The organism is Microbacterium sp. UBA3486 (assembly GCF_002377845.1).
In the GTDB taxonomy this organism is placed as follows: domain Bacteria; phylum Actinomycetota; class Actinomycetes; order Actinomycetales; family Microbacteriaceae; genus Microbacterium; species Microbacterium maritypicum_A.
Genome location: NZ_DFQP01000050.1, coordinates 1 through 49978, shown reverse-complemented (window position 1 = coordinate 49978; position 49978 = coordinate 1). Strand labels below are relative to the sequence as shown.

General features: G+C 68.4%; 52 protein-coding genes. 25 read left to right on the top strand and 27 right to left on the bottom strand.

From position 1 onward, the window contains the following. The 4 genes from B2869_RS07305 to B2869_RS07290 all read right to left on the bottom strand — a co-directional run. The coding region (locus tag B2869_RS07305; protein WP_292764444.1) for an AAA family ATPase at nucleotides 1-1000 on the bottom strand (1000 nt) is incomplete at its 3' end. Then, complete coding sequence (locus B2869_RS07300; RefSeq protein WP_292764441.1) at nucleotides 1001-2170, bottom strand: exonuclease SbcCD subunit D; 1170 nt, start codon at nucleotides 2168-2170, stop codon at nucleotides 1001-1003. Nucleotides 2171-2426: 256 nt separating this feature from the next. Beyond that, complete coding sequence (locus B2869_RS07295; RefSeq protein WP_021198078.1) at nucleotides 2427-2909, bottom strand: DIP1984 family protein; 483 nt, start codon at nucleotides 2907-2909, stop codon at nucleotides 2427-2429. A 52-nt stretch (nucleotides 2910-2961) separates the two neighbouring features. Further along, nucleotides 2962-3270 carry a GNAT family N-acetyltransferase gene (locus tag B2869_RS07290; protein ID WP_021198079.1) on the bottom strand — a complete coding sequence of 103 codons (309 nt, stop codon included), beginning with the start codon at nucleotides 3268-3270 and terminating at the stop codon, nucleotides 2962-2964. A gap of 332 nt (nucleotides 3271-3602) precedes the next feature. On the opposite strand from B2869_RS07290, the gene B2869_RS07285 reads away from it, so the two are divergent. Genes B2869_RS07285 through B2869_RS07275 form a run of 3 tightly spaced genes read left to right on the top strand, consistent with a single transcriptional unit; the run spans nucleotide 3603 to nucleotide 5533 of the window. Beyond that, entirely contained in the window at nucleotides 3603-4310 is a 708-nt protein-coding gene (locus B2869_RS07285; RefSeq protein ID WP_021198080.1) for a winged helix-turn-helix domain-containing protein, read from the top strand. 43 nt (nucleotides 4311-4353) lie between these two features. Next, nucleotides 4354-5313: a DNA-3-methyladenine glycosylase family protein gene (locus tag B2869_RS07280; protein WP_292764434.1), complete on the top strand. Its 960-nt coding sequence runs from the start codon at nucleotides 4354-4356 to the stop codon at nucleotides 5311-5313. Between the two features lie 22 nt (nucleotides 5314-5335). After that, the gene (locus B2869_RS07275) at nucleotides 5336-5533 is read left to right on the top strand and encodes a hypothetical protein (protein WP_021198082.1); all 198 of its coding nucleotides are present in this window, start codon (nucleotides 5336-5338) and stop codon (nucleotides 5531-5533) included. A gap of 14 nt (nucleotides 5534-5547) precedes the next feature. Here the strand turns inward: B2869_RS07275 and B2869_RS07270 are convergent, their stop codons facing one another. Genes B2869_RS07270 through B2869_RS07255 form a run of 4 tightly spaced genes read right to left on the bottom strand, consistent with a single transcriptional unit; the run spans nucleotide 5548 to nucleotide 9366 of the window. After that, on the bottom strand, nucleotides 5548-6303 hold the full coding sequence (locus tag B2869_RS07270; RefSeq protein ID WP_021198083.1) for an ABC transporter ATP-binding protein: 756 nt from the start codon (nucleotides 6301-6303) through the stop codon (nucleotides 5548-5550). After that, a complete protein-coding gene (locus tag B2869_RS07265; RefSeq protein ID WP_292764428.1) occupies nucleotides 6300-7319 on the bottom strand; it encodes an iron chelate uptake ABC transporter family permease subunit in 1020 nt (339 codons plus the stop codon). Before B2869_RS07265 ends, B2869_RS07270 begins: the two co-directional genes overlap by 4 nt. Nucleotides 7320-7335: 16 nt before the next feature. Then, nucleotides 7336-8322 carry an ABC transporter permease gene (locus B2869_RS07260; RefSeq protein ID WP_029265990.1) on the bottom strand — a complete coding sequence of 329 codons (987 nt, stop codon included), beginning with the start codon at nucleotides 8320-8322 and terminating at the stop codon, nucleotides 7336-7338. Between the two features lie 48 nt (nucleotides 8323-8370). Continuing rightward, on the bottom strand, nucleotides 8371-9366 hold the full coding sequence (locus B2869_RS07255) for a siderophore ABC transporter substrate-binding protein (protein WP_029259750.1): 996 nt from the start codon (nucleotides 9364-9366) through the stop codon (nucleotides 8371-8373). Between the two features lie 101 nt (nucleotides 9367-9467). Here B2869_RS07255 and B2869_RS07250 point away from each other — a divergent pair, with 101 nt between their 5' ends. The 5 genes from B2869_RS07250 (at nucleotide 9468) to B2869_RS07230 (ending at nucleotide 13399) form a co-directional block, all read left to right on the top strand. After that, nucleotides 9468-10235 carry a siderophore-interacting protein gene (locus B2869_RS07250; protein WP_292764422.1) on the top strand — a complete coding sequence of 256 codons (768 nt, stop codon included), beginning with the start codon at nucleotides 9468-9470 and terminating at the stop codon, nucleotides 10233-10235. A 33-nt stretch (nucleotides 10236-10268) separates the two neighbouring features. Further along, nucleotides 10269-10673 (top strand): VOC family protein, encoded by a 405-nt coding sequence (locus B2869_RS07245; protein ID WP_292764419.1) that lies wholly within the window; start codon nucleotides 10269-10271, stop codon nucleotides 10671-10673. Nucleotides 10674-10948: 275 nt separating this feature from the next. Beyond that, complete coding sequence (locus tag B2869_RS07240) at nucleotides 10949-12118, top strand: RtcB family protein (protein ID WP_136025329.1); 1170 nt, start codon at nucleotides 10949-10951, stop codon at nucleotides 12116-12118. A gap of 196 nt (nucleotides 12119-12314) precedes the next feature. Next, nucleotides 12315-12575: a hypothetical protein gene (locus B2869_RS07235; RefSeq protein ID WP_231494466.1), complete on the top strand. Its 261-nt coding sequence runs from the start codon at nucleotides 12315-12317 to the stop codon at nucleotides 12573-12575. Then, entirely contained in the window at nucleotides 12572-13399 is an 828-nt protein-coding gene (locus B2869_RS07230; RefSeq protein WP_292764413.1) for an acyl-CoA thioester hydrolase/BAAT C-terminal domain-containing protein, read from the top strand. Before B2869_RS07235 ends, B2869_RS07230 begins: the two co-directional genes overlap by 4 nt. Nucleotides 13400-13402: 3 nt before the next feature. Here the strand turns inward: B2869_RS07230 and B2869_RS07225 are convergent, their stop codons facing one another. Beyond that, on the bottom strand, nucleotides 13403-14863 hold the full coding sequence (locus B2869_RS07225) for an MFS transporter (RefSeq protein WP_292764410.1): 1461 nt from the start codon (nucleotides 14861-14863) through the stop codon (nucleotides 13403-13405). 55 nt (nucleotides 14864-14918) lie between these two features. After that, the gene (locus B2869_RS07220) at nucleotides 14919-16268 is read right to left on the bottom strand and encodes a M20/M25/M40 family metallo-hydrolase (protein WP_292764407.1); all 1350 of its coding nucleotides are present in this window, start codon (nucleotides 16266-16268) and stop codon (nucleotides 14919-14921) included. A gap of 107 nt (nucleotides 16269-16375) precedes the next feature. Here B2869_RS07220 and B2869_RS07215 point away from each other — a divergent pair, with 107 nt between their 5' ends. From B2869_RS07215 to B2869_RS07205, 3 genes are all read left to right on the top strand, one after another. After that, entirely contained in the window at nucleotides 16376-17116 is a 741-nt protein-coding gene (locus B2869_RS07215) for an SDR family oxidoreductase (RefSeq protein ID WP_292764404.1), read from the top strand. A 303-nt stretch (nucleotides 17117-17419) separates the two neighbouring features. Further along, on the top strand, nucleotides 17420-17686 hold the full coding sequence (locus B2869_RS07210; RefSeq protein WP_292764402.1) for a glutaredoxin family protein: 267 nt from the start codon (nucleotides 17420-17422) through the stop codon (nucleotides 17684-17686). 105 nt (nucleotides 17687-17791) lie between these two features. After that, entirely contained in the window at nucleotides 17792-18205 is a 414-nt protein-coding gene (locus B2869_RS07205; RefSeq protein WP_021198098.1) for a VOC family protein, read from the top strand. A 12-nt stretch (nucleotides 18206-18217) separates the two neighbouring features. On the opposite strand, the gene B2869_RS07200 is transcribed toward B2869_RS07205, so the two are convergent. From B2869_RS07200 to B2869_RS07165, 8 genes are all read right to left on the bottom strand, one after another. Then, nucleotides 18218-19732 (bottom strand): PucR family transcriptional regulator, encoded by a 1515-nt coding sequence (locus B2869_RS07200; RefSeq protein WP_292764398.1) that lies wholly within the window; start codon nucleotides 19730-19732, stop codon nucleotides 18218-18220. Further along, nucleotides 19729-20757, bottom strand: a complete 1029-nt coding sequence (locus tag B2869_RS07195; RefSeq protein ID WP_292764395.1) for a DUF917 family protein — start codon at nucleotides 20755-20757, stop codon at nucleotides 19729-19731. The genes B2869_RS07200 and B2869_RS07195 overlap by 4 nt, the downstream gene beginning before the upstream one ends. 10 nt (nucleotides 20758-20767) lie before the next feature. Next, nucleotides 20768-21886 carry a DUF917 domain-containing protein gene (locus tag B2869_RS07190; protein ID WP_029259728.1) on the bottom strand — a complete coding sequence of 373 codons (1119 nt, stop codon included), beginning with the start codon at nucleotides 21884-21886 and terminating at the stop codon, nucleotides 20768-20770. Continuing rightward, the gene (locus B2869_RS07185) at nucleotides 21883-22983 is read right to left on the bottom strand and encodes a DUF917 domain-containing protein (RefSeq protein ID WP_292764392.1); all 1101 of its coding nucleotides are present in this window, start codon (nucleotides 22981-22983) and stop codon (nucleotides 21883-21885) included. Before B2869_RS07185 ends, B2869_RS07190 begins: the two co-directional genes overlap by 4 nt. Nucleotide 22984: 1 nt before the next feature. Then, complete coding sequence (locus tag B2869_RS07180; RefSeq protein ID WP_021198103.1) at nucleotides 22985-24532, bottom strand: hydantoinase/oxoprolinase N-terminal domain-containing protein; 1548 nt, start codon at nucleotides 24530-24532, stop codon at nucleotides 22985-22987. A gap of 39 nt (nucleotides 24533-24571) precedes the next feature. Further along, nucleotides 24572-25909, bottom strand: a complete 1338-nt coding sequence (locus tag B2869_RS07175; protein ID WP_292764387.1) for a purine-cytosine permease family protein — start codon at nucleotides 25907-25909, stop codon at nucleotides 24572-24574. A gap of 240 nt (nucleotides 25910-26149) precedes the next feature. Continuing rightward, nucleotides 26150-27553 carry a threonine synthase gene (gene thrC, locus B2869_RS07170; protein WP_292764385.1) on the bottom strand — a complete coding sequence of 468 codons (1404 nt, stop codon included), beginning with the start codon at nucleotides 27551-27553 and terminating at the stop codon, nucleotides 26150-26152. Between the two features lie 104 nt (nucleotides 27554-27657). Beyond that, complete coding sequence (locus B2869_RS07165; protein WP_292764382.1) at nucleotides 27658-28164, bottom strand: methylated-DNA--[protein]-cysteine S-methyltransferase; 507 nt, start codon at nucleotides 28162-28164, stop codon at nucleotides 27658-27660. 145 nt (nucleotides 28165-28309) lie between these two features. Here B2869_RS07165 and B2869_RS07160 point away from each other — a divergent pair, with 145 nt between their 5' ends. Further along, a complete protein-coding gene (locus tag B2869_RS07160) occupies nucleotides 28310-29122 on the top strand; it encodes an alpha/beta fold hydrolase (RefSeq protein WP_292764379.1) in 813 nt (270 codons plus the stop codon). A 57-nt stretch (nucleotides 29123-29179) separates the two neighbouring features. Here B2869_RS07160 and erm read toward each other — a convergent pair whose 3' ends face one another. From erm to B2869_RS07145, 3 genes are all read right to left on the bottom strand, one after another. Next, nucleotides 29180-29944 (bottom strand): 23S ribosomal RNA methyltransferase Erm, encoded by a 765-nt coding sequence (erm, locus tag B2869_RS07155; RefSeq protein WP_292764376.1) that lies wholly within the window; start codon nucleotides 29942-29944, stop codon nucleotides 29180-29182. Nucleotides 29945-30168: 224 nt separating this feature from the next. Then, the gene (locus B2869_RS07150; RefSeq protein WP_136025318.1) at nucleotides 30169-30771 is read right to left on the bottom strand and encodes a response regulator transcription factor; all 603 of its coding nucleotides are present in this window, start codon (nucleotides 30769-30771) and stop codon (nucleotides 30169-30171) included. Further along, a complete protein-coding gene (locus B2869_RS07145) occupies nucleotides 30768-31970 on the bottom strand; it encodes a sensor histidine kinase (RefSeq protein WP_292764373.1) in 1203 nt (400 codons plus the stop codon). The genes B2869_RS07150 and B2869_RS07145 overlap by 4 nt, the downstream gene beginning before the upstream one ends. 155 nt (nucleotides 31971-32125) lie before the next feature. Here B2869_RS07145 and B2869_RS07140 point away from each other — a divergent pair, with 155 nt between their 5' ends. The 5 genes from B2869_RS07140 to B2869_RS07120 all read left to right on the top strand — a co-directional run bounded on the left by B2869_RS07140 (nucleotide 32126) and on the right by B2869_RS07120 (nucleotide 35642). After that, nucleotides 32126-32674 carry a hypothetical protein gene (locus B2869_RS07140; protein WP_021198111.1) on the top strand — a complete coding sequence of 183 codons (549 nt, stop codon included), beginning with the start codon at nucleotides 32126-32128 and terminating at the stop codon, nucleotides 32672-32674. A gap of 62 nt (nucleotides 32675-32736) precedes the next feature. Beyond that, nucleotides 32737-33072, top strand: coding sequence for an ArsR/SmtB family transcription factor (locus B2869_RS07135; protein ID WP_029259720.1), 336 nt, complete (start codon nucleotides 32737-32739; stop codon nucleotides 33070-33072). Beyond that, the gene (locus B2869_RS07130; RefSeq protein WP_292764367.1) at nucleotides 33072-33743 is read left to right on the top strand and encodes a cation transporter; all 672 of its coding nucleotides are present in this window, start codon (nucleotides 33072-33074) and stop codon (nucleotides 33741-33743) included. Before B2869_RS07135 ends, B2869_RS07130 begins: the two co-directional genes overlap by 1 nt. A 32-nt stretch (nucleotides 33744-33775) precedes the next feature. Further along, entirely contained in the window at nucleotides 33776-34696 is a 921-nt protein-coding gene (locus B2869_RS07125; RefSeq protein ID WP_292764364.1) for an SDR family NAD(P)-dependent oxidoreductase, read from the top strand. Nucleotides 34697-34736: 40 nt separating this feature from the next. Then, the gene (locus B2869_RS07120) at nucleotides 34737-35642 is read left to right on the top strand and encodes an arginase family protein (protein ID WP_029259717.1); all 906 of its coding nucleotides are present in this window, start codon (nucleotides 34737-34739) and stop codon (nucleotides 35640-35642) included. Between the two features lie 106 nt (nucleotides 35643-35748). On the opposite strand, the gene B2869_RS07115 is transcribed toward B2869_RS07120, so the two are convergent. Both B2869_RS07115 and B2869_RS07110 read right to left on the bottom strand, forming a co-directional pair. Continuing rightward, on the bottom strand, nucleotides 35749-37029 hold the full coding sequence (locus B2869_RS07115; RefSeq protein WP_292764359.1) for a hemolysin family protein: 1281 nt from the start codon (nucleotides 37027-37029) through the stop codon (nucleotides 35749-35751). 94 nt (nucleotides 37030-37123) lie between these two features. Continuing rightward, nucleotides 37124-38146, bottom strand: a complete 1023-nt coding sequence (locus tag B2869_RS07110) for a TerC family protein (RefSeq protein ID WP_292764356.1) — start codon at nucleotides 38144-38146, stop codon at nucleotides 37124-37126. Nucleotides 38147-38462: 316 nt separating this feature from the next. Here B2869_RS07110 and B2869_RS07105 point away from each other — a divergent pair, with 316 nt between their 5' ends. Further along, nucleotides 38463-40019: an amino acid permease gene (locus B2869_RS07105; protein WP_292764354.1), complete on the top strand. Its 1557-nt coding sequence runs from the start codon at nucleotides 38463-38465 to the stop codon at nucleotides 40017-40019. 35 nt (nucleotides 40020-40054) lie between these two features. Here B2869_RS07105 and B2869_RS07100 read toward each other — a convergent pair whose 3' ends face one another. Further along, nucleotides 40055-40708: a GntR family transcriptional regulator gene (locus B2869_RS07100; RefSeq protein ID WP_292764351.1), complete on the bottom strand. Its 654-nt coding sequence runs from the start codon at nucleotides 40706-40708 to the stop codon at nucleotides 40055-40057. 139 nt (nucleotides 40709-40847) lie between these two features. On the opposite strand from B2869_RS07100, the gene B2869_RS07095 reads away from it, so the two are divergent. Then, a complete protein-coding gene (locus tag B2869_RS07095) occupies nucleotides 40848-41822 on the top strand; it encodes an arsenic resistance protein (protein ID WP_292764348.1) in 975 nt (324 codons plus the stop codon). Nucleotides 41823-42077: 255 nt separating this feature from the next. Next, nucleotides 42078-43184, top strand: a complete 1107-nt coding sequence (locus B2869_RS07090; protein ID WP_292764345.1) for a fatty acid desaturase family protein — start codon at nucleotides 42078-42080, stop codon at nucleotides 43182-43184. A 10-nt stretch (nucleotides 43185-43194) separates the two neighbouring features. On the opposite strand, the gene B2869_RS07085 is transcribed toward B2869_RS07090, so the two are convergent. Continuing rightward, complete coding sequence (locus B2869_RS07085) at nucleotides 43195-44184, bottom strand: SDR family oxidoreductase (protein ID WP_292764343.1); 990 nt, start codon at nucleotides 44182-44184, stop codon at nucleotides 43195-43197. Nucleotides 44185-44323: 139 nt separating this feature from the next. Between B2869_RS07085 and B2869_RS07080 the strand changes: the two genes are divergently transcribed. Next, complete coding sequence (locus B2869_RS07080; protein WP_292764341.1) at nucleotides 44324-44845, top strand: hypothetical protein; 522 nt, start codon at nucleotides 44324-44326, stop codon at nucleotides 44843-44845. Then, the gene (locus tag B2869_RS07075) at nucleotides 44842-45444 is read left to right on the top strand and encodes a hypothetical protein (RefSeq protein ID WP_029266041.1); all 603 of its coding nucleotides are present in this window, start codon (nucleotides 44842-44844) and stop codon (nucleotides 45442-45444) included. Before B2869_RS07080 ends, B2869_RS07075 begins: the two co-directional genes overlap by 4 nt. On the opposite strand, the gene B2869_RS07070 is transcribed toward B2869_RS07075, so the two are convergent. After that, nucleotides 45441-45965 carry a VOC family protein gene (locus tag B2869_RS07070; RefSeq protein ID WP_029259708.1) on the bottom strand — a complete coding sequence of 175 codons (525 nt, stop codon included), beginning with the start codon at nucleotides 45963-45965 and terminating at the stop codon, nucleotides 45441-45443. The genes B2869_RS07075 and B2869_RS07070 overlap by 4 nt on opposite strands. A gap of 78 nt (nucleotides 45966-46043) precedes the next feature. Next, complete coding sequence (locus B2869_RS07065) at nucleotides 46044-46589, bottom strand: DUF6611 family protein (protein WP_318391186.1); 546 nt, start codon at nucleotides 46587-46589, stop codon at nucleotides 46044-46046. Nucleotides 46590-46756: 167 nt separating this feature from the next. Here B2869_RS07065 and B2869_RS07060 point away from each other — a divergent pair, with 167 nt between their 5' ends. From B2869_RS07060 to B2869_RS07050, 3 genes are all read left to right on the top strand, one after another. After that, nucleotides 46757-48016 (top strand): DUF418 domain-containing protein, encoded by a 1260-nt coding sequence (locus B2869_RS07060; RefSeq protein WP_292764334.1) that lies wholly within the window; start codon nucleotides 46757-46759, stop codon nucleotides 48014-48016. 183 nt (nucleotides 48017-48199) lie between these two features. Next, nucleotides 48200-48628 (top strand): MarR family winged helix-turn-helix transcriptional regulator, encoded by a 429-nt coding sequence (locus B2869_RS07055; RefSeq protein WP_021198144.1) that lies wholly within the window; start codon nucleotides 48200-48202, stop codon nucleotides 48626-48628. 242 nt (nucleotides 48629-48870) lie between these two features. Then, nucleotides 48871-49978: flotillin family protein (locus B2869_RS07050; protein WP_292764329.1), on the top strand; the 1108-nt coding region annotated here is incomplete at its 3' end.

Genomic DNA, 49978 nt, shown 5'->3' with positions numbered 1-49978 from the left:
CGATCGTCGACCGCAGCGCCTCCGCGGCTCGGGCCGCGGCGAGCTCTGCGCGGGCATCGTCGATCAGGGGCGCTTCGGCCTCGAGTCGTTCGAGCGCCGACCTCGCACGGTCGCGCTCGCGCTGCGCCCGCTGCTCGTCCCGCGCCACGGCGAGAGACTCGTCGGCTGCGGCCGACCGCTTCTCCGCGTCGACCTGCTCGGATGCTCGACGCTCTGCGCGGTAGTCGGCGCGGGCCTTCGCACGTCGGAGGGCGTCGAGTCGATCTTCGATCGACGACGGGGCGCGAACCGTCTCGGGCGGGGTCTCATCGCCCTCTCCTGACAGGCCATCGGCGGACACCAGCCGCTCGGCCTCCTCGACGCGGGCCTCGACCGTCGCGAGCCGGGCGCCCAGAGCGTGCTCGGCCACACGACGACGCTCGTCGAACCGCGCCTGCACATCTTCGAACCTCTGGGTGCCGAACAGGCGGCGCAGAAGCGCCTGGCGGTCTCGACTGCCCGCGAGGAGGAACTCCGAGAACCGGTTCTGCGCGAGCAGGATCACCTGCAGGAACTGCTCACGGCTGAGCTGCAGGATCTCGTCGAGCTCTCCTGCGACATCGACGGCCCGTGCTGCACGACCGATCCACCCGACATCCGTCCACTCGTCGAGGGCGACGGCCGATGCCTGCTTGGTCATCCCTCCCCCGCGCTTGGCCGGGCGCAGGTACTCGGGCGACCGGGTCACCCGGAAGCGGCCGGTCGGCGTGCTGAATTCGACGACGACCTCGGAGGGATCGTCGGGCTCGCAGTGGTCGCTCCGCAGCCGCTTCTCGCCACCGTCGTAGCGCGGCACTCCGCCGTAGAGCCCGAAGCAGACGGCGTCGAGGATGCTGGATTTGCCCGCCCCCGTCCGTCCGGCGATCAGGAAGATGCCGTCGTCGGCGAACGCGTCGAAGTCGACGATCTGACGTGACCGGAAGGGGCCGAACCCCTCGACCTCCAGGCGATGAAGACGCATCTAGACGAGAGCCTCGGCACGAACTCGCTCGTCGAGCACCGCGCGGATCAGCTCGCCCTCAGCCTCCGTCGCTCCGTGCCCCGCCCGGACGTGCTCGAGGAAGGCCTCGATGCGGTCGGCATCGGTGACCGCGGTGCGCAGACGCTGCACATAGGAGCGCTCATCCGCCTCGGCGGTGACCGAGGGCTGGTGCTGCACCATGGCGCAGTACGGGTAGCTCTCGCGAAGGCGCCGCATCGGCTCTGTCTGCGGCACGGCGTCGGTGTAGACGGCGCAGACCCAGTCGCCCGCGTGTTCTGCGACCAGTTCGGTCGACAGGAGATCGTCGAGCGCGCCCGTGAGTGTGACGAGCCGGCGCGGCACCGGCAGCTCCAACCATTCGACTCCGGAGAGCCCCTCGGCATCGATGTCGACGAGCCAGGAACCGCGGGGCTTGTGCTGCTCGCCGAAGCTGTAGTGCAGAGGAGCGCCCGCGTAGCGCACCCGATCGCTGAGCTGCTGACGCCCGTGGATGTGGCCGAGCGCCACGTAGTCAGGACCGTCGAAGACGCTCAGCGGCACGACGTCGAGGCCGCCCTGACGCACCTCGCGTTCGAGCCCGGCGGTGGCGTCGACACCGGCGGCGAAGCAGTGCGCGATCGCGACCGAGCGCCCCGGGTGCTGTTCCATGCCGGCGCGGACCAGGTGCATCGCGTGAGCCATGGTCTGCGCCTGCGTGCGCAACGGGCGCCCGGAGCTGTCACCATCGGGCCAGTGCTGTCGCACGATGGCGGGTTCGAGGTAGGGAATGCCGAAGAAGTGCACGGGCCCGTGCGCATCGTTGACGGTCACGGGCGCTCCCACCGCGAGCGGGTCGGTCAGCACGTGGATGCCCTCGCGGAGCAGCCGCGCCTGGAAGCCGAGGCGCGCGGCCGAATCGTGGTTGCCGCTGGTCACGATCACCCGCGCCCCTGTCTCATGCAGCGCCACCAGCGCATCGCCGAGCAGGGTGTATGCGGTTCCGGAGGGCGTGGCGGAGTCGAAGACGTCTCCCGCGACGACGACGACGTCGACCGCGTTCTCGCGAACCTGCGCGGTGAGCGCCCCGAGCACCTCGGCGAGGGCGTCCACGGTCGAGTTGCCATGGAACGTCCGGCCGATGTGCCAGTCGGAGGTGTGCAGGATGCGCATACTCACACCGTACGAACCCCCTCCGACATTTCATCCGAGGCGTGCCGCAGCACCGCCCTCACGCCCTGCGGAGGAGGAAGCGGAAGGTCCCCTGACCCACCCTCGTCACGATGATCGGCACGCGGTGATGCGAGATGCCGTGTGCACCTTCACCTGTGCGGCGTGCGGGGCTGCGCGATGCGATATCAGGGCTGCCCTCCGCCCGACAGGTGCCGGCTTGCCCCGCCGGCTGAGGGTTGTGCCCGCCTCGTCGTGACTACCGACTTCCGCTCTCCTCCTCGAGGTCGTTCGACCAGTTCGCCTGCTGGATCCGATTGTCGAGCTCGCGCAGCTCCTGAGCCACGGCGTCGGCACGGGAGCGCAGCGGCGCGACGGGCAGCGCGGAGACCTGACGCAGCTCCGACCTCATCTGGCGGAGGAACTGGTCGTTGGCCCCCGAGGCGGCGGTCGCGGCATCGGTCAGCACCGAGTGCCGCAGGCGCAGGACATCACGGGCGGCGAGCGCATCGGTCATGGTGCCGTCCGCCCCGAGGTCGAGGCGCGCGTTGGTGGCGTTGATGCGGCGGATGAGATCGCGCAGCTGCGTGAGCGCGGCATCGGCCTCGACGATCAGCGCGGCCGCGTCCTCTGCCGGTTCCTCGCCCTCCTGGTAGCGGGCGTTCGCGACGATACGCGCCCGCAGCTGCTCGATGCGGCGCTGCAGGTCGGCGCGTGCGGTGAGGGCCTCGGCGAGTTTCATGAGCTCATCCTCGCAGGGAGCGACCGTAACAGTTCGTCATATGGCCGGAGAGTCAGCGGGAGCGCAGCAGACCCGAGTGCTCCGGGTGCGCGGTGAACCAGTCGGCCACGTACCAGCACACGGCATCGACCTTGCGATCACCGCGCTCCTCGATGTCGGCCACCGCACCCTCGACGACCTTTCCCGCGTAGCCGTTGCCCCGGAAAGTCGGGATCGTGAAGGCTCGGGTGAGCGCGATGGTGCGCCCGTCGTCCCGGTAGTCCAGAACACTCACGAGCGTCCCGTCGCGCATGAGCGTGTAGCGCGAAGCGTCCTTCTCGTCGGTCAGGATGAAGCCTCCGACGGTGTGCGAGATCGTCATTCGAACCACGTTACGCCCGCCCGGAGCCGCCGGGCGTTTTGACATGGGGCGTCACGATCGGACATAATCCCCCCATGACCACCAACGCACGCCCTTTGTCCGCCCAGGAGGCGAACGGGACTGCCGGGATGATGATGCCCGGTCGCGTTGGCATGTGTTGCCGAATGTGTCGCTGAACGAACAGCCACCCCGCCTGACCTGAACTCCTCGCGATCTGCGAGGTCAGCGTCTCCGAGCATCCACCCTTGCTCGCTTCCCGGCTCCGCCGGTCATTCATGCAACGCATCAGAGCCCCGCTCGATCCGGGCTCACGTCCTGAGGACTTCATCATCATGTCGAACACCGCACTTCTCGAGCGTCCCGCCACCACCGCCGCGATCCGCACGCAGCACGAAGCCGCCGCGCCCCTGTCCGCCGCAGGAGCCGATCTTCCCGCCGTGCGCTCACCCCGTGGCTTCGCCCTCTACGTCGGGCTGGATGAGATCAAGGCCGCCGAAGCCGGCGTCAGCCTCCCCCTTCTCGTCGACGCGCTGCGCCGCACCCTCGCCGAGCTCGCCCCGGGAGCCGAGACGCACGCCACGGTCGCCCTCGCCCCGCACGGATCGGGCGGCCGCGACCTCGACGTGGTCCGTCTCGCTCTGCAGGAGCCCGGTGCCATCGCGCGCACCAAGGCCGCTGCGGAAGAGGACACCACGGACGAGGAGACGGGCGTCACCGTCGACATCTCCCGCAAGCGCGTGCTGATCGACGGCGAGTCCGCCGCCTTCACATACAAGGAGTTCGAGCTGCTGCAGTACCTCGTGCTCCGCGAGGGGCGCACGATCGAACGCAGCGAGCTGGTCTCCGCGCTCTGGCAGGCCCAGGACGACGAGACGCCCGGTGAGCGCACGATCGACGTGCACGTGCGCCGCCTGCGCGCGAAGCTGGGTCGCTATGAGGACATCGTCCGCACCGTGCGCGGCATCGGCTACCGCTTCGACCGCCACGCCGACGTCGTCATCCGCTACGGCCATGGAACCCCCTCGCCCGACCGCTTCTGAGTCGCCGGGAGCCGGTGTCAGCAGCTGCGCGTAGGGTGGGCGCATGACCCTGACAGCGCGCTCCGCCTCGGCGGACGCCGCCCCCGCGGACACTGCTCAGGAGACCGTCTACCGCCCGCCGCACGAGCTCGATCTCCACCGAACGGTCGGCATGCTCCGCCGCGGTCGCAACGACCCGACGATGGTCATCGACGGAACCGTCATCTGGCGCGCGTTGCGCACACCCCTCGGACCGACGACCCTCGCTCTGCGCATGCTCGGCGGCGAGGTCCACGCGACCGCGTGGGGCCCGGGATCGGGCATCGCCCTCGATCTGGTGCCCGCGCTCTGCGGTGCCCACGACGACGCCACCGACTTCGATCCTTCCCTGCACCCGCTCATCGCCGACACCGCACGACGCCACCCGGGGCTGCGTCTGACGCGTACCGACGAGGTGTTCGATGCGCTCGCGTGCGCGATCATCGAGCAGAAGGTGACCGGCATGCAGGCTTTCGGCGCGTGGCGCTGGCTGATCTCGCGGTTCGGAGCACCCGCTCCGGGTCCCACCCCGCGGCCGATGTTCGCCGCGCCGTCCCCCGACCAGTGGCATCGCATCCCGTCCTGGGCCTGGCATCGTGCCGGCGTCGAGCCGCCCCAGTCGCGCACCATCGTGCGTGCGGCCGAGCGCGGAGATCGCATCTCCCGAGCCGTCCGAGCCGCCGCCTCGGGGGATGACCGAGACCGCGTGCTCACGAGCCTTCCCGGCGTGGGGGTCTGGACGTCGGCGGAGACGCGCATCCGCGCTCTCGGGGATCCGGACGCGGTCAGTATCGGCGACTATCACCTCGCCCATGAGGTCGGCCACGCGCTGACGGGTGCACGCACCGATGACACCGGGATGATCGATCTCCTCGCGCCGTGGGCCGGACAGCGACAACGCGTCGTCCGCCTCATCTATGCGAGTGGTGTGCAGGAACCGCGCCGGGGGCCTCGTCTCGCACCCGAAGACCATCGCCGCCGCTGATGTCGGCACCTAAGCTGGTGCCATGTCCCGTTCCATGCTGCGCATCCTCGTCACCGTCGGCCTGCTGATCGTCGGCGTCGTGATCGGGCTGATCTTCCAGAACGTCTGGCTCGGCGTCCTGCTCGCGGCCATCGTGTGGCTCGGCTGGTTCCTCGGATACGAGTCGCGCCGCGGCAACAACGCCGGGGTCAACGACGAGGACCACGGCATCGAGCTCTGAGTGGTCGCCCCGACTCAGTAGTAGACGGCGAGCGGGCCCGACGGTCCGTCGACCACGCGCACCGGGGTGTCGAACACCCGCGTGAGCACGTCGTCCGTCATGATCGCCGCCGGCGAGCCGAACTCCACGACCGCACCGTCTTTCATCGCGCAGATGTGGTCGGCGTAATGCCCGGCGAAGTTGATGTCGTGCAGCACGATCACGATGGTGCGCCCGAGTTCCTCCGCGGCCCGGCGCAGATGCTTCATCATCTGCACGGCGTGCCGCATGTCGAGGTTGTTCAGTGGCTCGTCCAGCAGCACGAACTCGGTGTCCTGGGCGAGGACCATGGCGACATAGGCGCGCTGACGCTGCCCGCCGGAGAGCTCGTCCAGGTAACGCCCCTCCAGAGCGCCGAGGTCGAGGAAGTCGATCGCCTGACTGATGATCTCCTCGTCGGCCCGGTTCAGCCTGCCCTTCGAGTGCGGGAAGCGCCCGAAACCGACCAGCTGGCGAACGGTGAGGCGGGTGACGAAGTGATTCTCCTGACGGAGGATCGACACCACCTTCGCCAGATCCTTCGATCTCGTCGAGGCCACGTCGAGCCCCGCGATCTCGATGGCACCGGCATCCATCCCGGTCAGACGCCCGATCATCGTGAGCAGCGTCGACTTGCCCGCGCCGTTCGGACCGATCAGGGCGGTGATTCCGCCAGCGGGGATCTCGAGGTCGACGGGGCCGATCGCGACCTCGCTGCTGTATTCGCGGCGGACGCCGTCGAGAGCGATCACAGTCTGCCCTTTCTGAGGATGACGATGAGGAACACGGTGCCGCCGACGAGCTCGATCAGGATCGATACCATCCCCTGCGCGTAGAAGATGTTCTTCATCACGAAGTAGGCCCCGGCCAGGATCGTGAAGGCCGTGAGCACCGCGACGGGGAAGATCAGCCGATGGTCGTGCGTGTCGGCGAACTGGTAGGCGAGCGTCGCCACCAGGAAGCCGAGGAACGTCATCGGTCCCACCAGCGCCGTGGAGGTGGCCATCAACACGGCGACGAGGAACAGCACGATGAACAGTTCGCGGCGATGATCGACGCCGAGGGAGCGCGCAGCGTCCGGGCCGAGTGCCATGAGGTTGAGCCGGCGCGAACGGAGCCACAGCAACGCAGACGCCGCGACGACCAGCGGGATCGCCAGCGGGAGGTACGAGGGGTCGGCATTGGACACGTTGCCGAACAGACGCGCGGCGAGCACGTCGAACTCACTGGGTGTGAGCAGGCGCTGCATGAACGTGGCGATCGCCCCGAGGCCGCCTCCGATCACGATGCCCACCAGGAGCATGATCTGCAGATTGCCGTAGCGTCCGGACAACAGCCAACCGTAGAGGGCCACGGCGAGACCGACCATGATCGCGACCTGGATCGCGAACTGCCCGATTCCCTGGATCGCCACGATCCCTGCCACCCCGAACACGTACACGGTCGAGGTCTGCACGACTCGGTAGAGCGATTCGAACCCCATGATCGACGGCGTGATGATGCGGTTGTTGGTGACGGTCTGGAAGCTCACCGTGGCGACGGCCTGAGCGACCGCGACGAGGGCCATCACCGTGATGTCGGTGGCGCGATGCTGCGCGATCCGCCAGAACCCGGTGGAGCCGACCGGCATCGGATTCGCCCAGGCGAGCAGACCGAAGCCCGACCCTGCCGCGAGGACCAGAAGGATCCCGAGCACCACGGCGTAACGCCGGCGCGCACCTGGGGTCGTGAACGAGCCCGCCGACCGGAGCGCACCGGCGGTCGCCACGTCGCCCGTCCCCCCGCTAGCCACGTCGACGCTGCCTGAGCAGGAGAAGGACGAACACCACGGCGCCGACCACCCCGAGGATCAGCGACACCGGCACTTCGAACGGCATGATGATCGTGCGTCCGATGATGTCGCACACGGTCACGATCGCTATGCCGAGCAGGCACACCCACGGAAGATTGCTGCGCAGATCGTCGCCGCGCACCATCGAGACGATGTTCGGCACGATCAACCCCAGGAAGGGCAGATTGCCGACGACGACGGTGACGACACCGGTGGTGACCGCGATCAGCACCGTCCCGAGCAGAATGATCCTGTTGTAGTTCACGCCGACGTTGGTGGCGACTTCCTCGCCGAGCCCCGCGATGGTCAGCCGATCGGCGACGATGAAGACGATCACCCCGATGACAGCCACGATCCAGAGCATCTCGTACTGACCTCGCATCACCGAGGTGAAGCTGCCCGCGAACCAGACGCCGATGATCTGCAGCGAGTTGGTGGCCAGCGCGAGGTACGTCGACAATGCGCCGACCACGGCCCCGAGCATGATGCCGACGATCGGGACGATCAGGGACGACTTGAGTGCCACCCGGCGCAGGAACGCGAAGAACACCATCGTGCCGATGAACGCTGCGAGCACCGCGCCGGCCATCCGGAGGGGAAGCGACGGCTGCGGCACGAGGATCATGACCATCAGGAGCCCGAGGCCGGCCCATTCGGTGGTGCCGGTGGTCGTCGGTTCGACGAAGCGGTTCTGGGTGAGCAGCTGCATGACGAGGCCCGCCATGGCCATCGAGGCGCCGGCGAGGACCAGGGCGATCGTGCGGGGCACTCGGGTGATCTGGAACATCTGCGCGCCGTCGTCCGCGCCGGTGACGTCGTACACACCCGTGAAGAGCGAGATCGCGAGCAGGACGACGACGATGAGCACGCCGATGAGCAGTTTCACGTCGAAGAGCCGCCCGGCGTAGCGGGGCGGCGGAGCGATGTCGGTGGAGACCATGATGATGGGGCGGCGGCACCCGGATCGTCCGGATGCCGCCGCCGTACCTCAGTTCTTCGCGCTCTTCTCGAGGGCGTCGGCGAGGTCGTCGAGGAACGTCGTGTACGTCTGGATGCTCTCGTTCAGGTACGTGTCGGTGGGCATGTACACGATCTGCTTCTGCTTCACAGCGGTGACGCCGGCGAGCGCCTCGGAGCTCTCCAGGATCTCCGCGGCCTGCACGTAGTCGGGGGTGTCGGCCGCGAAGACGGCGTCACGGTCGAGCACGAGGATCCAGTCGGGGTTCGAGGCGGCGATCGCCTCGACCGAGATGTCATCGCCCTGGTGGTCGTCGGTCGCGTCGTCGACCTCGAGCGCGGGGGTCAAGCCGAGCATGTCGTAGATCGGTCCGAGCGAGCGTCCGACGGTCGGGGCGAGGTAGCCGATCTGTCCGCCGGAGGTGTTCACGGCCATGACGGTGTCGGCATCGTCGTACGCCGCCTTGGCGCGCTCGACAGCGGCGTCGAAGTCGTCCACGAGCTTCTTGGCTTCGTCCTGCTTGCCGAAGATCTCGCCGAGGACGGTGACCTGGCGCTTGAGCTCGTCTCCGAAGGGCTCACCTTCGCGCGGCTCGAGGTCGACGATCGTGGCGTCGGGGACCAGATCGGCGATCGCGGCGTTGTGCTGCGTGAACCGCTGACCGCTGATGATCAGGTCAGGCTCGACGGCGACGACCGCCTCGAGGTCGGGCTCGCTGTGCAGTCCGATGTCGACGATCGCGTCGTCCTTCACGTACGACACGGTCTCCGGCATGAGCGCGACGGCCCCGGCGGAGAGCTCCACGTCCCAGTCGGACAGCGTCTGGAAGGTGCGGTTATCGAGCGCGACGACGGATGTGGGAGGCGTCGCGATCTCGTGCGTGCCGGTGTTGTCCTCGATCGTGACGGTCGCTGCTGCGGGTTCGGTCTTCTCCGGTTCCGCCGAGCCGCCGGAGGTGCAGCCGGCGAGGGCGAGGAGGCCGACGAGAGCGGCGCTCGTGGCGGTGAGGGTTCTGGGCACGGACATGGAGAGACTCCTGTTCTGCGGGATCGATGCGCACGCTGCGGCGCCGGAAGCCGAGGGTGGAGGGCGACTCTCCCTCGGCACATTTAGGTTAGCCTTACTTTATGAGCGATACGAAATCCGGTTTCTCGATCGAGCGTCGCGGCCTCGAGCTGCGCTTCCGCAACGTCACCTTGAGCGCCCGCGAGTGGCTGGCCCCCGACTTCGTGCGTGTGCGCCTGACGGGCTCCGATCTCGCCGGCTTCGAGTCTCCCGGCTCCGACGACCACATGCGCCTGTTCTTCCCCGCGGGCCCCACCGAATCCGTCGAGGAGCTCCGAGCCTCACCCAGCCGCGAATACACACCGCTCGCCTGGGGCGAGGACTGGCTCGACGTCGAGTTCGCCGTGCACGGTGACCAAGGCGTCGCCGCGCCGTGGGCGGCGACGGCACCGCTCGGATCGACGATCGGTGTCGGCGGTCCCCGCGGGGCGGCCGTTCTGTCCGGTGAGCCCGGCTCGTGGCTGCTCGTGGGCGACGAAACCGCCATTCCGGCGATCCGTCGCTTCGCTGCGCTGATCCCCGACGGCACGCCCGCACGCATCGTGATCGAAACCGTGAACCCCGGCCGAGAGGTCGACATCGACGCGCCCGTCGACATCGAGTGGCTGCATCGTGGCGAGGCGCCCTCCGGTTCCGCCCTCATCGCCTTCCTCGAGGGACTGACCGCCGAGCACACGATCGGTGCCGACCCGTTCGTCTTCATCGCCGCCGAGCAGTCGATCGTGAAGCCCGGCCGAGCGCTGCTCGAGCGCTGGAGCGTCGACACCGCGAAAGCCGTCGTGAAGGGTTACTGGAAGCGCGGCGAAGCCGAATACCACGCCCCGCACTAGTACGACGTCGGCGGTTCCTGGAAGACTCGACCCATGGCTCTTCTGGATCATCTGGGCATCACCGTCGACGACCTCGAGCGCGGACGGGCGCAGTTCCACCCCGTGCTCACCGCTCTCGGGTATCAGAGCGGGGGCGCGAACGATCATTCGATCTCATGGAACAACGGCGACGAGACCGAGATCATCCTCTACACCTGGGATGAGGACTCCGCTCCGCATCAGCATGGCCGCATCGGCTGGCAGCACATCGCCTTCGCGGTACCGACGCGCGAGCAGGTCGACCGCCTGCACGCGGTCGCGGTCGACGCCGGCTGGACAGCCGTCCGCGAGCCCAAGGAGTATCCGCGCTACTCGGAGCGCTACTACGCCGCGTTCGTCGAGGACGCGGACGGCATCCGGGTCGAGTTCATGCACAACCCGCCCCGCGAGACGGCTTGACTCCCGGGCGTGTCGCGCCCTAGTGTGGCAAAGCTGTGCCGATCGGCGCAGCACACCAGCCGAGGAGCACGACGGATGACCGCGCAGCGAAACCTTCCCCAGGCAGCGGTGTTGCCGCTTCAGCAGAAGCGCAATGACCGCTACGAGTCGTACCCTCCGGCACGCGCCGTGTGACAGCATCCGCTCTCGCAACGCCCCGTACCGTCAGGTCCGGGGCGTTTTCCGTTGGAGACTCCTCTGACCTGTGGCTGAACATCACCACAAGGAAAGGAATCATGGAGAGGCTCTCCGCACGGCTGCTGTCGTGGGCGTCCCTGATCGACGAGAAGACACTCGCTCAGGCGCACACCACGGCCCGCATGCCGTTCATCCACCCGCACCTGGCACTGATGCCGGACGCGCACCTCGGCAAGGGGGCGACGGTCGGCTCGGTCATCCCGACGCTCGGCGCGATCATCCCCGCCGCCGTCGGCGTCGACATCGGCTGCGGGATGATCGCCGTTCGTACGCCGTTCACGAGGAGCGACGTCGACGGTCGTCGGCTCGCCGACCTCCGGGAGCAGATCGAGCGCGCCATCCCCCTGTCGGCCGGCCGGTACAACCGCAAGGTCGTGGCCACCGCGGAACCGCGCATCGCCGAGCTGGAGCAGCTCGCCGAGAAGAACGGCTTCGACCCGGCGCAGTACGCCGGGAACTGGCGTCTGCAGTTGGGCACGCTCGGTTCAGGTAACCACTTCATCGAGGTGTCGGTCGACGAGCTCGATCGGGTCTGGCTGTTCCTGCACTCGGGCTCGCGAGGCGTCGGCAACAAGATCGCCGGGCACCACATCGCCGTCGCCCAGCGGCTGGCGAGGCAGTGGTGGATCGACCTTCCCGACCCCGACCTGGCATACCTGGTCGAGGGCACACCGGAGTTCACCCGCTACATCCGGGAGCTGCGGTGGGCCCAGCACTTCGCGCTGCTGAACCGGGAGGAGATGATGGATCGCGTCATCCGGCAGGTGTCGGAGTTCCTCGGAACCCCGGTCGACGAACAGGAGCGCATCAACTGCCACCACAACTTCACCGAGTCGGAGAAGCACTACGGGAAGCAGGTGTGGGTGTCACGGAAGGGCGCCATCCAGGCGGACGCCGGTCGACCGGGCCTCATCCCCGGGTCGATGGGGACTGCCTCGTACGTGGTGGAAGGGCTCGGCGACCCGCAGTCGCTGAACTCCTCCCCGCACGGTGCCGGACGGGAGTACTCCCGCTCGGCGGCGCGGCGGACCTTCACGCACGACCAGCTGCGAGAGGCGATGACGGGCATCGAGTTCCGTGACACCGATGCCTTCATCGACGAGATCCCACAGGCGTACAAGCCGATCGACCAGGTGATGGCGGATGCCGCCGGACTCGTGTCGATCCGGCACACGCTGCGGCAGATCGTCAACGTGAAGGGCGACTGAGCAGGACCGGGCGGTGGGATCCCACCGCCCGGGTCTCCTCTCCACCCCTTCCCCGCGAGATCCGCGGGCGGATCGTCTTCTCCTGCTCCGACACGTCAGAGGCCGGGTTGTCCCCCTCTCGTGCGCGACCGATATCTTCGGCTCCCGGGCTCTGGCAGGCTTGCCGAATCGATGCGACGATGAGGAAGTGGGATTCATGAATGACGCGCAGATCTGGACGATGATCGGATCGTTCACCGTGCTGATGTTCAGCACGCTCACGGTCGTCTCGACCCTGTTCGTCCGGATCGTCCGCAGTGAGATCGGCGGTCTGCGCACCGAGATGAACGGGCAGATCGGCGGTCTGCGCACCGAGATGAACGCACGATTCGATGCCGTGAACAACCGCATCGACGGGCTCGACCGCGACGTGCAGGCGATCGTGAAGCGCACGTTCGGTCTCGACCGCGACGGATGACGACCCTTCGAGACCACGCTTCGGTCGCCCCACCCGACCGGTATGACGCCTATCCGGAAGTGCCCAACGGCACCGCGATCCTGCTCCTCGCGGGGTCGAGTGGGCGCGTGGAGGCAGAACGGGCCGACCTGTTCGCACGGCACGGGGCCCGGGTCCGCGCCATCCGCTGGTTCGGTGGTGCGGGTCAGCGCCCCTCACCCCACGAAGTGCCGATCGAGCTGTTCACGGATCAGCTGGACCTCCTGCGGCACGATGCCGACCGCGTCGCGATCTTCGGAACGTCGTTCGGTGCGGAGGCTGCCCTGGTCACCGCGTCCCTTCACCCGGTCGACGTGACGGTCGCGGTCGCACCGTCATCCGTCGTCTGGGCGGGGTTCGCCGACGGGGACTGGTCGTCGCACTGGACCTGGCAGGGGGCTCGGCTCCCGGCTGTCCCGTTCGACTCGTCGTGGTCGCCGTCGACCGAACCGCCCGAATACCGGTCCCTGTACCAGTCGAGCCTCGATCGCGCTCCTGACGCCACTGCAGCCGCAACGATCCTCTCAGAGAGCATCCGCGGCGTCGTCGTGCTCATCGCGGGAGGCGACGACCGTGTCTGGCCGAGCGACCGGTTCGCCGCCGAGATCGTCGAGCGCCGCAGAGCGAACGGACGGGAGACGACGCTGATCACGCACTCCCCCGCCGGGCACCGGATGATCCTGCCCGGCGAGTCGATCGCCACCGGTGGAGTGACGATGGCACGAGGAGGCTCACCATCGGCTGACGCGGAACTCGGTACCCTCGCGTGGCCGCAGATCGTGCACGCACTCGGGCTGCGCGCCTGAGCGTCAGAGGGCCGAGGCCGCCTCGGTCTCGACAGATCGGTCGGTGAACGCGGTCTTCGGGACGAACACGAGGATCACCGCGGCCACGAGGGCGGTCACCCCGCAGACGATCCACACCGTGAAGTAGCCCGCGAGCGAGCCGGCCGTTCCCTCGCTCGCGCCTGCCGTGCTCGCGACCCCATGCAGGAGCGCGATGCCGAACACGCACGAGGCGATCGCGCCGCCGACGGTCTTCACCGAGTTGGTGAGCCCCGTCGCGACACCGGTCTGCGTGGCCGGAGCGGCCGATGCGGCAGCGGCGGGGAGCGCGGCGACCAGCGCTTCCGAGCCGAGTCCGACAACGACCATGTTCGTGACGACCTGCGCGTACGTGTCGTGGAACGGAAGGAAGAGGAGGAACCCGATGCCGACCAGCACGGACGCACCCATCAGCGTCAGGCGCGGCGTGGCCCGCCGGGCGACGGTCGGGAACAGGAGAGCCCCCGCGATCATGGCGATCAGATACACGCCGATAATCAGCGAGGTCGCGAAGCCGCTCGTGCCGAGACCGTAGCCGTAGACCGTCGGATCGGTACGCGCGAACGTCGACAGCGGAGCCTGCGCGCCGAGCACGCTGACGCCGAAGAGCCCGGCGGTCAGGAAGACGGGGCCGAGCGCCGGCGAACGGAACATCCGCACATCGATCAGCGGATCGTCGGCGCGGAGCTCCCACAGGACGAACGGGATCACCAGCAGGACGCCGAGCACCACCACCGCCCAGGACCAGGGGTTGGTCAGGCCGCCCTCCAGCCGAAGCAGACTGAGACCCCCGGTGAAGCAGACGAGGGCGAGGGAGATGAGCACGAGGCCGACCGTGTCGAAGAGACCGCCCGTCGGCTCCGGCGACTCCTTGACCCCGAACAGGATCACGAAGAAGCAGACCACGATCAGCACGGCAGGCACCAGCAGCACCACGGTGAGCGGCAGGACATCGATGAGCGCGCCACCCACGAGCGCGCCGATGATCGCACCTCCTTCGAGCGCCGCGACGAGGAGGCCCGCTGCCTTCGCCGTGATCGAGGAACGCCCCTCCATGCGCCGCGAGCGCGACCAGATCAGAGCGATCTCCAGCGGAAGCCAGACCACGTAGAACCCCATCAGCGCCCACGCCGCGAGGAAAACCGGGAAAGAGTCGGTGAAAGGCAGCACCAGAGCGGCGGCGGCGGTGACAGCGGTCGAGATCAGCAGCATCCGCTTGTGGCCGACCATGTCACCGAGCTTCGCGAACGCCGGGACCACGAGTGCCGACAGCATCAGCTGCGCTCCCTCGAGCCAGTTCACATCGGCGTCGTGGATCCCCAGATGGCGCGCGATGTCGGTGAGCATCGGGGTGTAGTACCCCTGCAGCACACCGCTCGTGAACTCCACGAAGGCGAGGAAGCCCACGACGATGGCGAGGGTGCCCAGGGTGCGGGTGCGCGTCATCGCGTCTCCTGCTTCTGCTTCGGGTTCCCCGGCACACTCCGGGGGGAGGGTGAGATCACCCTAGCCGTTCGAGCAGCGCCCGGTGGAATCGCTCCCCCCGCTCCAGGGCGGCGATCTCGACGCTCTCGTCGACGCCGTGGATCGAGGCACGCTGGGCGTTCGACATGTCCAGCGGTGCGAAGCGGTAGACGGCCGGCGAGAACCGGTGGAAGTGTCGCGAATCGGTGGCGGCCATCATCACATACGGCACCGCCGGCACCCCGGGGAAAGCGACGTCGAGGGCCTCGGCCAGCAGCTCGAACTGGGCGTTGTCCGTCGGCGACTCCGGCGACGGCTCGCTCGCCTCCACGACTTCGACCGTGACGAGCGGGTCACGGATGCGCCGACGTACCCGGAACACCGTCTGCTGCGTCGTCTCGCCGAGCGCGATGCGCAGGTTGACGGTGGCGGATGCCTGAGACGGCAGCACGTTCGCCGCAGTACCGCCCGACTGCATCGTCGGCGCGACCGTGGTGCGCACGAGAGCTGCGGGTTCGCCGCCGAGGGCGGCGAAGACCTGCGCGGTGAGCAGCGGGGCAGAACTCAGCAACCGCAGCAGGTGCCGAGCCGGGCCCGGAGTCTGCCCGGCCAGCTGCGACAGCATCCGCAGGATCGCCTTCGACGCCCGCGGGCGGAAGGTGGTGGGTCCGAGTCGGTCCACGGCCGTGGCGATGCGCCGGACGGCGGTCGACGACGGCGGAGCGGAGGCGTGGCCGCCGTCGCCGCGGGCCGTCAGCCGGAGCGTCATCACGCCCTTCTCCCCGACACCGATCATCGCGGCACGGCCGGGGACGAAGGGCAGGGGCGCGTCGACCACGGCACCACCCTCGTCGACCACGAGCCACGGGACCACCCCGCGTTCGCGCAGCACTCGCGCGATCTGCTCGGCGGCGCGCCCGTACGTCTCCTCGTTGCCCCCGAAGGAGAGGTACACATCACGGGGCGGCACGAACCCGTCGGCGAGCAGATTCTCGACCGCCTCGAGGACCACGATCAGCGGGCCCTTGTCATCCAGCGCTCCACGGCCGTGCACCGATCCGTCGGCGATCACGCCGGCGAACGGCGGATGGGTCCAGCCGTCGCTCTCGTCGACCGGGACGACGTCGTAGTGGGCCATCAGCACGACGGGCTCGTCGGAGGTCGCACCGTTCCCCTCCCAATGGAACAGGAGGCCGAAGTCGGTGTGCCGTTCCAGACCCAGCTTCTCGTGCGTCAACGGGTAGAGCTCCGCGATCAGCGCGACGAACTCCTCGAAGGGAGCCGGTCCGCGTTCCTCGAGCTCGGCCGAGACCGTCGGTATCCGGATCATCTGCGAAAGTCGCTCGGCGATGCCCGGGCGCACGGTCGGTGTGGTCACAGTCGCCATCGTACCCAGCAGCGGAGCCGCGTTCCGGCGTGATCCGACATCACGCGTTTCGGTCGCCCGCATCGTCGATTCCGGAGAAAGATGTACCGAGACGAAGGAGAACACGGATGAGGATCGCCGTCGCAGGAGGAACCGGGACCGTCGGACGGCACACCGTCGAGGCGGTGCGCACAGCGGGACACGACGCGGTCGTCCTCAGCCGGTCGCAGGGAGTCGACCTGGTGACCGGGCAGGGGCTGGACGACGCCCTGGCAGGCGCTGACGCGGTGGTCGACGTCGCGAGCATCGAAACGCTCAAGGCGAGCGCGGCCATCGAGTTCTTCACCGCCGCGACCGGAAACCTGGTCTCAGCGGCGGCGAATGCGGGAGTCGGACAGGTCGTGCTGCTGTCGATCGTCGGGATCGACCGCATTCCCTACGACTATTACGCCGGCAAGATCGCCCAGGAGAAGATCGTCGAGGCGTCGCGCGTACCGTGGACGATCCTGCGGGCCACGCAGTTCCATGAGTTCGCGGAGCAGATGTTCGCCCGGGCGAAGCTGGGACCCGTGCACATCGCCCCGAACGCGCGCACGCAGCCCGTGGCTGCGAGGGAAGTGGGCGCGCGTCTCGCAGCACTCGCCGCTGCCGAGCCGCAGGGACGCGTGCGTGACCTCGCCGGCCCTCGGGAAGAGCAGTTGTCTGACATGGTGCGTGCGTTCGCGCGGCGGACGGGATTCCGCGGATGGATACCGAGACTCAACGTGCCGGGGCCGCAGATGGCCGGCATGAGAGCGGGGCACGCTCTCCCCGGTCCTGACGCAGATCTCGGACGCCAGAGCTTCGCCGAATGGCTCGCCGCCCGCTAGCGGTGCCCCTGCTCCAGTCCCTCTCCACATGCCGTCGATGCGCGGTTCGAGGCCGTCGATGCGCGATTCGTCTCGGTGAACACTCGCATCGACGCCGTGGGGAGCCGTATCGAAGGCCTCGACCGCGACGTGCGCGCGCTCGTGAAGCACACCTTCGGCCTCGACCGCGGATGACCTCTCGAGGCTGATCCGACCGAGCGTGCGGCGTTCCGTCGCCTGAGCACCTCCGCCGTCTCACGGGAACACCACGAAACAGGTGACGGTTGCATCCATGGTGGCGCGTGGCGCCCCCTGGAGGTGCACATGGAACTGACCCTGGTGTCATCGTCGTTCTGCGGCGCCTGTGCACGGACCCGGAGCGTTCTCGCCGAGGCCGCACGATTCCTCCCCGACGCGACCGTGACCGAGATCGACGTCGCACAGGATCCGGATGCTGCCGAGAAGCTGGATATCGGGTTCACACCGACCGTGATCATCCACGATTCCACCGGCACCGAAGTCTTCCGGGCCACCGGTGTGCCGACGGTCCCGCAGGTGCTCACCGCCGCGGTCAAGGCGCTCCCGGCCTAGGGCCGCCGTCGCTCCGGATCCCTCTTGCGGGCCCTCTCGATCCGAGCGCAGACTGAGTTCCAGCGGTGCCGGCCATGACACCGTTCACACACTCCTGGAGTCTTCATGCCCGCTCTCAACCCGTATCTCTCGTTCCGCACCGAGGCCCGCACGGCGATGGAGTTCTATCAGAGCGTCCTCGGCGGTGACCTGGTGATCAACACCTTCGGAGAGTTCCCCGACATGGTGCAGGATCCGAGCCAGAAGGACCTCGTCATGCACGCCCAACTCGATGCTCCGGGCGGTCTGGTGCTCATGGCCTCCGACTCCCCCGACGGCATGCCCTACGAGAAGCCGCAGGGGTTCTCGGTGTCACTGAGCGGCAACTCCCAGGACACCACCCGCGCCGTGTGGGAGAAGCTCTCCGACGGCGCGACGATCACGATGCCGCTGGACGTGCCCCCGTGGGGCGGCCTCTTCGGCATGCTCGTCGATCGCTTCGGCATCCCGTGGATGCTGCACGGCGACCCGGAGGAGTGAGACCACTCCGCGTCAGCGCGGCTGCACCGCCCGACAGGCGAGATGCAGCGCCAAGCGCGCTTCCGGGTCGGTCAGGTCGATGCCGAGGAGTTCTTGCACACGCCGGATCCGCACGGTCACGGTGTTACGGTGCAGACCGAGCGCCGTCGCAGTCGCAGCGATGCCCGATTCGTGGTCGAGGTACGACGACAGGGTGGTGAGCAGCTCTCCCCCTCCCGCCCGCAACGGTGCGAGCAGGGATTCCGCAGCGGGGACGAACGTGTCGTTCCCGGTCCAGGCGAGCAGGAGCTGCTCGAGTCCGAGGCTGTCGACGCGCACGAACCACCCCGTCGCCGATCGCGACGCCGCGATGCGCGCCGCATCCCCCGCCTCGTCGAGAGTCGCGGCGAGGCCTTCCGGTCCTCCCTGGAGCGAGCCGATGCCGGTGGCGACGGCGAAATCGCGCAGGGCACTCAGATGGAGCTCCCGCAGGGACGCGACCGCCCGCTCCACCCGGTCAGGATCCGGCGACTCCGGGAAGGTCAGCCACCCGCTCAGTCCTCGACCGGCCGTCGTCGCGTGCGCATCGCCGTCGATGGCGCTGAGCCCGGCACTGACCGTCCGCAGCAGCGAGAAGGAATCGAGTCGTCCCCTCGCCACCATCCGGAAGCCGAGGTGATGTCCACCGGTGCGCCAGCCGCGCTCGGCCATGCGCCGCTCGACATCGGCGTCGGCCGTCCCATGCAGATCGACGAAGTCGCGCAGCAGCCCGGAGGACACGGCGACGTCGTTCACCGCCGCCACCTCGTCGATCAAGATGCGTGCGGCGACCGCCGGCATCGCCACCTCGGCGGCGACGGAGAGCGACTGCACCTGTGCCTCCCCGAGTCCTCGACCGAAGAGCACGAGCCGCAACCCGCTGCGCCCCGGGCTGTCCACACGCACCGACGCGGCCGCCGCATCGCCGACACCGGCCCGATCGAGCCAGGATTCGAAACCGATCGCGGCGTGCAGTCGCTCGTCGAGATGCGCACCTGCCTCCTGCAGCACTCCCGACGAGTCGATCAGCGCGGCACCGACACCGAGGTTCGCGGCGATGTGCCCCAGCAGATCGGCCAGGTCATCGGCGGCATACTCGAACGACTGCGCGACCTTGCGCACCTGGCTGAGCATCAGCGCATCCCGCGCCTCGATCAGCATCCAGCACGCTTTCGCGAGTTGGATGGGACGTTCGACATCGAGCAGGCACAGACCGATCCGATCCGCGAGGCGGAAAGCACCGGCATCGAACGAGGCCGCTCCCGAGAGCGCTAGTCCCGTGTATCCGCGATCACGCAGCCGCCGCAACAGCGCGTCCTGCTGCCAGGTCGACGTCGGGGCGGTCGCCGTCAGGACCGCGAGCCGATCGGGCCCGCTCGCGCTCAGCTCGGACTCCCCCGCCCCTACCGTCACCGCTTCCCACGCGGCGTCCTCGGGGCCCGCGACTCTCCGAAGCCCGCCGTTCTCGCCGTGGGCGAGCAGCGCGCTCAACTGCAGTCTCTCGTTCACGCCGCGTCCAGATCGTCGAGTCCGTATGCCGAGGGCAGCACTTTCGCCCGCCGATCCGGTCGGGCATTCCACCATTCCGGCGCGGGGATGGCGAGCACCGCGACGTTCCGCGCGAGTCGGAGCTCGGTGACCTCCAGGATCTCCCGCGAGATCGCATCGATGACCACGATGATCGTCGGCGCGGATGCGACCAGACGGCCGTCGGTCAGCACGGCGAGGGTCTCGGAGCGACTGACCACCCGGTGCACGGCCCCGGCGAGCCCGCTGATCTCCACCGCGTTCACGTGGGGATCGTGCGCAGACGAGGAGACCGAGACGATGCGCCCCTCGGCGAGAAGCTCCGCCCCGAGCGCATCGGCGAGGATCGGGAGCGGAGCGGTCGCGGCGCCGAGATAGGCCCGACCGAGGTCGAGCGCATGGGCGAGGTGGCCGCCGATCGCGTGCTCCCGCAGATCGCCGACCGTGAACCCGCCCAGCACGGCGCAGCCGACCCCGCCGGCCTGGATGATCGCCGATCGGACGACACGCTCGGCATCGATCGCCCGGTGCGCCTCGACGAGCGCGACGCCGTCGAAGCCCGTATCGCAGGCGAACACGAGGCCGGGGACGCGATCCACGAACAGCGACATCTGGTCGAGTCCCGGAACGGCCCGGCCGGTGCAGTCCGCATCGACCACGACATGCGACCCGGCCAGCAGCAACGGTGACAGCCCGTTCATGCCGCCGCCTTCGAGGGAACAGACCGCCGGGACCGGATGACCGATCCACCGCTCGACGGCGTCGAGCAGCCGGGTGAACGGCGCCGCACCCGGAAGACGCTCCTCCAGCAGCATGGTCGAGCCGACGAAGGCAACCCCGAGACAGGGCGTGGAGGGGTCGAGCGCCGAGATCGGCGAGACCTCGATCGGCCAGCCCTCGGCACCGGCGAGCATCAGCTCGAGCATGGTCGTCGAGCCGCCGCCGCCGGAGCCGAGCAGCGCATAGCCGCGGGCGAGCGCCGTGAGGTCGTCGCGCTGCAGCATCATGCGCTCCAGCCTAGGGAGAAACGTCCTCACCCGCGGCCAGCGTCTCGAGCGGAACGAACTCCGCCGTGAGGCCGAACGCGGACGGGCCGAAGGCGGCGAGCGCGTCGGGTGTGCGCATCATCTCCGGTGTGGAGATGCCGAGCACCCGCACGCGCTGCCCGTAGCGGAGGCCCTCGGTCGTGATGGGCTCCGCCGTCTCGTGATCGACCACGCAGATGAGGTCGGGCACGATCGCCACCAGCGTCCCGCTCCGGTGGGCGATGAGGTTCTCGTTCTGGAAGGAGATCTCGAAGGTGTCGCCTTCGTCGGCACCGAGGGGCGCGATGACGGCTCTCCCCTTGGCGAACCCCTCGGTCGTGCGCCGCTCGACGTCGACGACCTTGCCGACGCAGAGTTCGCGCAGGTGCGGGTAGAGCGTGCTCGCCAGGGTCTCGGCGATCGCGTCGAACGGCGAGCGATGCTCCTCACGGGCGATCCGGATGGCGCGGCCCAGCGCGAGGGCCATCGAAATCGTCCGGGGAACGGCCGTCCGGCGCACGTCGGCTCCGGTCATCGCGTACTCGGCGATGTGTCCCACACCGCCGAGTCGGATGGTGATGCCGCGGGCGAGCCACTCCATCTGGCGGTCGTCGTCTCCCGTGTCGATCACGACCTTCTCACCCCGCTCTCCCGCGAGCGCGAGGGGCGACCCGTGCACGCCGTACACGGCGAAGGTCTCCATCGACAGCTCAGGGAAGGCACGGCCCATGCCGTCGGCGTCGACCACGGGCAGCCCGGTCTCCGCCGCGACGATGAGGGGGATCATCGAGTTGATGCCGCCGCACTCGATCGGCATCGTCGCGTCCGCCTTCCGCCCGAGGTGCTCTTCGAGCGTGCGCAGGGCGAGGGTGGGCTCGGTCCCGGCAGGGATCTTCTCGATCATCACGGTCGGCGCGCCCATCTGGGCCGTCGGGATCACGAACAGGTCGTCGGCGAGCTCGTCCGGGTCGAGGATCGTGATGCTCCCCTCCCCCAGCACGCGCTCGACCAGCATCTTGCCGATGTACGGGTCACCGCCGCCGCCGGTGCCGAGCAGCGTCGCACCGCGGGCGAGATCGGGAAGGTCTGCGGCGGTGAGCTGCCAGCTCATGCCGCGGCTCCCGTCGAGACGAATCCTGCCGAGATGCTGCCGTCGAAGCGGTGCGCCGGCATGTCGTACCCGAAGTAGCCGGGGCCGACCATCGCGAGCGCCGCCTCCGAATGCCAGCGCTCATCGGCGGGGGCCGCGATCACCCGCACGCGCTGTCCGTAACGCAGGGCCTCGGTCGTGATCGGCTCGCCGGATTCCCCGTCGAGCACCATGATCAGATCGGGAGTGGTCGCGAGCACGGTCCCGTCGGCCTCGGCCACGAGATGCTCGTTCTGGAACTGCAGCGTCAGCGTCGCGTCGCCGTCGCCGTCGATACGTGCACGTCCGCGCGCGAAGCCGGTCGTGGTGGCGCGGTGCACATCGACGACTTTGCCGTCGAACAGCTGGCGCCCGCCGAGAAGCTCGACGACCGCCGCGACGGGATCGGTCTTCTCGTCGCGTGCGGCGGCGATACGCTGCCCGATCTCGATGCAGCGGGACAGCGACCCCGAGACGAGCGACTCCCGCGCGGCAGATCCCGACATCGAGAACCCGGAGATCATGACCGAGCACCCCATCTCGACACAGGCCACGCGGGCGATGCGCTCGGTCCACGAGTTGTCGACCGTCTGCAGCACGCCGGTGTTGCCCTTCTCATCGCTGAACGCGAGCGGCGATGCCGTCACGCCGTACAGCGTCGGGAGCACCATCTGCAGTTCCGGAAATGCCCGCCCCATGCCGTCGGCGTCGAGCAGCGGAAGGCCGAGCGCGGCAGCGGCGGCGATCGGGATGGTCGAGTTGACCCCTCCGACCTCGGCGCACGCGATATGGGTGATCGGACGGCCGAGGTGCACGCTGAGCGCCCTGACCGGTTCGATGACCTCGGCGAGGCTCGGGAGCTTCTCGACCATCACGGTCGGTGCTCCCATCATCGCGACGAACAGCACGAGAGCGTCGTCGGGGACCTCGTCGAGGCCGACGACCGTGACGTCGCCGGAGGTCAGCGCCTGACGAGCGAGCAGTGCTCCGATATAGGGGTCTCCTCCCCCGCCGGTGCCGAGGACGGCGGCACCGCGGGCGAGACCGTCGATGTGCGCGGGAGTGATCGTCCAGCTCATGTCACGCTCCCATGTCGAGGTCGCCGACGGCCTTCACGCGGATGCGCGTCGCGTTGCCGGGGAGGTACGGGATCGGCACCTCGTCGAAGTCGATGATCGACACGGTCGACGGCTTCGCGCCCGCCGCGATCGCCTTGTCGACGGCTTCGGCGCGCACCTCGGCGATGGTCTCGTCGCGACGCCCCGGTTCGATCGCGTAGACCTTGTCGATCTCGCCGCCGACCTGCGCGATCGACGCGCCGATGGCGTTGGCGACCGCATAGTTCTCCGGGCGGTGCACGGTGCCGAACAGTGGCAGCTCGTCGGGGAGCAGGATGGATCCCCCGCCGACAGCGACCACCGCGATGGGCTCGGGCGAGGTGCGCATGCGGTCGACGGCTTCGGACACGCGTTCGGCGATGCGGGCGAGTACCCGCTCGACGAATGCCGGGTCGAGGTGAGCGACCTTGCTCGCATCGCCCACCTGTGCGCGACCCGCGGCGACCGCGATGTCGGTGGCGGTCAAGGTGGAACCGCCGAAGACCAGAGCCTCGGTGGTCAGCTTGTATCCGACCGAAGCCGGACCGACCTCGGCGGTCTCCTCGTCGACGATGCTCCCGCCCCCGATGCCGAGCGAGAGCACGTCGGGCATCCGGAAGTTGGTGCGGATGCCCGCGACCTTCACCTCGTTCGCGGTCTCACGCGGGAAGCCGTTGATCAGCAGACCGATGTCGGCCGTGGTGCCGCCCACGTCGATCACGGCGCAGTCGTCGAGTCCGCTCGTGGCAGCAGCCCCGCGCATGGAGTTGGTCGGGCCGGAGGCGAAGGTCGCGACCGGGTAGCGCCGCACGTACTCCTCGTCCATGAGCGTGCCGTCGTTCTGGCTGAGGAAGATCGGCGCCTCGATGCCCTGGGCGCGCACGGCGGAGGTGAGCCCGTCGACGATCTCCGATGCGAGCTCACGCAGCGCCGCATTGATGATGGTCGCGTTCTCGCGCTCCAGCAGCCCGATGCGACCGATCTCGTGGGACAGCGAGATGGCGGCGTCCGTGCCCAGCACCTCCGCGACGATCTCGGCCGCCCGCACCTCGAGGTCGTGGTTGACCGGACTGAACACCGACGAGATCGCGACCGAGCGGATGCCGTGCGCCTTCATGTCCTCCGCGTGCGCCCGGATCTCGTCCGGGTCGAGCGGCGAGATCGGCCGGCCGTCGAACTCATAGCCGCCGTGGGCGAGATAGCTGCGGGCCTGAGTGGCTTCGACCAGAACCTCGGGCCAGTCGATCAGCGGCGGCAGCGCCCGCGTGGCGGGCAGTCCGAGCCGGAGGGCGGCGACCGGTGCCAGGCGGCTGGCCTGCACGAGCGCGTTGATGAAGTGCGTCGTGCCGATCATGACGGCATCGACGTCGGCGCCCTCGAAGGCGTGCCCGGCCCGCAGGTCCTCGATCGCCTGGATGATGCCACCGGTGACATCGGGGGTGGTCGAGTGCTTCACGCCCGCGAGCGTGCGGGTGCCGTCCATGAGGACTGCGTCGGTGTTGGTGCCGCCGACGTCGATGCCGATATGCATGATTCTCGCTTTCCTGTGAGGGGTGTCTGTCTCGGCGGCTCAGGCCGCTGCTGCTGCTTCGACCGAGGTGGCCTGTCGTGTCGTCGCCACGCCGACGCCACGGACCCAGCCGAGCCCGCCGGCCACGATGTAGAGCACCATCGAGAGGAAGAGGCTCAGCAGCGACGGGATGCCCCAGGTCACGAAGTAGCCGACCAGCGCGGAGACCAGCCACACGACGATCGTCGCGGGAACGATGCGCGGAGCGGTCGTCGGAAGGGTGCCGGCTTCGCGGGTGGCGTCGAGGTCGGGGCGCCAGCGGCGCACGATGTAGTACTCGGCCACCATGATCCCGGCGATGGGCGGGAACGCGACGCTCAACACGATCAGGAATTCGGTGAACTGTCCGAGGATGCCGACCGCGGCGAGGATCGATCCCACGACGCCCAGCACGATGGTCGTCGTGACGCGGTGCAGGTTCTTGCCGAACGCGGTCGAGATGAAGTTCACCAGGCCCAACGTGGAGGAGTACAGGTTCCAGTCGTTGATCTTCAGGGTGCCGGTGAGCACGATGAACAGGCCGATGAAACCGACCGACGAGGTGACGATCGCGACGATGTCGCCCGTGGCGGCCGCGTGGGCGAGCAGCACGCCGGCGAGACCGATCACGAACTCGCCGAGCGAGACACCGAGGACGGTCTGCTTGATCACGTCGGCGCGCGAGCGGTTGAAGCGGGTCATGTCACCCGTGATGATCGCACCGACGATGAGACCACCGGCGACGATGCCGGTTCCGGCCCAGACGCTCATCGTGGGTCCGGGCGCCGGTCCCGTGAGCAGCTCGCCGATGTCGTGACGGCTCAGCTCGGTGATGACCGACCAGCCGACCAGGATGAGGAACAGCGGAACGGTGATGTTCGCGAGCCACTGCATCCCGACGAAGCCGAAGGCCACGATCGCGGTGACGGCGAGGCCGAAGATGAGGCTCCAGGCCCAGACCGGCAGGGCACCGGGCATGAGAGCGTCGAGTGACTGCGCGGAGATGGCCGACTGGATGCCGAACCAGCCGATGAGGCTGATACCGATCGCGAGGCCGACCAGCGAGGCGCCGATCTCGCCGAAGCCGGTCCAGCGTGCGAGCAGAGCGGTGTTGAGGCCCTCGCGCTGGCCGATGAAGCCGACCACGCACATGATCACCTCGAGGATGAGCGAGCCGAAGAGGAAGGCGAGGACGGCCTCGCCGAAAGTCATGCTGTAACCGAGGGTCGCGCCGAGGAGGAACTGCGAGAGGGCCGAGACCTGCCCGAATCGCTGCACGGCGATTCCGAACCAGGGTCTGCGGGCCTCGGGAGTCACTCGGGAGAGCGCGAAGTCGTCTGCGTGCGCCGTGCGTGCCATGAGGATCCTTCGGGAGGAGGGAACGGGTTGTGCGCCACAGTAGCGACGCTTCCCACACGGCCGACATGTGCATATCGCACGAGAATCACCCATGGATGTGCAGATCGCACACCACTCGCTCCGTCCGCGGCCGCCGGTACATCACGACCGACGACGAGACCCACCCCTGCGGACATCGCCCAGGGGTGGGTCTCGGCTCGAGGCGTGGGTCTCGACCACCTCGCGGGTCGAGGTCGAAGGTCAGTGCAGCGCGTTGGTCTCGATGAAGGCGCGGAGCGCGTGCTCGTCGTCACCCATCTCGGTCACGTGCTGAGGCGCGTCGAGCATCTCCTGCAGCTCCGGCGCGTAGCCGAGCTCCACACCGATGGCCTCATGGATCGTCTCGGCGAACTTCTCCGGCTTGGCCGTCTCGAGCACGAGCATCGGCACACCGGGCTCGACGTACTCGCGTGCGACCTTGACGCCGTCCGCCGTGTGCGGGTCGATGACCTCACCCGTCGTCTCGTACACCGCGCGGATGGTCGCCAGTCGATCCTCGTGCGTCGAGGTGCCGCTGACGATGCCGAACTCCTCCAGGAAGCGCTCCTGCTCGGCGGAGAAGTCGAAGTGGCCCTGCGCCTCGAGGTCGTCCCAGGCGCCGACGACGCGGGCCGGGTCGCGACCGACCAGCTCGAAGATGAACCGCTCGAGGTTCGACGCCTTGGAGATGTCCATCGAGGGGCTCGAGGTCGCGAGGGTCTGGGCCGCACTGCGCGGCCGGTAGACGCCGGTGCGGAAGAACTCGTCCAGCACGTTGTTCTCGTTCGCCGCCAGCACGAGTCGCCGGATCGGCAGTCCCATCTGCTTCGCGAAGAATCCAGAGAGGATGTTGCCGAAGTTCCCGGAGGGCACCGTGAACGACAGCTCGGTCCAGCCACCGGCGTCCGTCGCCCGCAGCCACGCCCAGAAGTAGTAGACGGTCTGCGCCGTGATGCGCGCCAGATTGATGGAGTTCACGGCACCCAAGTGCTGCGCGCGCTTGAAGTCGAGGTCTCCTGCGAGCTTCTTCACGAGGTTCTGGCAGTCGTCGAAGACACCATCGACCGCGATGTTGTGCACATTCGCATCGTCGAGCGAGAACATCTGCGCCCGCTGGAACGCGCTCATGCGTCCCTGCGGCGACAGCATGAACACCGCGACGCGCTCCTTGCCGCGCAGCGCGTGCTCTGCCGCGGATCCGGTGTCTCCCGAAGTGGCGCCGAGGATGTTGAGCACGGAGTCGTTGCGCTCGAGCGTGTACTCGAGCACCTGGCCGAGGAACTGCATGGCCATGTCCTTGAACGCCAGGGTCGGCCCCTCGGAGAGCCCGACCAGGGTCAGCTCGTCATCGATCGCGCGCAGCGGCACCACGCCGTCGGGGAAGTCGGCGTAGGCCGCATCCGTCATGCGCGCCAGGTCGGCGCGCGGGATGTCGGTCGCGAACAGACCGAGGACCTCGGTCGCCAGTTGCGGGTAGGTCAGGGCGCGCCACCGCTCGAGCGTCTCGCCGTCGACGGTCGGCATGGCCTCGGGTACCGCCAGTCCGCCGTCGGGCGCGAGGCCCTCCAACAGCGTCTCGCTGAACGACTGCGGCTGCATGCCGCCGCGGGTGGAGATGAACTGCACGTTGGCTCCTCGGCTCGGGACTCGGCCCGTCCATTCTCGCAGGGTGTTCCCGTCCGCGATGACGCGATGACACGAGAGGCGGCTTCCGCTCAGAAGAGAGCCGCTCAGAACAGAGAGGTCGGCAACGCACCCTCGTGTTCCAGCAGCCAGCGCTTGGTCTCGAGCCCGTGTCCCTCATCGCCGCCCGAGTACCCGCCGAGCCCATCGCCCGCGACGACCCGGTGGCAGGGCACGATCAGCGGGACGGGGTTCGCCCCCATGATCGACCCGATCCCCCGGGCCGGCACATCTGTGCCGCTGCGCGCGGCGAGTCCACCGTAGGTGATCGTCTCACCGTGGCCGACCGTCTCGTGCAGCACCGTGAGGACCGCCCGCGTCGCGACCGTCTGATCCCCGAGATCGACGGGGACGTCGAAGCGATGCAGGGTGCCCGCGAAGTACGCGGCGAGCTGGGCGAGCGCCTCGGCGAGCAGCGGATCGGAGGTGGGGTCTGACGGCGCCAGGCTCCCTTCGGGCGGAGTCGATCGCCACGTGACGCGGGTGATCGCCGCACCGTCACTGACGACGCCGATGACGCCGACCGGGGTCGCGAGCGTTGCGAAGGCGGGCATGCGTCGAGGGTACCTCCCGACAGCGACAGCGATCGTCCGCGGCACTCTGCGGACGGGTATGGCGCCAGGACGCATCGGGGGGCGAACCTGGACCTACCGAAACCGCAGAGCACGGGAACGCCACCTCGATGACAAGGAGCACCACATGAGCACCACCACGGCTGCGCTCGACCTGCCCGACGTCCGTCTCCACTACGAACTCCGCGGTGAAGGACCGCTCCTCGTCCTGATCGGCGCCCCCATGGACGCCGATGCCTTCGCCCCGTTCGCCGTCGAACTCGCGACCGATCACACGGTGCTCACATCCGACCCGCGCGGCGCCAAGCGGAGCATCCTCCACGACCGTTCCCGGGGTTCGAGCCCCCAGCAGCGCGCCGACGATCTCGCGGCACTCATCGCCCACGTCGATCGCGGGCCGGCGGTCGTCTTCGGATCGAGCGGCGGCGCGGTGACCAGCCTGGCGCTCGTGCAATCGCATGGAGACCTCGCGTCCACGGTCATCGCCCACGAACCCCCGCTGCTCGAGCTGCTCCCCGACCGCGTCGAGCAGCGTCGTCTCACCGACGAGCTCACCGCGGCAGCCCTCTCGGGCGACCGCGTCGGCGCCTGGCGGCTGTTCTTCGCGCAGGCGAACATCCCGATGCCGGAGGAGATGCTCGTCCAGTGGTTCGGCGGTGAGGTCGATCCGCAGCATCAGGAGGACGAGCAGTTCTGGTTCCAGCACGAGCTGCCGGCCAGCGTGCGCTGGGAGCCCGACGTCGGGACTCTGCGGGCACGGGCGGACGACCTCGTCCTGGGTATCGGCGAGGAGTCGGTCGACCAGCTCTGCGAGCGCACGACGACGGCACTCGGTGCGCAGCTCGGCATCGAGCCGACCCGTTTCCCCGGCGACCACACGGGATTCGTCGATCACCCTGCGGAATTCTCGGCTCGCCTGCGCGAGGTCCTCGCGCACTGAGGACGACGTGACGGACGCGGCCGTCGAGCCCCTTCAGCGCTCGACGGCCTCAGCGCGTCATTCCCGCGAGACCTGGAGCCAGAGCGCGGCCCAGTGCTCCGGACGCAGATCGCGAGGAAGGCTCCGGCCGGTCACCCCGGCAGCCGCCACCACGCGTCGTGCTCGAGGCATCGGGATCCCCGCCGCACCCGCGAGGACGGCGGGCAGACTGCCTCCCCGCCCCGTGAACATCACCCGAACGAACTCCTCGTACGCTCGCCGATCGGAGACAGGGACGAGCGGAGAACCCCGTCGGGTGATCGCGAGCAGGCCACCGTCCACACTCGGCTGCGGCGAGAAGCCCCACGCCGGCACCCGCCCCTCGAGGGAGAATTCGAACCACGGCGCCGACTGCGCGGTCATCATGGTGCCACCGCCGACGCCTGCCCGCTTGCGCGCCACCTCCCACTGCGTGAGCAGCACCGCCTCGTTCCAGCGACCGCGCGAGAGCAGGCGCCGCAGGATCGGCGTGGTCACGTGGAAGGGGATGTTGCCGACGACCACCTCGGCATCGAGCGGATGACGTGTGGCGTCGGCGATCTCGATACGGATGCCGGGCAGCGTCGCGCGCAGTCGGTGCACGCGGTGCTCGTCGATGTCGATCGCGGTGAGCGGCCTGCCCAGCTGTGCGAGAGCGCGGGTCAGGGCGCCGTCACCGCAGCCGAGCTCCAGGATCGAACCGGACGTCTGGCGGACGAGGCCGGAGATGCGGGTGAGGGTCGGACGATGGGTGAGGAAGTTCTGGCCGAGTTCGTGACGGCCACCATGGATCGAACGAGGCATGAGTGCGCTCCAGAAGAAGAATCGGAGCACCTCGGAGGGGGGAGGACGCGAAGAGGCGTCGCTGAGGACTGCCCGTCCCGAGGTGCGATGACATCTCGGTGGACGGCGCGCAGATGCGTGCGATGAGCGAGCGCGCCGTCAGGCGCGGCGGTCGCGGAACACGAGGTTGCGCCCCATCACGGGCGCTGCGCATATCGTTCCCATGCGCATCAGCATATCGGTCGTCAGATCCAGCCGCGCTCCTCGGCGACGAGAACAGCCTGCTGACGGGTGCCGACCGCGAGCTTTCCGAGGATGACGGAGATATGGTTGCGCACCGTCCCCGGGGCGAGAGCGAGCGCTCGTGCGATCTGCCCCGTCGTCTCCCCACGCCGACCGGCACGCAGCACGTCGAGTTCGCGGTCCGTGAGCGGTGAGCGCTCGTCGCTCAGGGCATCGGCGGCGATCTCCGGATCGACGTAGCGAGCCCCCGCCGCGACCCGGCGGATGACGGCGGCGACCTCGTCCGCCCCACGCGACTTCGGCAGGAAGCCGGAGACACCGGAGGCCAGGGCACGGCGCAGCACGCCTGGACGCGCGTGACGGGTGACGACCACGCACCGCGTCGCGATCGCCCTGTGCAGCTTCTCTGCTACCTGCACGCCGTCGAGCCCGGGCATCTCGAGGTCGAGCAGGCACACATCGGGCTGAAGTCGCAGAGCCTCGACGACCGCCTGCTCGCCGTCCTCGCACTCGGCGATGACCTCGATATCGTCTTCCAGCCGGAGGAGGGCGGCGAGCGCGGAGCGGATCATCGCCTCATCGTCGGCGATCAGCACACGGATCATCGTGTCTCCTCCGACCGCGCCGGGACCGTCACGACCACCACGAACTCGTCCCCGTCCCGACGCACGTCGAGCGTGCCGTCGACCTCTTCGACGCGCCGACGGACGCCGTCCAATCCGGATCCGTCACCCTCGTCGACCGCGCCGGGCACGACGTCGTTGGCGATCTCGTATCGCCACGTGCCCGCGACGCGCGTGAGCACGAGGCGTGCGCGTTCCCCGCCGCCATGGCGCAGCACGTTGGTCGTCGTCTCACGGATGACCGGGCCGAGGGCCGATGCCGGTGCGGAGTCGGCATCCGCACCGATGGCGGCGTCCACCTCGAGCCCGGCCGCGGTCAGCAGGTCGCGGGCGTTGGCGAGTTCATCGCCGAGAGGCACCGAGCGGAAGCGCGTCGCGAGGTCCCTGGTCCCCTGACGCGCCTCGTCGACGCTGACCCGCGCGGCGCGCAGCTGCTCCATGCCGGCATCCGGATCGCTCGGCAGGAGACGCTCGGCGAGTTCGAGCTGCAGCGCGATGACCTGGAGATGGTGACCCTGCAGGTCGTGCACGTCGGTCGCGACCCGCAGCCGCTCCTGGGTCGCGGCGAGCTTCGCCTCCGAGGTGCGGGCGCGGTCGAGCGTGACGAGCACATCCCACCACCACAACGAGCTCACGGTCATCACGGGGAAGAGTGCGGTGTAGATCACGGCCACCCACCACGCGAGCACCGCACCGAAGGCGTGAGCGGAGGAGTCGACGGCGGCCAGCACCAGCAGGAGCAGCGTTCCCGCCACGACGACGCGGATGCGGATGCCTCGCGGCCAGTTCAGAAGCACCACCGACTGGACGATCGGCATCGCCGCGAGCTGCCAGCTCCCGGCAAGCGCCCCGGCGACCGTGCCGTACGCGACGGCGATGAGCAGGGGTACGGCGATGCGCCTCCAGCGGAATCCCGGCACCGCGTCGACACGGTGGCGGTAGTCGAACAGGAGCAAGGCCGTCGATGCGCACCACACCAGGCCGCCGACGGCGACCACGAGGATCAGCGGACCGTTCTGACCTTGCGCGGCGAGGATGCCCGTCCACGCGAAGACCAGCATCACCTGGAGGAACATCACGGCGGTCACGGTGTACCACCAGGTCGCCGTGATACCGCGAGACAGCTGTCTCGCCCCCGGACTTGGCTCGACGGGGGCGAGGGGCTCGACGCGGCTGCTCACGCTCCCACGATAGAGCCGTGACAGTTGTCACGGATGCGTCGTGCGATCCGCCCGGGAAGCGATGACGGGCCGACACTGCCGCCGAACGGAGCACTCGGCTGGACTGGAGTCATCGCGGCGGAGACTCCGTTCGCACCGACAACCGGGAGCATCCCATGAACCTCATCGAGACCTTCCAGAACCTGGTCGCCCAGGTCCCCGAGCTCGTGCAGCCGCTCATCGTCGCCCTCGCCGGCGCGATCCCCTTCATCGAGGGCGAAGGGGCGGTGAGCATCGGCATCATCGGCGGCATCTCTCCGGTGATCGCCGCGATCGCCGCGATCGTGGGCAACTTCCTGTGCGTCCTGGTGGTGGTGCTCGTCAGCTCCGGAGCCCGACAGGCCGTCGTGAACCGTTCGCGCGCCAAGACCGCGGCGCTCGCCGGTGCCGGCGGCGGCACGATCGACGAGCCGGCCGCGGATGCGGCCGAGACGGGCCGCGGCACCGCGCGTCGCGAGAAGTTCCAGCGTGCGTTCGAGCGCTACGGCGTTCCCGGGGTCAGCCTGCTCGGACCGCTCCTGCTGCCGACGCAGTTCACCGCGACCATGCTCGCGGCTTCCGGCATCGGTAGGGCGCGCATCCTCTTCTGGCAGGCTCTGGCCATCATCGGCTGGACCACCGTCGTGGCCGTCATCGTCGGAAGCGCGGTGTACGCGATCCGCTGACCCTCACAGAAAATCCTGAATTCAGGTCTTCTTGAATTCAGCTTTTTCTGTACAGTAGTGGCGTGACCACTGCTCTGGCCTCCCTCACCCACACGGCCGCCGTCGCCCGCCTCGGGCATGCGCTGTCGGACCCCACCCGCGCCGGCGTCCTGCTCGCGCTGCGCGAAGCACCGCGCTACCCCGCCGACCTCGCGGACGCCCTCGGCGTCTCGCGGCAGGCGATGTCGAACCACCTCGCCTGTCTCCGCGGATGCGGGCTCGTCGAGAGCGTTCCGGAGGGACGCCGCAGCAGCTACCGACTCGCGGATCGCCACCTCGCTCCGGCCCTCGACATGCTCATGCGGGTCACCCTCATCGTCGAGCCGGACTGCTGCTCGGGCGAAGGGTGCACCTGCTGATGACCTCCACGGCAACCGCGGCGCGACGCGACACCCTCCACCGCCGCATCCGCCTGATCGTCGGCATCACGATCGGCTACAACCTGATCGAGGCGGTCATCGCGATCGCCGCCGGCTCCGTCGCCTCATCCGCCGCGCTCATCGGCTTCGGGCTGGACTCCACGATCGAGGTGCTGTCCGCGGCCGCCGTCGCCTGGCAGTTCACCCGCCGCGATCCGGAGCGCTGGGAGAAGCCCACCCTGCGGGTGATCGCCGTCGCCTTCTTCGCGCTCGCGCTCTACGTGACGGCTACCTCCGTGGCCGCGCTCGTCACGACCGAGCGGCCCGAGCACAGCACGATCGGTATCGTCCTGACCGCGGTCAGCGTCGCCGTCATGCCCTTCCTGTCCCTCGCGGAACGACGTGCGGGCAAGGAACTCGGATCGGCCACCGCCGTCGCGGACTCGAAGCAGACACTCATCTGCACCTATCTCTCCGCCGCCGTGCTGATCGGGCTGATCGCCAACTCGCTGCTCGGATGGTGGTGGGCGGATGCCGTCGCCGGTCTCGTGATCGCCGCCTTCGCGGTGCGCGAGGGCATCGAGGCCTGGAAGGGCGATGCCTGCGCGACCTCGGTGGGGATGCTCCTCGACGACGAGGACGCGCACGACCACGACCACCACCACGACTGACCACTGACGCGCACAACGCCTAGGTTGGGGAGATGGATGCCGCTCCCCTCCCGCCCGCAGACCTGCGCGGACGCACAGTGCTGGTCACCGGCGCGAACGCCGGCATCGGATACTGGTGCGCCGAGCAGCTCGCCGCCCGGGGCGCACGCGTGCTGTTGGGCTGCCGCTCCCCCGAACGTGCGCAGACCGCGGTCGCCGCGATCCGAACCCGGGTTCCGGCTGCCGACCTGCGCGTGCGGGGGCTCGACCTCGGCTCCCTCGACAGCATCGCCCTGGCCGCAACGGGGGTGGGCGAGCGACTCGATGCGGTCATCTGCAACGCGGGGGTGAAGGCGGCCGACCGCTCGGCGCGCACGAGCGACGGCCTCGACCTCATGGTGGGCACGAACTTCCTCGGTCATTTCGCACTCGTGGCCCAGCTCGAGCCTTTCCTCGCCCCGGATGCCCGCGTGGTCACCGTCGGATCGATCGCGCACCGATTCGCACATCTCGATGCCGCCGCCCTCGATGCCGCCAGCCTCGACGCACCGTGGAGCGGCTCCTCGCTCCGACAGTACGGAAGGTCGAAGGCATCATTGATGGCCTTCGCCTTCGAGCTCGCGCGACGCTGGTCGGGTTCCTCTCGCGCGGCGGTCTGCGCACACCCGGGCTATGCGGTCGATCCCCTCACTCCCCCACGACCGGGCCTCGCCGAGGTCTCCGGCTTCGTCCGTGCCGTGGCCTCCCCGACCCGAGCACTCGTGCAGGGCAAGGACGGCGGGGCCCTCCCGATCGTGCATGCCGCGACCGCCTCGGAGGTCGTCGACGGCGACTACTGGGGTCCGGGCGGACTGCTCGAGTTCCGCGGAACGCCGACACGGGTGACCGCATCGGACGACGTGCGCTCCGCCGCGATCGGGGCGCAGCTGTGGACCGCGGCAGAGCGCCTCACCGGGGTGCGTTTCCCGACATGATTCGGGCCGCTATGTCCGACCCCCGCGGCAGGATGAGCCCATGATCACACTGCTCTCTGCCCCGTCGAACCTCGGCCTGCGCCCGCCGGAGCGCGGGAGCGTGCCGGGCGCGGCGAAGGCGCCGGAAGCGCTACGCGATGCCGGCCTCTTCGCGCGCTTCGTCGAACGCGGTGCCTCCGACTCCGGCGTCGTCCTCGCCGGCCGCTACGTCGATGACGACGACACCCGGCCGGCCGGCCGCGTGCGCAACGAGAGCGCGATGATCGACCACTCCCAGCGCCTCGCCACGCGCATCGGCGCGGCCATCGACCGCGGCGAGGCTCCCCTCGTGATCGGCGGCGACTGCGCGATCCTCCTCGGAGCGGGTCTCGCGACCGCACGCCGCGGCGGTGTCGGCCTCGTGCACATCGACGGCCATACCGACTTCCGCCACCCGGGCAACAGCGACGAATGCGCGAGCGTGGCCGGGGAGGCCCTCGCCGCCGCGGTCGGCGCACACTGGCCGTCGATCGCCGACATCGACGGGCTCGCGCCCTACTTCCGGTCCGAGCACACCGCGCACATCGGTCACCGCGCCGACGATGAGGATCAGGACGAGGTACGTGGCATCCTCGGCAGCGTCACGCCCGCCGCCGATGTCACCTCTCTCGGAGCCGCTCGCGTGGGTGCAGAGAGCGCCGCCGTCGCCGGTCCCGCGTACTGGCTCCAACTCGACGTCGACGTGCTCGACCCGACCATCATGCCCGCGGTCGACAGCCCCGATGCCGGCGGGATCAGCGCGGCGGAACTCACCGCACTGCTGCGGGAACTCGCGCCTCGCGCGATCGGCGCCTCCATCACGGTCTTCGATCCCGACCTCGACCCGGATGGGCGCTACGCACGCCTGCTCGTCGAGGTGCTCACAGCGGGCCTCGGCGAACTGGGTACTCGGGTGCGGCGCCCCTGACGTCAGCGCCTCTGACATCGGCGACCCTGACGGCCGGGCTCCTGACGGCCGGGCTCCTGACGGCCGGGCTCGTGACGCCCGGACTCGTCAGAGCCACCGCCTGGACTCACGCCTCCGGCTCGACGACCGGTTCGGTCATGACCCGCACGCGGGCGATGCGTCGGCGGTCCACCTCTGCGACCTGGATCGTGGCTCCGGGCACCTCCACGACGTCACCGACGACCGCGAGACGCCCGAGCTGCTCGGTCACGAAACCCGCGATGGTGTCGGATGAACCGCGCGGCATCGCCAGCCCCGTCGCCTCCTCGAAGTCCTGCAGGTTGAGGCGTCCGTCGATGCCGTCGTCCGCAGAGATGAACACCTCGGCGTCGTACTCATCGAAGATCTCGCCGACGACTTCCTCCACGAGGTCTTCCAGGGTGACCAGACCGTCCGTGCCGCCGTACTCGTCGACGACCACCGCGATGTGGTGGCCCTCGGCCCGCATGCGGGTCAGAGTCGGCAGCACGCGCGCGGTCGAGGGGATGTACGGGATGTCGCGCATCAGCGCGCTCAGCGGACGCTCCGGGTCGTCGGATGCGGCCTCGAACAGATCACGCACGTGCACGAATCCGGTGATGTCGTCGATCGAGGTCTCCGAGACCGGGTAACGCGAGAAGGGAAGGTCGCGCACCTGCGCCATCACCTCGCCGACGCTCGCGGCCTCATCGAGGGCGACGACCTCGGGGCGCGGACGCATGACCTCGCTGACCTGGCGCCCACGGAGGGAGAGCACATCATCGAGGATGCGCCGTTCGTCATCGGGCAGCCCCTGATGGCTCGCCACGATGTCGCGCACCTCCTCGTCGGTCATCTCGTCGCTCGTCTTGTGCGGATCTCCCCCGAGCACTCGGACGAGGGCGTTCGTCGAGACCGAGAGCAGCCAGATCACCGGCCGCATGACCGTCGCGAACCCGTTGAGGGCAGGCGCGACCGCGTAGGCGAACTGGGCATTTCTCTGGATCGCCAGACGCTTGGGCACGAGCTCGCCGAGCACCAGCGACAGGTAGGCGATCACCAGCGTGAGCACGAGGGTCGCGACGGTGAGGGCGAGAGCGGGGGCGAGACCCCATGACTCGAACACCGGCGCCAGCGACGGCGCGATCGATGTCGCTCCGTATGCCGCCGAGGCGAACCCGGCCACGGTCACACCGATCTGCACCGCCGAGAGGAACGTGTTGGGGTTGCGGGCGAGGGCGGCGACCTTCGCACCGCGCCGCCCTCGTTGGCCGATCGCATTGATCTGGCTTTCGCGCAGCGTGACCAGCGCCATCTCCGTCGCAGCGAAGACACCGCCGATCAGCACGAACGCGAAGACGAGGGCGATGTTCCAGAGCAGGTCGCCCATCAACGGGCCGCCTCGTCTGTGGTGGGGTGAGCGCCCGGGACGAACCGGGCGCTCGTACTGTCAGAGTCCGAAGAGTCAGAACAGCGCTGCGCGCTCAAGAGTGCTCCTTCTTGGTGGTGGTGTCGGCGGATGAGATGTCGTGGGAGGTGTCGCCCGGTGCACGGCGCGTCTTGATGAGGCTCGCCACCGTGGCGACCGCGATGGTCGCGCCGATGAACAGCAGCGAGAACCAGATCGGGATCTCCGGCGCCCACTCGACGCCCTGGCCGCCGTTGATGAACGGCAGCTCGTTGACGTGCAGAGCGTGCAGGACCAGCTTGACGCCGATGAATCCGAGGATGACGGCGAGTCCCTGCGCCAGGTAGACGAGGCGCTCGAGCAGACCGCCGATGAGGAAGTACAGCTGTCGCAGTCCCATGAGCGCGAAGGCGTTCGCCGTGAAGACGATGTAGGCCTGGTCGGTCAGGCCGTAGATGGCGGGGATCGAGTCGACCGCGAACACCAGGTCGATGAAGCCGATCGCGATGATGGTGAGGAGCATCGGCGTGACGAAGCGCTTGCCGTTCTTCACGACCGTGAGCCGGTCGCCGTTGTACTCCTCGCTGACGGGCAGGTGCCGACGGACGAACGTCATGAAGCGCCCGTTCGCGGGGTTGCTCTCGTGGTTGCTGAACGCCTGACGATAGGCGAGCACCAGCAGCAGAGCGCCGAACAGGTAGAAGATCCACGAGAAGTTCTCGATGAGCGTCGCGCCGACGGCGATGAAGATGCCGCGCAGGATCAGCGCGATCACGATGCCGATCATCAGCACCTTCTGCTGGTACTTCTTCGGCACGGCGAAACCGGTCATCACGATGAGGAAGACGAACAGGTTGTCGATCGACAGGGCCTTCTCGGTGAGGTATCCGGCGAAGTACTCGCCGCCGAACGTCCACCCGGAGAAGACGCCGATACCCACACCGAACAGCAGCGCGAGGCTGATGTAGAAGATCGACCAGCGCGCCGATTCCGCGATCGTCGGCTCGTGCGGTGTGCGCACGTGAGCGAAGAACTCGTAGACGAAGAAGGCGATCGTGACTGCGATCGTGATGATCCAGATCAGGGGGGTGATATCCAAATGCGGACTCCAGACTCGGGGTACGACAGTACCGCCAAAGTCTTCTCCATTCCATGGACATGGAACCGGTGGCCCGGGATGCGACGTGCATCCGTAATGACGACCCCACCGTGTCGGAGTACTCCCCTTGGGTGTCTTCAGATTAGGAGAAGACCCTTTGCTCTTCCTGTGGATCTGCCGATAACGTCACGCCACGAGAGAGAACGGCATATCGGGTTTCGACGCGTGAATCAGTAACATTTCACGTATTACCCGTCTATCCCTTTTCGGTCGCATCCGATGCTGCGGAGCGTCACCCGACCAGACAGGAGCCGCGATGCCGCACGCCAGCGATGATGCCACCGAGAAGCCGGGCGCTCGAGACCGGGCCCCTGATCTCGAGAACGACCGCGAGAGGCTCGGCGACGTGTCGACGTCGGTCCAGGACTTCGCACACGAGCAGACCGGGTATCACACCTCTCTCAAGGCGCGGCATCTGCAGATGATCGCCATCGGCGGAGCGATCGGCACCGGCCTGTTCATGGGAGCGGGGGGACGACTGCACACGGCCGGCCCCCTGCTTGCTGTCTCCTACCTGATCTGCGGTGTCTTCGCATTCTTCATCCTCCGAGCGCTCGGTGAGCTGGTGCTCCACCGGCCGTCATCCGGATCCTTCATCTCCTACGCTCGCGAGTTCTACGGCGAGAAGCTGGCCTTCGCCGCAGGGTGGCTCTATCTGCTGAATTGGGGCATGGTCGCGATCGTCGACTCGACCGCCGTCGCACTGTACGTGCATTACTGGTCGGCGTTCGACGTCGTACCCCAGTGGTTGCTCGCCCTGGTCGCGCTGGTGGTGGTGGTCGGACTCAACCTCGTCTCGGTCCGCCTGTTCGGCGAGATGGAGTTCTGGTTCTCGATCATCAAGGTCGCCGCTCTCGTCGCCTTCCTCCTCATCGGCATCGTGGTCCTCGCCGCGGGCTGGGAGACGGATCAGGGACCGACGGGATTGCAGATGCTCAGCGAGAACGGAGGCTTCAGTCCCGAAGGCGTGCTTCCCGCGGTCATCGTCATGCAGGGCGTCGTGTTCGCCTACGCCTCGATCGAACTGATCGGTACGGCTGCCGGCGAGACCGAGAATCCGGCCAAGCTCGTACCTCGAGCCGTCAACTCCGTGATCCTGCGGATCGGCGTCTTCTACGTGGGGTCGGTGCTCCTGCTCGCACTCCTGCTCCCGTATACGGTCTACCGAGCCGGGGAGAGTCCTTTCGTGACCTTCTTCACCCACATCAGCGGCCCGGAGATCGGGGCGATCGCCGGGAGCGCCATGAACTTCGTCGTGATCACCGCCGCGATCTCCGGGCTCAACGCAGGCCTGTACTCGACCGGCCGCGTCTTCCATTCCCTCGCCGCCTCCGGTGCGGCCCCGAAGGTCGCCGGAATGATGAGCAGGCGTGGCGTCCCGGTCGCCGGAATCCTCTTCACCGCAGGGTTCGCCCTGATCGGGGTCCTGCTCAATCTCGCGGTTCCCGACGAGGCCTTCGAGATCGTGCTGAACATGTCGGCGCTGGGCATCATCGCCGCGTGGGCGACGATCATCCTGTGCCAACTGCGCCTCCGCTCCTGGGCGTTGCAGGGACGCATCGTGCGGCCGTCGTTCCGACTGTTCGGGGCGCCGTTCACGTCCTACCTCACCCTCGCCTTCCTGGCGTCGGTGATCGTCCTCATGGCGTTCGACTACCCCACCGGAACCTGGACCGTTGGCACGCTGATCGTCATCGTCCCCGCACTGATCGGCGGCTGGTTCCTCGCCCGGCGAAGGATCAGCGAGGTTCAGGCGCTGCGACGGGGTGCGAACTTCACGCCTGAACCGACGGAGACATCCGACTCGGCCTGAGCGAGCTGCAGTCCGTTAGAAGCTGGATGAGTCCGCTAGTCCTGGATATCGGAGCGGACGAGCTCCTGCTCCTGGGCGCGATCGATGATGGCGGGGAGCACCTCGTCGAAGAAGGTGACGAGGACCGCGCGGGTCTTCACCGCATCACGCTCGAGGATCGCCTCCCGAAGGGAGACGACGAAAGCACCGACCACCTCCCAGTCGAATGCATCCCGCGAGTGCTGGCTGAACCTCCGGATCTGCGGCCCGAGACGTTCGATGATCACGGCTCGCGACGCGTTGCCCTCGATGCGCGCGAATCCGGTGGCGGCCGCACGGAGCGCGATACCGAACCCCGCCACATCGCGTGCCTTCACCGCCGCGGACATCTCGTCGGCGAGCTCGGTGAGATAGGCGATGTCGTCGTCCTGGATCAGGGGCATCACATGGCGCACCGAGCCGATCCAGATGTCTCCGAAGAGATCGACCGCGTTGCGGACCTGATCGAGATCGATCGGGGCGACGCGGGTGTAGCGGTTGCGCTGCATCTCGACGAGACCGTGGTCGGCGAGGCGGTCAAGGGCATGCCGGATCGGGGTCTTCGACGTGCCGAGGCGCTCTGCGAGCTCGTAGTCTCGCAGACGTTCACCCGGGCGCAGCTCGCCGCTGATGATCGCATCCTGCAACCGGTTGTACGCCTCGTCGCTCATCGACCTGCGCTCGAGGGGTCCGCCTGAGAGTGCCACCGCTTTTGTCCTCCACTCGAGCACGGAATCGCTGTAGAGCCTGAAGTTCTACCTACACTGCAATGTATCGCATCCGACGTAACGGGCGAGAGAATACCGGGTCGTGGAGGTGACCGTGCGCGCGTTCACGGCATGGGGAGAACGGCATCAGGTGACGCTGTACCTGGCGTCGATCGCGGTCGGCGCCGTCGTCGGCCTCCTCTCCCCCTCGACGGCACCGGTGTGGGAGTCGGCGGTCACCCCGCTCCTCGGCGTTCTGCTGTTCGCGACGTTCCTGGGCGTGCCGTTCGCGCACATCGGACGGGCATTCGTCGACGGGCGCTTCCTCGGCACGCTTCTGCTCCTGAACTTCGTGGTGGTGCCGGCGCTGGCTTTCGGCGTGAGCAGAGTGGTGGCGGCCGATGAGGCGATCCTGCTGGGGGTGCTTCTCGTGCTGCTCACCCCGTGCGTCGACTACGTGATCGTGTTCACGGGCCTGGCGGGCGGCGACCGCTCCCGGCTTCTGGCCGCGACACCGCTGCTCATGCTGCTGCAGATGCTGCTGCTCCCCGTCTACCTCTCCCTCTTCCTCGGCACCGATGCGATGAGCGTCGTCGACCCGCGCCCGTTCATCGACGCGTTCCTGCTGCTGATCGCACTGCCGCTCGCACTCGCCGCACTGACCCAAGTGCTGACCAGGAGGTTCGCCTCGGCCCGCGTGATCGAACGCGGTTCCGTAACGGCGATGGTGCCGCTGATGATGCTCACCCTCGCGGCCGTCGTCGCTTCGCAGGTGTTCGCCGTTGGCGGCGCGTGGGGGCGCCTGTTCCTCACGGTGCCGGTCTTCGCGGTCTTCGCCGTGATCGCCGCGCCCCTCGGCGCAGTCCTCGCGCGGGTCGCCGGCCTGGACACGCCGGGCCGCCGCGCGGTCGTCTTCAGCGGTGTCACGCGCAACTCTCTCGTCGTGCTCCCGCTCGCTCTGGCCCTGCCCGACGCGTTCACGCTCACGCCGCTCGTCGTCGTCACCCAGACGATGGTGGAGCTGATCGTCATGGTGGCGATGGTCGCGGTGATCCCACGCCTGATCAGGCAGCGTTGAGCGCCGCGACGATCATCGCCCCGGCGGACCGTCGAGCACTGTCGGGACGTACTCCAACAGCTGCGTACGCTGATCGGGCTTCCGATCATGAGTCGCCGGGCGCCGTCCCGACCCTGAACGCGCACCCAGCTTGGGCGCGTACCGTCAGCACCAGCGAGCACAACTGAATATCCGAACGCGACGCTCTGAAGGGCCGTTCGCGAAAGAACAACACCTCCGCCGCCCGCTCTGGGCGACGCCGGAGACGAGGTCATCATGGACGTCATCCGTCCGACCGTCCACACCCGTCCGCGCGACAACGCGTCCCGAGGATCGAGCGCCTTCACCGAGTTGGCGCAGCAGGTACGCGAGCGCGGGCTCCTGCACCGGCGCTACGGCTACTACTGGACGAAGCTCATCGCCGCCCCGATCGCTGTGGGCGTGTGCCTGCTCGCGTTCCTCTGGATCGGCGACACCTGGTGGCAGCTGTTCACCGCCGCCGTCCTGGCGGTCGTGTTCACCCAGATCGCGTTCCTCGGGCACGATGCGGCGCACCGGCAGATCTTCGTGTCCGGCCGGTGGAACGACTGGATCAGCATCATCCTCGGCGACCTGCTCGTCGGCATGAGCTACGGATGGTGGCAGCACAAGCACACCCGCCACCACGCCAACCCGAACAAGCTGGGCTCCGACCCCGACATCGAGCTCCCCGTGATCGCCGTCTCCGCCGAGGCTGCGACGAGGCACCAGGGACCGGTCATCACGTGGCTGCGCGGACATCAGGGCGTGCTGTTCTTCCCGATCCTGCTCCTCGAAGGACTCTCGCTGCACGCTTCGAGCGTGCGGCGGATGTTCGCGCGGGGCCGGCTCGAACGCCGGTGGGCCGAGATCACGTTCCTCAGCGTCCGCATGATCGGATACCTGGTACTGGTGTTCATCGTGCTGTCCCCCGGAATCGCCTTCGTCTTCCTGGCGGTGCAACTGGGACTGTTCGGGTTCTACATGGGGATCGCCTTCGCCCCCAACCACAAGGGGATGCCGGTCGTACCTCGGGACATGACCCTGGACTTCCTGCGGCGGCAGGTGCTGATGAGTCGGAACGTGCGCGGCGGCCGCTTCCTCGACGTCGCCATGGGTGGGCTGAACTACCAGGTCGAGCATCATCTGTTCCCCTCGATGCCCCGCCCGCATCTGCGTCGCGCCGCCCCGATCATCGCCGCGTACTGCCGGGAGCACGACGTGCAATACACCCAGGTCGGCCTGTTCGCCTCATACGCGATCGTGGTGCGCTACATCAACCGGGTCGGTCTCGGCGAGCGCGACGTGTTCCGTTGCCCCCTCGCGGATCAGCGGCTCGCGATCGGGGTGCCGCTGCGGTCGTGAACCCGACCGCTCAGGCGCGCACGGTCGCGAGCATCCGGTCCAGATCGGCGTCGAGATCGGCGTCGACAACCTGTCGGGCCGGCGTCGCATCGTGATACTCGATGATCTCCTGCGCACCGATCCAGAACGGCACACGGGAGCAGAACTCGGGGACGATACTCCGGATCTTGGCGGTGTCGAACACCATCGGGTGAGCCCTGTCGCCGTGCAGGTCTGCGGCGAACGACGGCCGGATGGCGGCGATCGTGTCGGAGGACACGTGCACCAGCTCAGGACGGACCCCTGCGGCCTCGCCCAGCCAGGTGTAGATCTGATCCCACGTCGGCGCGTGGTCCCCCATGATGTGGAAGACGTCGCCGAGCACGTCACGGCGCCCGAAGAGGCCGACGAAACCCAGCGCGAAATCGTTCGTGTGCGTGATCGTCCACGGTGAGGTACCGTCGCCGTGGACGACGACCGGCCGACCCTCGCGCATCCGCGCCACATCGTTCCACCCGGCCAGCGTGGGCATGCTGGTGCGGTCGTAGGTGTGCGACGGGCGGACGATCGTCACGGGGAAGCCCTGGTCGCGATACGCGGCGGTGAGGGCGTCCTCGCAGGCGATCTTGTCGCGCGCATATCCGGAGAACGGATTGCGGAGCGGCGTCGATTCCGTGATCGGGAAGCGCAACGGCGGCTTCTGATACGCCGACGCGGAGCTGATGAACACGTACTGCCCGGTTCGGCCGGCGAAACGCGCGATGTCGGCCTGCACGTGGGCGGGGGTGAAAGCGGTGAACTGGGCCACGACGTCGAACTCGCGGTCCCCGAGCGCTGCCCGCACCGCGTCCGCGTCACGGATGTCGCCCTGCAGGAGCTCGGACTCTTCCGGCAGCGCCCTCTCCTCGGAGCGACCGCGATTGAGAACAGTGACTCGATGTCCGAGCTCGACCGCCCGTCGCACCGAAGCCGCGCTGATCACACCGCTGCCGCCGATGAAGAGGATGTCCTGTGTGCCCATGTCCCGATCCTGTCACGCCGGCGTCGCCGGGTCGGCGTCGTTTCGACGAGGTCGGGACGTCGTGAGTGATCGGGATGGACGCGCATGGGTTCCGTGAGACTCCTTCATCGCCAGGATCACCCAGGCGTAGGACGGAGTCATGACCCTCACGGAGATCCTTCCCACCCTTCGACAGAGCATTCCCACTCCCCTCGACGGATGGAGGTGGCCGGTGCACACGCACCCGACGACCACCGATGTCGTGGTGGGAGGCATCTCGCTCCTGCGGCTGTTCGAGATCAGCGGATCACCCGCGGTCCTCACGGGCGACCTGCCGCTGCCGACCGCGGGAACCGACGTGACCGTGCTGCTGTTCCGGATCACGCTGCGCGTCGACACCCAGGAGGACAAGCGCATCGCGCTCACGGACTGCTCGTTCGACGGTGTGGATGCCGCGTGGGAGGAGTGCCGCCTCATCGGCCGGGCTTCTCCGGCGCGGACGACGAAGATCGAGCTGATCCCCGGCGAGGAGGGCGGCGTGGCCTGGCCGCACCCCATCGCGCCTCTTCCTGCCGACCTCCGGGAAGGCGATCTCGTCGTCGTCCCCTGCGTCGGTGCTGTCACGCTCCGAAACGTGCGTCCACGCGCCGCCGCCGCGCTCTCCGCGGAGGCGTCACGATGACCGTCCTGCACACCGTGCTGCACTCGACCGCATTCGTATGGAACGACCCGCGACGCGATGCACGGCAGCTGTGGCCGAAAGACACCGTGATCGGTGCGCACGACATCGTCGTCGCCGGGCGAGCGCTGTCCGATCTCGCGCGCGAACGACGCACCCCCTGCATACTGATCGCGCCCGTCGCGCCCTCTGCGGCGCACCCCGAAGCGGACCCGCACGTGACGTTGGTGGTGGCACGGATCACCGCCCGCGAAGAGCCTCCGGGGTGGCATCGCGAGGCGTCGGCGACCGTCGACTGCGATCTCCGCGCGATCGTCCCGCTGGTCACCCACGTCGAGCGGCTGCGCACGCCCCGGGCTCGAGACCTGGTGCAGACCGTCCTCCGCACCGACGAAGACGACACACGGCTGCACGCCCGGCTGCCGAAGGCGCTCTCCCCCGGCGACCTGATCGTGTTCGCGTGCACCGGTGCCCTCGCACTGAGCCAGGTCGCACCGCGCACGCGCACCGCCGCCGTCGCGGTCGTCGACGCCGTCGCGGAAGATGTCGAAGAGACAGGAGGCGTGTGCCGCAAGTATCGGGGTGAGCCGTTCGCCGACTAGCGCGTCGGCGCGCTGCTGCGCCCGTGCGCACGACCGCTCAGCTCGGCGTCGAGCGTCTCCTGCGCGACGCGCATCTGGTCGGCATACTCGGTCTGCTGCAGCCGCTGCCACATCACTTCTTCATCGACGTCTTCCACGTGGCTCACGACCCACCAGATGTTGCCGAACGGATCCTTGATGCGCCCACCGCGCTGGCCGAAGGCGTTGTCGCTGAGGGCGGTCACCACGGTCGCCCCTGCAGCCTCGGCTCTGGTGAAGGCCTCGGCGGCATCGGGCACCCACACCCGAAGCAGGCTCGGCATCACGGGCCACTCCGGCCGACGATCGAAGGCGAGGACGACGGTGTCGCCGATGCGTATCTCACCGTGTCCGATCAGACCGTCTTCCGTGGCGACCCGCGCCAGTTCCTCCCCGTCGAAGACCTGGGAGATGAAGTCGAGCAGCGCGCCCGTGTCGTCGGTGACGACCCAGGGGGCGACGCTCGTGTAGCCGTTCGGGGCTGCGCTCGTGGCTGCGGTCATGGCTTTTCCCTCTTCCCGGTCTGCGGAGTGAGACACACAGTAGAAGGGGCCTCGGACAGTCGCCGAGAAGCCGGGGATTCACCGGGCGGAACCGGTCGCGATGACAGCGGCCTGCGCGTAGGCAGCCGTCCACACCCGGTCGAACCGATCACGACCGATCACTCCCTGACGGCAGGCGAGAGCGGCGTCGCCGAGCGCTTGGGCCAGGGTCTCCAGACGGAGCTGCTGGGCGCGCTCGGCCGCGGTGTCTTCGCTGAGCCCGGACCGACATGCCGATACCGTGACCACGCGCCGACGGATGCTGCGCGAGCGCCGCGACAGGATGATGCCGATCGGAAGCAGAGCAGCGACGAGCAGCATCGCAGCGAGCAACGGAGGAAAACCCGCGGCGCACAGCACCACCCACGCGACGACGCCACCGCCGAGCGACAGCGGAGTGAACCAGCGGTGCGCCTCGGCAATGCGCCGCTCCGCGTCCGTGGAGTCGGGCGGATAGACCGCGAGCACGCACGCGACGGTGCCGTAGTGGCTCACGGTCCTCGACAGATGGCCCCAGCATGGAGGGCACGAAGCGCTCGGCAGTGTCTGCGCGGGGACGTGACGGGGAGGACGGGACACGGACATGCCTCCCACGTTGCTCCGAACGCGTGCCTCTGAGCGCCTGACAGACGGAACCCATACGGCGGCCGGCGTTTTCCATGCGGAATGGCGACGCCTCCGCGGTCGGCATATCGTCCTCATATCGAGAACGGCATACGGCCGCGCAACGGTGCGCGCCCTGGACTGGAGGTATGACAGAGACTTCTGCCCCAGCTGCCCTTCCCCGCTATCGCCGTACGGCGAAGCCGCCCCACGGCGACCGCCCCCTCCCGGAGCAGGCAGGGGCCGGGCGGGCCGAGCACGAGGCACCCGAGACGACCGCGATGGCATCGCCTGGCCGCATTGCCTCGCTCGACGTGATCCGCGGCGTCGCCATCATCGGCACTCTCGCCAGCAACGTCTGGCTGTTCCAGGCGTTCTTCGGCGAACGGGTGGTCGACATCTGGTGGCAGGACCTCGTCTCCGCACTTTCGGAAGGGAAGTTCCTGGGCCTGTTGACCATCATGTTCGGCATCGGACTCGAGATCCAGCGCCAGGCAGCGCTCCGGCGCGGCAGCCGGTGGCCCGGCACCTATCTCGTTCGTGCCGGCCTGCTCTTCGTCGACGGAATGCTCAACTACATCTTCGTGGTGCAGTTCGACGTACTCCGCGCCTACGCCGTCCTCGGCTTCGTCGTGGCATTCGTCCTGCTGCTCCCGGAGAAACGCCAGTGGGTGTTCATCGGCGTGGCGCTCGTGACGCACGTCACGCTCATCCTTCTCCCCCTCTTCACCGGCAGCGTCATGATGTTCCCGGGCCTCGTGATCCCCGGGGAGTCCCCGACGGTCGGCGGCAGGCCGACATATTGGGAAGAGGTGCAGATGAACACCCTGACCGTGTTCTCCGACCTGACGGTCGGCACCGACACCGGCTCGATCCTCACCCTCGGTCTCGTCGTCTTCACCCTCGGCGCCATGCTCTACCGCCACGGACTGTTCGAGGCCCGCGGCGCGCGACTGCGCAGATGGGTCATGATCGTCGGCTTCGGTGCGGGCATTCCCGGCGAGGTCGTGTTCTTCCTCATGCAAGAGACGTTCGGACTCAACAGGTTCCTCTCCGCGCCGCTGGTCGCATTCGGCATCCTCGCTCTCATGGCCTCCTACTATCGAGGACACCGCATCGGATTCGTCGGACGCGGACTCTCCCTTGTCGGCCAGATGGCCCTGAGCTGCTACGTGCTCCAGAACATCCTCGGTCGGGTGGCGCAGTCGATCATCGGTCACTCGCCGCTTGCGGAGACGCTCGACCCGCTGGTCGGAACCCTGGCGATGTTCTTCGTGATCGCCGCTCTGGTGATCCTGTTCGCGAACCTCTGGATGCGCCGCTTCCGCAAGGGACCGCTCGAGTACGTCTGGGACGTCAGCTTCCGGTTCCTCACCCGGAGCCGCGTGAAGGCGCCGGCCGTCGCCTGAGATCGAGAACTTTCCGTGATCAAACCGTTGCATTCGTTATCTCGCCGTTATACAGTGATCACACGGTGAATGTTTGCTGTGGCATCCACCGCATGTGATTGCAGGACACTCTTGGTGCAAGGGACAAGGGCCGGTCGGGAGCCTCTCCGACCGGCCCTTTACTGTTCGCACTATTCTGTGAGGATGACCGATCGCAAGCTCGCCCTGGAGGCCTGGGAGAGCCTGTTCCGCGCGCAGCACGAGCTGTTCACCGAGATGATGAGCGACTTCGAGCACAGCGATATCGCGCAGGCAGAGTACGACGTGCTGCTCACCGTCACCCGTTCCCCCGACATGACAGCGCGACTGCGCGACATCACCTCGAACATGCTGATCAGCCAGCCCAGCGTCTCGCGCCTGGTCGACCGCATGGTCACGCGAGGACTCGTGGCGAAGTGCGCCGACCCCGACGACGGTCGCGGTGCGCTGATCCGGGCGACGGACGAGGGGGCGCGGGCCTTCCGCTCGCTCGCCACCGTGCACGGGCGCTCGATCGCCGACCGCATGTCCCGTCTCGACGACGACGAGTTGCGCGCCCTGCGCGACCTCGCGGAGAAGCTCCGCGCCCGCTGACGCCCTCGGCCTCGGCCCCTCCCCTGCCCGCACCCCCTGACCAGCCCCTGCCCGCACCCCCGCAGGAGGAGATCTCCTCGTCGGGCGGACGCATGGCCGAAGACCTTCCTCCCGACGTCGAGTTTTCCGCCCATCACGATGCCCCCGGAACGGCCTCTCTGCATTTCTGGCAGGGTGGGGGGCGAAGGCGCGCACCACGGCGCGCTCGGGACCGCCCCCTCGGGGGGACAGGGAGGTCATTCATGGAGATCGCCGGAATCGTCGGCATCCTCGTCATCGTCGGAATCGCGGTCGTCGTCGCCGTCGTTCTGCTGCTCATCCTGCTGCTGTTCGCACGCAGCTGGATCAAGGTCGCTCGAGCCGACGAAGCACTCGTCATCTCGGGCCGCAAGCAGAAGATCCAGCGGGCGGTCATCGCCGCCGACGGCACGACCAGCTCCGAGCTGGCGGAGTCGCCCGTCACGGTCATCGTGAACGGCAAGTCGCTCGTCAACCCGATCACGCAACGCCACGAGATCATCTCCCTGCGTTCGCGCCAGGTCTCCCTCAACGCCGAGGCCCAGTCACTCGACAGCGTCACACTGAACGTCGACGGCGTCGCGATCGTGAAGATCGGCTCCGACCCGCTGTACGTCCGCCGCGCGGCCGAGCGTTTCGCATCGCAGGACAAGGCCATCGAGCAGTTCACCACCGAACAGCTCGAGGGTGCGCTCCGCGGCATCGTCGCGACGCTCTCGGTCGTCGAACTGATGCGCGAGCGCAAGAAGTTCTCCGACCAGATCGCCGCCGACGTCTCGCAGGAGCTCGCCGAACAGGGCCTGATCCTCGACTCGTTCCAGATCAAGGGCATCACCGACAAGGTCGGCTACATCCAGTCGCTCGGCGCCCCCGAGATCCAGGCGAAACGTCAGGCCGCCGAGATCTCCCAGACCAACGCCGACCGTGCGATCAATCAGAAGAACATCGCCAACAAGGAAGCCAACCTGATCGAGCAGACCGCGCTCGACACCAACACGGCCAACTCCGACTCCGGGATCGGCCGCGCCCGTGCCGAAGCCGAGCAGGCCGAGGCGCTGGCTCGTGCTCAGGCTGAGCAGGCCGTTCTGCAGCAGCAGGCCGAGAACAAGCAGGCCCAGCTCGACGCCGACGTCAAGCGCGTCGCCGATGCGCAGCGGTATGAGGCCGAGACCCGCGCACAGGCCGAGCTCTACACGCGCGAGCGCGCCGCCGAGGCTGCGGCGATCGAGCAGGTCAAGCAGGCCGAGGCCCGAACCCGCATCGCCGAGCAGCAGGCGCAGGCCGACAAGGCTCGTGCCGACGGTGAGGCCGCGGCCGCGATCGCCAAGGCCA

Excerpts from the sequence above, each read along its gene's own strand:
- B2869_RS07225 (WP_292764410.1), bottom strand. The coding sequence starts at position 14,863 with ATGACGCGCACCCGCACCCTGGGCACCCTCGCCATCGTCGTGGGCTTC.
- B2869_RS07100 (WP_292764351.1), bottom strand. The coding sequence starts at position 40,708 with ATGAGCGACGAGGCGTACAACCGGTTGCAGGATGCGATCATCAGCGGC.
- B2869_RS07060 (WP_292764334.1), top strand. The coding sequence starts at position 46,757 with ATGACAGAGACTTCTGCCCCAGCTGCCCTTCCCCGCTATCGCCGTACG.
- erm (WP_292764376.1), bottom strand. The coding sequence starts at position 29,944 with ATGCCTCGTTCGATCCATGGTGGCCGTCACGAACTCGGCCAGAACTTC.
- B2869_RS07080 (WP_292764341.1), top strand. The coding sequence starts at position 44,324 with ATGACCCTCACGGAGATCCTTCCCACCCTTCGACAGAGCATTCCCACT.
- B2869_RS07070 (WP_029259708.1), bottom strand. The coding sequence starts at position 45,965 with ATGACCGCAGCCACGAGCGCAGCCCCGAACGGCTACACGAGCGTCGCC.
- B2869_RS07105 (WP_292764354.1), top strand. The coding sequence starts at position 38,463 with ATGCCGCACGCCAGCGATGATGCCACCGAGAAGCCGGGCGCTCGAGAC.
- B2869_RS07220 (WP_292764407.1), bottom strand. The coding sequence starts at position 16,268 with ATGGCGACTGTGACCACACCGACCGTGCGCCCGGGCATCGCCGAGCGA.
- B2869_RS07215 (WP_292764404.1), top strand. The coding sequence starts at position 16,376 with ATGAGGATCGCCGTCGCAGGAGGAACCGGGACCGTCGGACGGCACACC.
- B2869_RS07205 (WP_021198098.1), top strand. The coding sequence starts at position 17,792 with ATGCCCGCTCTCAACCCGTATCTCTCGTTCCGCACCGAGGCCCGCACG.
- B2869_RS07195 (WP_292764395.1), bottom strand. The coding sequence starts at position 20,757 with ATGATGCTGCAGCGCGACGACCTCACGGCGCTCGCCCGCGGCTATGCG.
- B2869_RS07245 (WP_292764419.1), top strand. The coding sequence starts at position 10,269 with ATGGCTCTTCTGGATCATCTGGGCATCACCGTCGACGACCTCGAGCGC.
- B2869_RS07075 (WP_029266041.1), top strand. The coding sequence starts at position 44,842 with ATGACCGTCCTGCACACCGTGCTGCACTCGACCGCATTCGTATGGAAC.
- B2869_RS07090 (WP_292764345.1), top strand. The coding sequence starts at position 42,078 with ATGGACGTCATCCGTCCGACCGTCCACACCCGTCCGCGCGACAACGCG.
- B2869_RS07230 (WP_292764413.1), top strand. The coding sequence starts at position 12,572 with ATGACGACCCTTCGAGACCACGCTTCGGTCGCCCCACCCGACCGGTAT.
- B2869_RS07190 (WP_029259728.1), bottom strand. The coding sequence starts at position 21,886 with ATGAGCTGGCAGCTCACCGCCGCAGACCTTCCCGATCTCGCCCGCGGT.
- B2869_RS07250 (WP_292764422.1), top strand. The coding sequence starts at position 9,468 with ATGAGCGATACGAAATCCGGTTTCTCGATCGAGCGTCGCGGCCTCGAG.
- B2869_RS07185 (WP_292764392.1), bottom strand. The coding sequence starts at position 22,983 with ATGAGCTGGACGATCACTCCCGCGCACATCGACGGTCTCGCCCGCGGT.
- B2869_RS07055 (WP_021198144.1), top strand. The coding sequence starts at position 48,200 with ATGACCGATCGCAAGCTCGCCCTGGAGGCCTGGGAGAGCCTGTTCCGC.
- B2869_RS07285 (WP_021198080.1), top strand. The coding sequence starts at position 3,603 with ATGTCGAACACCGCACTTCTCGAGCGTCCCGCCACCACCGCCGCGATC.
- B2869_RS07295 (WP_021198078.1), bottom strand. The coding sequence starts at position 2,909 with ATGAAACTCGCCGAGGCCCTCACCGCACGCGCCGACCTGCAGCGCCGC.
- B2869_RS07280 (WP_292764434.1), top strand. The coding sequence starts at position 4,354 with ATGACCCTGACAGCGCGCTCCGCCTCGGCGGACGCCGCCCCCGCGGAC.
- B2869_RS07160 (WP_292764379.1), top strand. The coding sequence starts at position 28,310 with ATGAGCACCACCACGGCTGCGCTCGACCTGCCCGACGTCCGTCTCCAC.
- B2869_RS07175 (WP_292764387.1), bottom strand. The coding sequence starts at position 25,909 with ATGGCACGCACGGCGCACGCAGACGACTTCGCGCTCTCCCGAGTGACT.
- B2869_RS07085 (WP_292764343.1), bottom strand. The coding sequence starts at position 44,184 with ATGGGCACACAGGACATCCTCTTCATCGGCGGCAGCGGTGTGATCAGC.
- B2869_RS07180 (WP_021198103.1), bottom strand. The coding sequence starts at position 24,532 with ATGCATATCGGCATCGACGTCGGCGGCACCAACACCGACGCAGTCCTC.
- B2869_RS07210 (WP_292764402.1), top strand. The coding sequence starts at position 17,420 with ATGGAACTGACCCTGGTGTCATCGTCGTTCTGCGGCGCCTGTGCACGG.
- B2869_RS07165 (WP_292764382.1), bottom strand. The coding sequence starts at position 28,164 with ATGCCCGCCTTCGCAACGCTCGCGACCCCGGTCGGCGTCATCGGCGTC.
- B2869_RS07260 (WP_029265990.1), bottom strand. The coding sequence starts at position 8,322 with ATGGTCTCCACCGACATCGCTCCGCCGCCCCGCTACGCCGGGCGGCTC.
- B2869_RS07125 (WP_292764364.1), top strand. The coding sequence starts at position 33,776 with ATGGATGCCGCTCCCCTCCCGCCCGCAGACCTGCGCGGACGCACAGTG.
- B2869_RS07235 (WP_231494466.1), top strand. The coding sequence starts at position 12,315 with ATGAATGACGCGCAGATCTGGACGATGATCGGATCGTTCACCGTGCTG.
- B2869_RS07130 (WP_292764367.1), top strand. The coding sequence starts at position 33,072 with ATGACCTCCACGGCAACCGCGGCGCGACGCGACACCCTCCACCGCCGC.
- B2869_RS07300 (WP_292764441.1), bottom strand. The coding sequence starts at position 2,170 with ATGCGCATCCTGCACACCTCCGACTGGCACATCGGCCGGACGTTCCAT.
- B2869_RS07240 (WP_136025329.1), top strand. The coding sequence starts at position 10,949 with ATGGAGAGGCTCTCCGCACGGCTGCTGTCGTGGGCGTCCCTGATCGAC.
- B2869_RS07290 (WP_021198079.1), bottom strand. The coding sequence starts at position 3,270 with ATGACGATCTCGCACACCGTCGGAGGCTTCATCCTGACCGACGAGAAG.
- B2869_RS07140 (WP_021198111.1), top strand. The coding sequence starts at position 32,126 with ATGAACCTCATCGAGACCTTCCAGAACCTGGTCGCCCAGGTCCCCGAG.
- B2869_RS07150 (WP_136025318.1), bottom strand. The coding sequence starts at position 30,771 with ATGATCCGTGTGCTGATCGCCGACGATGAGGCGATGATCCGCTCCGCG.
- B2869_RS07255 (WP_029259750.1), bottom strand. The coding sequence starts at position 9,366 with ATGTCCGTGCCCAGAACCCTCACCGCCACGAGCGCCGCTCTCGTCGGC.
- B2869_RS07120 (WP_029259717.1), top strand. The coding sequence starts at position 34,737 with ATGATCACACTGCTCTCTGCCCCGTCGAACCTCGGCCTGCGCCCGCCG.
- B2869_RS07065 (WP_318391186.1), bottom strand. The coding sequence starts at position 46,589 with ATGTCCGTGTCCCGTCCTCCCCGTCACGTCCCCGCGCAGACACTGCCG.
- B2869_RS07275 (WP_021198082.1), top strand. The coding sequence starts at position 5,336 with ATGTCCCGTTCCATGCTGCGCATCCTCGTCACCGTCGGCCTGCTGATC.
- B2869_RS07115 (WP_292764359.1), bottom strand. The coding sequence starts at position 37,029 with ATGGGCGACCTGCTCTGGAACATCGCCCTCGTCTTCGCGTTCGTGCTG.